The following is a 56,565-nucleotide window of genomic DNA, read 5'->3' as shown; positions in this document are numbered from 1 at the left end:
TCGAGCAGAACAACGACTGGCGCATCATCATCGTCGCCGTCTTCTTCATCGCCGCGATGACGTGGGTCAGTTGGCGCGGGGTCGAGATCGGTGAGCGCATCCAGAACGTGCTCCTCGGCATCCAGTATCTCGCCCTCGCCCTGTTCGTGGTCGCGGCGCTGTGGCACTTCTTCGGCGGCACCGCGCCGAACCCGACGCCGTTCTCGTGGGAGTGGATGAACCCGCTCGCGTTCGAGGAGTGGAGCGGGTTCACCGAGGCGGTGCTGTACGCCCTCTTCATCTACTGGGGCTGGGACACCTGCCTCGCCCTGAACGAGGAGACGAAGGACCCCAAGCGCATCCCGGGGCTCGCGGCGCTGCTGACCTGCGTCATCCTGCTGTTCACCTACGTCGGTGTGACGATCGCGGCGATGATGTACGCGGGCCTCGGTGAGAGTGGTGTGGGCCTGGGCAACGAGGCGAACGCCGACGACTTCTTCCTCGCGATCAAAGACGGGCTGCTCGGCCCGATGGGGTGGTTCCTCGTGATCGCAGTGCTCATCTCGGCCGTCTCGTCGACGCAGACGACCATCCTCCCGACCGCCCGCGGCACGCTCGCGATGGGCGTCTACCGGGCGCTCCCCGCGAGGTTCAAGCAGGTGCACCCCACCTACAAGACCCCGTCGTTCTCGACGCTCGTGATGGGCGTGGTCGCGTCGATCTACTACGTCGGCATGACCCTCATCAGCGACAGCATCATGCAGGACACGATCGCCTCGTTGGGACTTGCGATCGCGTTCTACTACGCCATCACCGGGTACGCGTGCGTCTGGTACTTCAAGGACGAACTGTTCACCTCGGGGCGCAACTTCGTCTACAAGTTCTTGCTGCCGCTGGCCGGTGCGCTCCTGCTCACCTACGCGTTCATCCAATCGGCGATCGACATGCTCGACCCCGACTACGGCTACTCGGGCACGCTGCTCGGGGTCGGCTCGACGTTCGTCGTCGGCGTCGGGGCGCTGCTGGTCGGCGTCGTGCTGATGTTCGTCTGGTACATGTTCCCGCGCTCGAAGCGGTTCTTCTCGGGCCAGAGCCTCAACCGCGAGACGCCGGTCATGGTGCCCGATGAAGCGGCGAGCTACCCGCGCTCGGTCGACGGCGGCATCTGACCGCGCCGCCGGCTCAGCGGGGGCCGGGGCGCACGGTCAGGTCGCTGATGACCGCGTCGCGTGGCAGGTCGAGCGCAGTGACGACGGCGGTGGCGACCGACTCGACGTCGATCCAGGCGGCCGGATCGTAGGCGGCGCCCTCCTGTGCGTGCACCTTCGCCTGCATCGGCGTGGCGGTGCGGCCGGGGTACACGGTCGTCACGCGCACGCCGTTCGGTGCCTCCTCGCCGCGCAGGGCGTCGGCGAGTGCCTTCAGCCCGTGCTTGGATGCCGCGTACGCAGACCACTCGGGGTGGGCGTTCAGTCCCGCGCCCGAGTTGACGAACAGCACCTGCCCGCGGGCCGCGCGCACCCGCGGCAGCAGCAGCCGCGTGAGTTCGGCGGGCGCGACGAGGTTGACCGTGAGCTGCGAGGTCCAGGCATCCACCGGCAGGTCGGCGACCTTGCCGAGGTCGACGACACCGGCGGCGTGGATGACGCTGTCGACCCGCTCGGGCAGGCCCGCCCCGTCCACTGCCGCCGCGAAGCCGGTCGGGTCGCCGAGGTCGGCGATGATCGCCGTCGCACCAGGGAACGCCGCGGCGAGATCATCGGCGCGGCCGGCGTCCCGCGCGACCAGCACCAGTCGGTCGCCGCGCGCCGCGAGACGCTGCGCCACCGCCTGCCCGATCCCCGACCCTGCCCCCGTCACGACATGCACAGCACTCATCCCGCCATCCTCCCACCGCGCTCCCCCCGCAGGACAGAATGGGGGCGTGGTGGATCCCGGGAGTGCCAGTGCGCTGATCGACGCGGCGCGGCGGCGGTTGGCGGGGCAGCGGCAGGAGCGGCTCGGCGATCACGCGGCGGCGCGGCGGCTGCTCGGGTTCGGACGGGCGCCGAGGATCGTGCCCGTCGGGTCGGCGTGGCATCTGGGCGTCCTGCTGATCGCAGACGATGCCGTCTTCGCCACCGGCGAGATCCTCCGGGCGCGCGAAGAGGTCATCCGCGGGTTCGCGGCCGAGTCGCAGCGGCAGCGGGCGGCGACTGCGGCGGCTGCGTTCCGCGGCGGGTTCCGCGACGGCGAGACGGTGCACCTCGGCTGGGCGCCGATCGATCTGGCGGCGGTGGATGCCGGGGGTTCGTCGGGTCCGCTGTCGGTCGCCGCCGACGGCACCCCGATCGTGCGCTGGAGCGCGGCCGGTGGCACCCGCGACCTCGCCGGCTACCTCGACGATCAACTGTCGCTGCGATGACAGTGCACTGACATCACGTGGAAACGCGCCCGAAGTAGGGTGGAGAGTCTGTACCCGATAGCGCCCCAGGAGGATGCATGCAGGTTTGGCCCGGATCTTCGTATCCGCTCGGTGCCACCTTCGACGGCAACGGCACGAATTTCGCCCTCTTCAGCGAAGGTGCCGAGCGCGTCGAGCTGTGTCTGTTCGACGACGAGGGACTCGAGACCCGGGTGCCGCTGCAGGATGTCGACGCGTACGTCTGGCACGCCTACCTGCCGCACGTGCAGCCGGGGCAGCGGTACGGCTACCGCGTGCACGGCCCGAACGACCCGGCGAACGGGCATCGGTTCAACCCGAACAAGCTGCTGCTCGACCCCTATGCGAAGGCCGTCGACGGGCAGATCGAGTGGGGCCAGGAGGTGTTCGGGTACGACTTCGGGTACCCCGACTCCCGCAACGACGACGACTCGGCCGCCCAGATGATGAAGGGCGTTGTCATCAATCCGTTCTTCGACTGGGCGGGCGACCGTCAGCCGAAGACGCCCTACGCCGAGACCGTGATCTACGAGGCACACGTGAAGGGGCTCACGCAGCGGCATCCGGACATTCCCGAAGAGATCCGCGGCACCTATGCGGCCCTCGCGCACCCGGCGATCATCGATCACCTGAAGAAGATCGGTGTCACCGCGATCGAGCTCATGCCGGTGCACCAGTTCGTGAACGACTCCACCCTGCAAGAGAAGGGGCTGTCGAACTACTGGGGTTACAACACGATCGCCTTCCTCGCGCCGCAGAACACGTACGCCTCGTCGGGCCAGCGCGGCACGCAGGTGCAGGAGTTCAAGGCGATGGTGCGGGCGATGCACGCCGCTGGCATCGAGGTGATCCTCGACGTCGTCTACAACCACACCGCCGAGGGCAACCATCTCGGCCCCACCCTGTCGATGAAGGGCATCGACAACGTCGCGTACTACCGGATCGAAGCCGACGACAAGCGGTACTACACCGACACCACCGGCACCGGCAACAGCATGAACGTGGGTAACCCCCACACGCTGCAGCTGATCATGGACTCGCTGCGCTACTGGGTGCTCGAAATGCACGTCGACGGCTTCCGCTTCGATCTCGCCTCGGCCCTGGCCCGCGAATTCTACGAGGTCGACAAGCTCGCCACCTTCTTCGAGATGGTGCAGCAGGATCCGGTGGTCTCGCAGGTCAAGCTCATCGCAGAGCCGTGGGACCTCGGCCCCGGCGGCTACCAGGTGGGCAACTTTCCGCCGCAGTGGACCGAGTGGAACGGCAAGTACCGCGACACCGTCCGCGACTTCTGGCGCGGCGAGGCCTCGACGCTCGGCGAGTTCGCCTCGCGCATCACGGGGTCGGCGGATCTGTATGCGCACTCGGGGCGTTGGCCGGTGGCATCCATCAATTTCGTCACCGCCCACGACGGGTTCACCCTGCGCGACCTGGTCTCGTACAACGAGAAGCACAATGACGCCAACGGTGAGAACGGCAACGACGGCGAGAGCCACAACCGTTCCAACAACCACGGTGCCGAGGGCGACACGAAGGATGCCGCGATCCTCACCCTGCGGGCCCGCCAGCAGCGCAACTTCATCGCGACGCTGCTGCTCAGTCAGGGCGTGCCGATGATCTCGCACGGAGACGAGTTGGGGCGCACGCAGCGCGGCAACAACAACGGCTACGCGCAGGACAATGAACTGACGTGGGTCGATTGGGATGCCGTCGACCAGCCGCTCGTCGAGTTCACCGCGGCCCTGGCACGCCTGCGCCGCGAACACCCGACCTTCCGCCGCAGCCGGTTCTTCGACGGCCGCCCCGTCAGACGGGAGGAGGGCGCCCCGATCCCCGACATCGCGTGGCTGCGTCCCGATGGGTCGCTCATGCAGCCCGAAGACTGGGATGCCGGCTTCGGGCGCGCGATCGGCGTCTTTCTCAACGGCGACGGCATCCGCGAGCGCGATCGCCGGGGTGAGCCGATCAGCGACCGACACTTCTTCGTGCTGTTCAACGCGGGTGACGACGTGGTCGACCTCACGATCCCCGATGCGGCGTTCAGCCCGCGGTGGGAGGTCATCGTCGACACCGGCGGTGCACTCGCCGACAGTGCGCCGTTCAGCGGTGGTGAGCAGGTGCGCTTGCAGGGCAAGTCGCTCGTCGTGCTCATCGACCACGAAGAGCCCGAGCCCGAGGTCGACCACTCGGTGGCGGCGTCGCTCGCGGCGTACACCTCGCCGATCGAGATCATCCCGGCGCACGCGCCGCAGTCCGAGCTGCCGCGCTGACGCCTGCGCCATCCGGCAGCACCTCGCGAAACGGAGACCGTGCGATGACACCCACCTCCACGTACCGGCTGCAGATCCGGTCGTCGTTCGATCTCGATGCGGCGGCCGACGTCGCCGACTACCTGCGCGATCTCGGGGTCGGGTGGGCGTACCTGTCGCCGCTGCTGGAGGCGACACCCGGCTCCGACCACGGCTACGACGTCGTCGATGCGAGCCGCATCGACCCGGCGCGGGGTGGCGCTGCAGGACTCGACCGGTTCGCAGCGTCGAGCCGGACGGCGGGCCTCGGCATCCTCGTCGACATCGTGCCGAATCATCAGGGCGTCGCAGATCCGAGTCGCAACGCGTGGTGGTGGGATGTGCTCACGCGCGGACGGCAGTCGGCGCACGCGCAGGCCTTCGACATCGACTGGGACTTCGGCGGTGGGCGGGTCGTGCTGCCGATCCTGGGTGGCACGCTGGACGACGTGCTCGCCGCGGGTGAGTTGACGGTCGACCCGGTGCCGACGGATGCCGCGCCCTTCGGGCTCGTGCGGTACTACGACAACGTGCTGCCGCTGGCCGAGGGCACCGCTCCGGTGGTCGAGACCTCCAGCGCCGAGGCCGTCCGCACCGTGCTGGAGCGGCAGCACTGGCGGCTCGAGTTCTGGCAGCGCGAGGGCGAGACGCTGAACTACCGCCGGTTCTTCACGATCACGACGCTCGCGGGGGTGCGGGTCGAGGTTCCGGAGGTGTTCGCCGCGACCCATGTGGAGATTCTGCGCTGGTTCCGCGAGGGGCTCGTCGACGGACTGCGCATCGACCACCCCGACGGGCTGGCAGACCCCGGCGGCTACTTCGCGGACCTCGACCGGGCGCTGCGTGAGGCGGGCGCGACCGACCCGTACGTCGTCGTCGAGAAGATCCTCGAGCACGGCGAGACCCTGCCCGGCTGGTGGGCGGTCGACGGCACGACCGGGTACGACGCGATGGCCGACATCGACAGGGTGCTCACCGACCCCGAGGGTGAGACGGCGCTCGCCGACCTCGACACGGCGTTGCGCGGCGAGCCCGGCGCCGCCTACGACGACCTCGTGCACGACCTCAAACGCGCCGTCGCCGACGAAGCACTGCGCCCCGAGGTGCTGCGCATCCAGCGGTTGCTGCCCGCGTACCTGCGCGACGAGCCCGACACAGTCGACGCGCTCGCCGAACTGCTCGCAAACTTTCCCGTCTACCGGGCCTACCTGCCCGCCGGCGCAGACCTGCTCGTTGCCGCGGCGCGCGAGTGCGCGAACCGTCGCCCCGACCTGGGCCCTGCCGCGATGGCTCTCGCGATCGCACTGCAGGACGGCTCGTCCGAATTGTCGCGCCGGTTCATGCAGACCGCCGGACCCGTCATGGCCAAGGGCGTCGAGGATGCCGCGTTCTACCGGTACACGCGCCTCGGGTCGCTGACCGAGGTCGGCGCCGACCCGTCGCACTTCTCGCTCGACGTCGACGGCTTCCACCGGGCGCAGCAGGAACGGCAGGCCGCGTGGCCGCGCACGATGACGGCGCTCTCGACGCACGACACGAAGCGCAGCGAAGATGTGCGGTCGCGCCTGGCGGTGCTGAGCGAACTCGCTGACGAGTGGGCTGAGACTCTCGGCGAGCTTCGGGCCGTGGCATCCACGGGGCACGGGCCGTTCGACGCGCTGTTGTGGCAGGCGATCGTCGGCGCGTGGCCCGCATCGGCGGAGCGCCTGCGCGAGTACGGCGTCAAGGCCGCCCGCGAGGCGGGGGAGCGCACGTCGTGGTCGGCGCCCGACGCCGACTTCGAGGGCGCTGTCGAGTCCGTGGTCGATGCGGCGTTCGGCGCGGCCGGGCCGATCGTGGACCGCTTCGCCCGCAGGATCACCGGGTTCGGTCGGTCGAACTCGCTGAGCGCGAAGCTGCTGCAGCTCGCGGGGCCCGGCGTGCCCGACGTCTACCAGGGCAGCGAGCTGTGGGACCTGTCGCTCGTCGACCCCGACAATCGCCGCGCCGTCGACTTCGGCATCCGCCGTGAGCTGCTGCGCCGGATCGATGAGGGCTGGCAGCCGCCGATCGACGACACCGGGGCTGCGAAGCTGCTGGTCGTCTCGCGCACGCTGCGCGCCCGCCGAGACCGGCCCGACCTGTTCGCCCGGTACACGCCGATGACGGTCGTCGGCGAGCATGCCCATCGTGCCGTCGCATTCGACCGGGGCGGCGCGCTCGCCGTCGCGACACGGCTGCCCGCGGGACTCGACCTCGCCGGCGGGTGGGGAGACACAGCGCTCCTGCGCCACGAGACCCCCACCGTCGACGCGTTCACCGGCCGCCGGTTCGACGCCGGCACCGTGCCGCTGGCCGACCTGCTCGCCGACTACCCGGTGGCACTGCTGCTGCCCGCCGACTGAGCGCACCCCATCCGGGCCCGGCACCGCCCGCATCGGTTCAGTATTCAGTCTCCGCGTCGGCGAGCGCGTGCCCGAACCGCGTCATTCCGCGGGGCGCCCTGTGTTCCGCGCACCGCGGGACTGAATGTTGCACGCGATGGGCGGGTGGCCAGGCGTCACGAACGGATGCGACGATGGAACCATGATCGAGGTATGGGGTCCGAAGGTCGATCGGATGCGGCTGCGCCGGCCCGGGTGCGACGACGTCGAGATGACCGCGGCAGGCGGCGGCTGGTGGCGCGCGGAAGTCGACTTGGCGGGGGGTGACGAGTACGGGTTCGTGCTCGGCGACACGGACGACCTGCGGCCCGACCCGCGGTCGCGCCGGCAGCCGCGCGGCGTGCATGAGGCGTCGGCATGGGACGACCCGGCATCCTTCACCTGGACCGACGACGCGTGGACCGGGCGGCAGCTCGCCGGCGGCGTGATCTATGAACTGCACGTCGGCACGTTCACCCCCGAAGGCACGCTGGATGCCGCTGTGGCCAAGTTCGACCATCTCGTCGCGCTCGGGGTCACACACGTCGAACTGCTGCCGGTGAACGGCTTCAACGGCACGCACAACTGGGGCTATGACGGCGTGCTGTGGTACACGGTGCACGAGGCGTACGGCGGGCCGGAGGCGTACCGCCGGTTCGTGGATGCCGCCCACGCCGCGGGCCTCGCCGTCATCCAGGACGTCGTCTACAACCATCTCGGGCCGTCCGGCAACTACCTGCCCGAGTACGGCCCCTACCTGCGCGACGGGCGCGCGAACACGTGGGGTGACAGCCTCAACCTCGACGCGCAGCCGGTGCGGCAGTTCGTCGTCGACAACGCCCTCATGTGGCTGCGCGACTTCCACGTCGACGGGCTGCGGCTCGACGCCGTGCACGCGCTGCATGACGAAGACAGCGACGTGCACATCCTGCAGGAGCTCGCCGAGGCCGCCGACACCTTCAGCGCCCACGTCGGCAGGCCGCTGTCGCTCATCGCCGAAAGCGACCTCAACGACCCGGTGATGTTCCTGCCGCGTGAGGCCGGCGGCTACGGACTCGCCGGGCAGTGGTCCGACGACTTCCACCACGCCATCCACGTCGCCCTCACGGGCGAGACCGTCGGATACTACGCCGACTTCGCGGCGCTGGACGCGGTGCCGAAGACCTGGACGGGCGGGTTCTTCCACGACGGCACCCACTCGTCGTTCCGCGGCCGCGATCACGGTCGTCCCATCCCGGAGGCCGCGCCGTCGTGGCGCCTCGTGACGTACGCGCAGACCCACGACCAGATCGGCAATCGTGCCGCCGGCGACCGGCTCGCCGCGATGCTGTCACCGGAGCGGCGCAAGGTCGCCGCCGTGCTCACCATGACCGCACCCGGCACGCCGATGCTGTTCATGGGCGAGGAGTGGGGCGCCTCCACCCCGTGGCAGTTCTTCGTCTCGCATCCCGAGCCCGAACTCGCGGCGGCGACCGCGGCGGGCCGCAAGCGCGAGTTCGCGGCGATGGGATGGGACGAGTCGCTCGTTCCCGACCCGAACGACCCGGCGACGTTCGAGCGTTCGAAGCTCGACTGGTCGGAGCCGGATGCCGGCGAGCACGCCGACCTGCTCGACCTGTACCGACGGCTCGCGGCGCTGCGGCGGGAGCGCCCCGAGCTGACCGACCCGCGTTTCGACGAGCGCGCCGCGACGGCAGCCGAGGCGATCGGCGGGCGGGTGTACGAACTGGAACGCGGCGGGGTGCGCGTGCTCGTGAACCTCTCCGAGGTGCCGTGGGAGGTTCCGGCCGGCGATGGCGACGTGCTGCTCGCGACGATCGAGCCGGCGCGGCGCGGCGACGTCTTCGTCATCGCGCCGGATGCCGCCGTGATCGTCGGCTCGGGGGTGTGACGCGAGGCGTGTCAAGGCCCTGACCCGTCCTCGCCGGACCGCGTAGCGTGGCGGCCATGACCGACGAGCCCCGCACCGCCCGCCCGTCCGACACCGTCCGACAGATCGGCGTCATCGCCGCCGTGGTGTTCATGATCGTCGCGGCGATGATCGGTGTGGGCCTGTTCGGCGGCACGAACGTGCGCGAGCTGCAGGGCGGCGCGCTCGACGCCGATGCGACGCTGCTCGCGCCCGCCCGCCCCGCGTTCTCGATCTGGAGCGCGATCTACCTGCTCACGATCGGCTACGCGATCTGGCAGGCGCTTCCCTCGCAGCGCTTTCGCGAACGGCACCGCGCGGCCGGGTGGCCGGTCGCGCTGACGGCCGTATTGAACGGGCTGTGGCTGCTGACGGCGCAGTGGCTCACCCTGCCGCTCACGGTCGTCGCCATCGCGCTGTTGCTGGTCGCCCTCGGATACACCCTGCGCGTGCTGCAGACCATGCCGGGCGTGCGCATCACCGGGGTCGTGCTGCTCGACGCGTCGGTCGGCCTGCACCTCGGGTGGGTCGCGTTGGCGACGGTCGCCAACGTGACAGCCTGGCTCACCGTCATCGCACCCGCAGAGTGGGCGGATGCCGGTGAACTCATCGCCGTGATCGTCCTCGTCGTCGTCGGGGTCATCGGTGTCGCGATCGCGTGGATCACGAACGGGCGGCTGGCTCCGGGCCTCGCGATGGGGTGGGGGCTGTTCTGGATCGGGGTGCAGCGGTCGACGGGGGAGCCGGCATCCATGACCGTCGCGATCGCAGCGTGGGTCGTCGCGTTCGTCGTCGTGGCGGTGCCGCTCGTGCTGACGGTCATGCGGGCCCGCACGGCGCCCGACTGAACCGACGTCAGAACGCGGCGGCGAACGCGCGCAGGATGCGGGTCGGCTCCGACAGCGACGCCGCGTTCACCCGGGCCGCGATCGCATCGAAGTCGCCGGCGTCGAAGTAGCCGTCGTCGCGGTAGACGGCCATCCGCTCGGTGAACGCCTGCGCTGTCGGTTCGGGGTGGAACTGCGTCGCGTACAGCCGGTCGCCCATGCGGTACGCCTGCACGGGGCAGTCCTCGTTCGTGGCCAGCAGCACGGCGCCTGCGGGCGGCTTCGACGACCCTTCCTTGTGGGCCGTGAGCGCAGTGAAACGGTGCGCGAGCGAACCGAACAGCGGGTCGGCGCGGCCCTCGTCGGTCAACGCAACGGTGGTCGGGCCGGTGTCTTCGGGGTGCGCGCGCGTGACTTCGCCGCCCAGTGTGCGGGTCGCGATGCCGATGCCGAAGCAGGTGAACAGCACAGCGGTCTCACCGTCGGCGGCGCGCTCTGCGATGCGGGTGAGGCCGGCTTCGAGGCGGCGCTGCACGTCGGTCTTCGTCGACTCGGGGTCGGTCACGTTGAACGGGCTGCCGCCGACGACGAAGCCGCGCCATCGCGTGAACGCGTCGTCGGGCAGCGATTCGCGGACCAGATCGATGCGTTCGAGCTCGTCGGGCTCGAGGCGCATCGCGCTTCGGAACGACTCGTACTCGGCCTCGGCAGCGCCCTGTTGCGGGCGCACGCAGACGTAGACGAGCGGCGACATGCAGGCGATTCTATTCCGGTTCGGTCGACATGTATCAGGAGCCCAGTAGCCGCACTCGTTCTGGTGTGGCCACAATGGGCGCTATGACTGATGCCGACCCCTCGCCGATCCCACCAACGGACGGCGACGGGGCGATCGACGACGCCTCGAGCATCTGGGTGCGCGCGACCGACAGCTTCCGCCGATGGCGGGCTGGCGACTCACGCGCGATGGACGATCTCGTGCGGCTGCTGACTCCGGTGCTGTGGCACGTCGTGCGCGCGTACGGGCTCGACCGTGCGGCGGCAGAAGACGTCGTGCAGTCGACATGGCTGACGCTCGTGCGCCGTCACGAGAGCATCGTCGACGAGCGGGCTGTGGCGGGATGGCTCACGACCACCGCCCGCCGCGAAGCGTGGCGGGTCGGCAAGGCGCACCAGCGCGCCATGCCGACCGAGACGGTCGACCTCGAACCGCTCCTCGACCCCGAAGAGTCGGCCGAGGGGCGTGCCGAAGTCGCCGACCGCGATGCCCGACTGTGGCGGGCGGTGCACGGCCTCGACGACCGCTGTCGGAGGCTGCTGCAGGTGATCGCGTTCGAAGAGCGACCGGACTACGCCCGAATCGCCGAAGACCTGGCCATGCCGATCGGATCGATCGGCCCGACACGGGGACGGTGCCTCGGAAAACTGCGCACCGTCCTGGCTTCAGAAGGATGGAATGGAGATGACGATGGCCTCTGAACAGCCCGCGGCCGACGCCGCCCTGTTCCGTGCGATGCGTCGCACGTGGGAGCGGGTCGACCCGCATCCCGCCGACCTGATCGACCGCATGGTCGCGGCAGTTGCCGCAGACGACCTGTCGACCGAATACGCGTTGCTGACACTCGTCGAGTCGGATGCCGTGGCCGCCGTGCGCGGCGATGCCGACCTGCTCACACTGCAGTTCAGCGACGGCACCACGACCGTGCTGATCCATGTCACGGTGACCGACCGAGGTGGGCGTCGCATCGACGGCTGGGTCGACGGTGATGCGTCTTCAGCCGTACTCGAACAGGACAGCCGCGAGCTGAGCACGCCCGTCGAGGGCGGCAGGTTCTCGTTCGACGAGGTCGCCGCAGGGCCTGCCCGACTCCGGATCGCGCCGGGGAGCGACGGCGTCGAGTTGCGCACGCCCGGATTCGAATTGTGAACGTCCGATCGGACAGTGAGGGGAATCGGTGATGGCACCCAAAGACGAGAACGGCCCTGGTCTGCCCGACGGCTGGTCGTGGCGGGATCGTGCGCGCGGATCGGTGATCCGTGGCGTGGTCCTCGATCCGGGCGATGAGCCGGTCACGGGCGTCGAGGCGTTCCAGACTGCGTACGTGCCCGACCGGCTGCTCCTGACCGGCACGGACGCGCAGGAGAAAACCGGCTCGGGTGACCTGTTCGATCGCGTCCAGCAGGCGGCGGCCGCGTTCGGATGGGCGGCCGTCCCCGCGCCCGATCAGCTCCGACGCGACGCGAAGACACTCGACCGTATCGGCGTGGGCCCCACCGTTCGGGTGCTGCTGACGACCCCTGACGAGCCGGTGCGCGGTGAATCACCGGTGCCGCCCGACGCCTGGCGCGTGCTGCAGCGGTTGCGGCGCGACGCGCTCAGGCAGGCGCAGCTCGGCGCCGACGCGTCGGCCGAGGCGGTCGCGAAAGTGCTCGCCGGGGCGGGCCTTGACCGCGTGGGGCTCGATCACATCCTGACGGTCGATCCGGTCGGGCTGAACCCGTACACGAAGACCAATCCCTACACGAAGACGAACCCGTACACGAAGACCAATCCCTACACGAAGACGAACCCGTACACGAAGACCAACCCGGTCGGAGAGTATGCCGAGTCCGGACTCGGCGGACGTCAGCCGGTGGCGTGGATCGGTGCGGCACCGCGCCGCGGAGAGATCGAGTCGGGGCTGCGCCGCGCCGTCGTGGCCGTGCTCGACACCGGCGCGGGGGTGCACGCGTGGCTGCCCGACGACATCGTCGACAGGGACGTGCGCATCGACGGTCGAGCCGTCGGGCTCGACGACGAAGCCAATCCCGAGATCTACCCCGACCTGTACGGCCCGCTCGACGGCGAGATCGATCCGGTCGCCGGGCACGGCACCTTCATCGCGGGGATCGTCCGCCAAGCCGCGCCGGATGCCGACATCCTTGCGATCCGGCTCGCAGACGCGCTCGGGATGGTCGAAGAGTCGCTGCTGCTCGAGGTGCTCACCGATGTCGTCGACCTCGTGGCACGGTTCTGCAAGGGCATGGAGGGAGGGCGTCCGGTCGACGTGCTCAACCTCTCGCTCGGGTACTACCACGAGACGCCGCAGGACGGCCTCTACAGCACAGCGCTGTACGACCTGCTCGCGCGCCTGCGGCACCTCGGCACGACCGTGGTCGTCTCGGCGGGCAACGACGCGATCGATCGCCCCGCCTTCCCGGCGTCGCTGTGGCCGTGGCCGGGAGCCGACAACGGGATCGCCCCCGACGGCGGTGCGCGGCACGTGTCAGTCGGCGCACTCAACCCCGATTGTCGATCGACGGCCCTGTTCTCGAACGTCGGCCCGTGGGTGCGGACGTACGCGCCGGGAGCGGCAGTCGTCAGCACGATCCCCGACTTCCTGGGTGGACTGCAGGCAACGGCCCGCGACGACGAGTACCGTCGCCGTCGCACCACGATCGCCCCCGAGGACTTCCGCGGCGGATTCGCAGTGTGGAGCGGCACGTCGTTCGCGGCACCGCTGTTCGCCGGACGCGTGGCTGCGCGCATGCGGGCACTGCCGGCATCCGGGCCGACGCCCGACATCGCAGCCGCGTGCGGTGAGGTGGACGACGAGATCGGGGTGAGCGACACCGGCGAATGACGGAACCGCGGCGGCCGCAGAGCCGCCGCGGTTCCGGCATGCTGGGGGAGTGACCGACGAGGGGCTTTACGAGCGCGCGCTGGCGCTGTCGAACCAGCGTCGCTACCGCGATGCACGGCGCCTGCTCGACGAGGCGGCGGAGGTCGAGCACGATCCGGAGCGTGCGGCTCGGATCGCCGGCACGCGAGCGTATGTGCTCACGCAGTTGGGTGAACCCAGCGCCGGCGAGCGCATCTGCCGCGAGGCGCTCGCGATGCCCAGATTGTCGGATCACACGCGTGGCGTGCTGGCGGGTCAGCTCGCGAGTCTGCTGTCGCACCAGGGGCGCATGGACGATGCGCTCGAGGCGTTCGACCTGGCGATCACGCAACTCGTCGACGATCCACTCGCCCAGGCCAATCTTCGGATGAACCGGAGCGTGCTGTACATGCAGCGCTCCGAGCTCGATGCCGCCGCCGCCGACCTCGAACTCGCCGTTTCGGCCTTCCGGGACGTCGGCCAGCCGGTCGAGGTCGCCGAGGCACAGCACAACCTCGGCTACGTGCGCCTGTTGCGGGGCGAGCTCGTCGAGGCGATGTCGCAGATGGCGTCCGCGCGCCCGCAGATCGCTGCCGTCTCGGTCGCGAACGCCGCGATCGGCGACGTCGACCGCGCCGAGGTGCTGCGTGAAGCCGGCCTCGTCCGAGATGCCGAGCAGCTGCTGGCCTCGGCATCCGACGCCTTCGGGCGAGAACGCATGCCGCAGGCGCGTGCCGAAGCCGACCTGCAGCGTGCGCGCTCCCTGCTCCGACACGATCCTGCGCGCGCGCGAACCGTCGCCGGCGCGGCAGCGCGCCGATTCGAGGGGTTGGGTGCGACGACCTGGCGGTGGCGCGCCGAAGCGGTGCGGCTGCGCGCGGCGTTCGCCGCACACGCAGCGGGGCTCGGACGCCGACCGCAGGCCGAAGCGGTCGAACGGGCCATCCGCGGCCTCAGCCGACGTGGGCTGCGCAACGATGCCGCGGCACTGCGCCTCGCGCGTGAGCTCTCGCGCATCCGCGCGGGCGAGCCGTCGCGATCGACGCCACCGCTCGACGAGGCGAGCTCGATCGAGGTGCGCATGCTCACGCACGAGGTGCGGGCCGCACGCGCCGCACGGTCGAGCGATCACGGCGGCACGCTGCGCCATGCCGCCGCCGGTCTCGACGAGCTCGCCGATTGGCAGGCCGCATTCGGTGCGATCGACTTGCAGAACTCCGCCGCCATGCATGGCAGCGCGCTCATGCAGCTCGGGCTGGATGCCGCGATCTCGACCGGCGATGTCGCCACCATCTTCGACTGGTCGGAGCGTGCCCGCCATCTCAGTCAGCAGGTCGTCGCGCTGCGCCCGCCGCCCGATCCGCAACTCGCGGCAGACCTCGCCGAACTGCGGCTGCTGCGCACCGAATCGCCCGACGGTGACTGGCTGCGCTCGGGGCGTGCGCGCGAGATCGCCGATCGGGTGCGCCGCAGGCAGTGGTCGGCCAGCGCTGTCCACCACGTCGACGTGCGGGTCGGCCTGGCCGACGTGCAGCAACAGCTCGATGCCGACACCGCGGTGCTGGCGTACGTGTACGGCAGCACCGGCGTGCGCTGCCTGCTGGTCACGGCAGAGGACGCCGAGGTGTTCGAACTGCCGGCCGCGCGTGAGCTGCCGCAGCTCATGGCCGGGTTGCGCGCAGACTTCGACATGTCGGCATCCGCTCCGCCAGGGCCGATGCGCGAGGTCGTGCGCCGCTCGCTCGACCGACGTCTCGCCCAGCTGTCGGCGGTGCTCGTCGAGGCGCCGCTCGCGCGCACGGGCGCCACGCGCATCGCGATCACCGCGCCCGGTCTGCTGGCTGGGCTCGCCTGGACCCTGTTGCCGGGGCTGCACGGTCGGCTCACGACGCTCGCGCCGTCGCTGTCGCGTTGGATCGCGTCGCGCCGGCTGCATCCGGCGACCCGCGTGCAGTTCGCGGCCGGTCCCCGAGTGGCCCGTGCCGACGAAGAGGTCCGCGCCGGAGCCGCAGCGTGGCCCGACGCGACGGTGCTGACCGGCGACGCGGCGACGGTGGATGCCGTCACGGCAGCCGCGGCGGCGTGCGACGTGCTGCATATCGCCGCGCACGGTCGCCATGCGGCTGACAACGCGCTGTTCTCGGGCCTCGAACTCGCAGACGGGGCGCTGTTCGGACACGACATCGAACGAATGCAGCGCGTGCCCGACATCGTCGTGCTCTCGGCGTGCGAAGTCGGACGGTCGGCGGTGCGTTGGGGCGAGGAATCCCTCGGGATGGCGCGCACGTGGCTGCACGCCGGTGCGCGGTGCGTCATCGCGGCGCCCGTGGTCGTCGGCGACGACGATGCGTGCGATCTGCTCGCCGCGCTGCATGCTGGGCTCGCCGCGGGCGAGAGCCCGGCAGCGGCGCTGGCGCATGCGTCCGCGGCGACCGGCATCACCGCGCCGTTCCAGTGTCACGGGGCGGGCTTCTGAGGCACCGCCCTCGCGCATGTCGCACCCGGGTGGCACGATGCCGAGCATGGAACTCGAGACGTGGCTCCTCGACGCAGACCCGGCGATCCGCTGGCAGGTGCTGAACGATCTGACCGATGCGCCGTCGGACCAGGTGACCGCGGAGCGACGCCGTGTCGCCACCGAGGGGTGGGGCAGGCGGCTGCTCGACGCGCGCGGCGCAGACGGACGGTGGGCGGCTGGGGCGTGGGCGCCCGCCGGATGGAGCTGGGAGCTCGGCGAGCCGCAGCCGTGGAGCTCGACGCTGTGGGTGCTCGAATCGCTCTACGACCTCGGCATCCCGCCCGACGACCCGTACATGGCCGAGACGGTCGCGCTTCTCGACGTGCACGCACGGTGGGAGTACGAAGACCGGCCGTACTGGTCGGGCGAGGTCGATTCGTGCATCAACGGTCGCACCATCCGGGCCGGCGCCTACTTCGGGGCCGATGTCTCGCGCATCGTGGCGTATTGCGCAGAGGACCAGCAGCCAGACGGCGGCTGGAACTGCTTCCGCCTCGAAGGCGACGGGTCGGTGCGGTCGTCGTTCGACAGCACACTGGCCGTGCTTGAGGGGCTGCTCGAGTACGAACAGTCGACGGGTCTCTCGACGCGGGAGTTGCGCGCGCGGGGTGAGGAGTATCTGCTCGAACGGATGCTGCTGCGACGCCGCTCAGACGGTCAGGTCGTCGATGACGCGTACCTGAGGTTCCCGTTCCCGCCGCGGTGGCGCTATGACGTGCTGCGCGCCCTGGAGTACTTCCGGCTCACCGGCTCACGGCCGGACCCGCGCACGGCCGAGGCGGTGCAGATCGTGCGCGACCGGCGCGGGGCGGACGGTCGCTGGCCCGCGGAGTACGACGACCCGGGGGCGGTGCAACTCGATCTCGAAGCGCCGCTGGGCGAGCCGAGCCGGTGGAACACGCTTCGTGCGCTCCGCGTGCTGCGGTGGGTCGATGACGCCGAGGCCGGGGGCGCAGAAGGTTCCTGAAAAGAATCTCATCTGGTGTGTATCAGGGGCCGGGGTGCCCGCTCTTCTCACATGGAACGACGCGAAACCGAGTCCCGCGGGCCCGGACATCGCTCCCGGGATCGGGGGAACCCGGATCGTTCCGCCACGATCGTCGTCTGCTGGGGAGCGACCGATCATGGGGCCGGCGGTGCTGGGGGCACCGCCGGCCCACCTTTCTGCCTGGTTGCCCCGGTCGTCAGTTCAGCGACGCGAGGAGTTCGCGGTGCGTCCACGGACGATGCCGACGAACTCCTCGACGAGGGATGTCGTGGCCGCGGCCGGCCACGCGAGTGCCACCGTCGAGGTCGGACCGTCGGTGAGCGGGCGGAAGTCGGCATCCTTGCGGTGGTGCAGGCGGGCGAGCGACATCGGCACGATGACGATGCCGACCCCCGATGCCACGGTCGCAACCGCGTCGCCCGTCGTCTCGAGGGTCGCGAACGACGGCGCGAGCGTGCCCGCGACTTCGGGTGACAGCACGTCGTCGGCGGGCACGATCAGCACCTCGCCGGCCAGGTCTTCGGCGCTGAGCTCTTCGGCCGCCGTCAGGTGGGAATCGGCCGCACACACGACGACCGGCACCTCGTCGTACAGCGTGATGACATGCAGACCGTCACGGTCGATCGGCAGGCGCACAATTGCGGCATCCACCTCGCCCGCCTCGATCGCAGCGCGCTGATCGGCGACGGCGAGCGGCACGAGTTCGAGGTCGATCGAGGGATGCCGGCGTTGCCACGTGTCGATCCACTTGCCGGGCGTGGCGCCGGGGATCGCACCGAGGCGGAACGGACCGGGTGGCAGGGGTGCGGGGCCGGGAGCGGGCGTCGGCTTGGGCTTCGGCTTCGGCTTCGGCTTCGGCTTCTGGGGTTTCGCCGGCTTCGGTGTCTTCGCGGGCTTGCCGCCGGCGCGCTGAGCGGCCGGTCGGGGCGTGCGCCCGCGACCGCGCTTCGACCCACCGCCCGATGCCGCCACTCCGCCAGCGTAGTCGCGCTACTGTCAGCGCATGGTGCCGATCATCGCAACCGTCGTCGCGGCCCTTGCCGCGCTGCTGCACGTGTACATCTTCATGATGGAGTCGATCCAGTGGACGCAGCCCCGCGTGTGGAAGCGGTTCGGGGTCGCCGATCAGAACGCCGCCGAGATCACGCGGCCCATGGCCTACAACCAGGGCTTCTACAACCTGTTCCTCGCGATCGGCGTCGTCATCGGTCTTGTGCTGTTCTGGGCGGGCGGGCCTGAAACGATCGCCGACATCGCCGGTCGCACCCTCGTGCTGTTCAGCCTCGGTTCGATGCTGGCCGCCGCGCTCGTGCTCATCACGAGCGGCTCGAAGTACCTGCGCCCCGCGATCATCCAGGGCACCCTGCCCCTGTTCGGCTTCGTCCTGTTCCTCTTCGCCTGACGCCCCGTCGGCTCAGCCCGCCCCCGCGAGACTGCACCTGCGCTGTCGAGACCGCGCGAAATTTGACCGGTCTCGACAGCGTCAGTGCTGTCTCGCGTCCGGAGCGGGGTCACTCGCAGGTGAGCCAGATGCCGGACCCGGACTGCTGGGCGGAGCGTTCTGCGTCGGCGAAGGTCGCCGCGTGCTCGGTGTTCGGTTCGATCGTGAGGGTGCGCGCGTGGCCGGCGCGCAACTGCTCGGCGTTGAGGAAGGCGCCCGCATCCGTCCACGCGTAGACGAGCGCGCGGTCGTAGCGATCGCGTGGCTCGGCGCCCGGCACGACCCAGACCGTGGCGCCGTCCGGCAGCAGGCCGCGCAACGCCGACTGCGACTCCTGGGCGCCGCACTCCTGTGTGGGCGTGCCCTCTGGCGCGTCGATGCCGATGAGGCGCACTTCGACTTCGCCGTCGGCGAAGCCCTCGGCATCCACCGCGATCGCACGCAGACTGTCGCCGTCGTAGACGTGGTCGACGGTCAGGGCGACCGCGCCGTCTGGGCGTGTACCCGTGTCGCCGCCGGATGCCGGGGCCGACGGGTCGGCGCAGCACGCTTCGCTCAGCCGCGGCACGATGAGCAGTACCGCAGCGATCGCGACCGCGACGAGCACCGCCGCCACGACCAGTCGCATCTTCACGCCGCGATGCTACCGGCGTCCGCTGCGCCGCGTGTCCGGCATCCGCTCCGGTGCGTCTGTGAGGGAGTCCGCGATCCCAGGACGAGCCGGGCGTGCTGCACGGGGACTCAACCGAAAAGCCCGGACTCGGTGAGTCCGGGCTTTCGCGACAGCAATGGCATCAGGCGGCGAGGCGCAACCCGCGACGGTCGGTGGCGACGCGTTCGCCCTCGCCGACCTGCTCATCGTCGCGGATGAGCGACGAAGCGGCGACACGTGCGCCGGCTCCGACGTGGGCGCGGACGCCGATCTTCGCGCGTTCGCCGATCGCGGCGCCCGGCCCGATGTGCGCGTGCGGCGCGATCTCGGCCTCGGCGCCGATGACGGCGTCGGGTTCAACCCACACGCCGCGCCCGATGTGCGCCCCCGCGGCCACCTGCACGCCCGGTTCGACGTACGCGCCCGCTTCGACGAGCGCGCTCGGGTGCACCTTCGCGCCGTGCGCGATGAGGCCCCGGCCGTTGACGTGCTTGCGGTAGCGCAGCGACTGTCCGTGGTCGTTCTCGATGTCGACGTAGTTCTTGCCCAACGAAACCTCCTGGATCTACGACAACGATTCGACCCGCGTGTTCATTCCCGTGTGCGCACGTTCGATCGGACGTTCGCGCGGCGCGAACACGACGGCCCGCTGCACCGAGAAGCTGACGAGAAAGAGCGTCGCGTCGGTGAGGATCTTCGCGGGCAGGGTTGCGATGCCGATGTCGAGCAGTGCGGTGAGCATGCCGAAGCTCGCCGTCATGATCAGCACGGCGAGCGACGCGTAGCGGATGGCCGCCGTCCGCACCGGCACGTCACGGCCCGACCGGAAGACCACACCGCGGTTGACGGTGAAGTTGACCGAGGCGCTCAGCAGCCGCGCCGCGACGACCGACAGCAGCAGCCACCCCGTCAGTGCGTGGATGACGAGCAGCGCGATGGTGTCGATCGCGAACGCGAGCAGCGCCGAGAGGGAGAACCGCAGCAGCGGTGCGTAGATGCGCACCGAGTCGACGAGGGGGCGGAAGTGGCTCGACACGTTCCCCTCGAGATACACCGTCTCGATCGGTACCTCGATGAGCCGGATGCCGGCGGCCCGAGCCCGCAGCAGCATCGTGAACTCGTACTCGAACCGGTCGCCGGGGAGGGACTGCAGCCACGGCACGACGCTTGCGGGAAAGGCCCGCAGTCCGGTCTGCGTGTCTTGCAGGCCGGTGCCGGTCACCGCGCGGAACATCCAGCGGGTCACGGTGTTGCCGATCCGGCTGCGCGCGGGCACGTCACCGACGAACCCGCGGGCACCGAGTACGATCACCCGCTCCTCGTCGCTGCATCCGGTCGACTGCGCCGCGAGGGCTGCAGCGACCTTCGCGATGTCGGCGGGCGTGTGCTGCCCATCGGCATCCGCCGTCACGATGTCGGCACCCGGCCAGCGCCGGGCGGACTCGGCGAACCCGGTGCGCAGTGCCGCGCCCTTGCCGCGGTTGACCGGATGCCGTACGACGACCGCGCCGGCGGCCTCGGCATCCGCGAACACCGTCGCGAAGCGTTCGCCCGACCCGTCGTCGACGACGAGCACCGGCACCGGGAGCATCTGCACGAGCGCGACGAGGCGGGCGTTGGGCTCGTACGCCGGGATCAGGACGATGTTCACGGCGCTCATCCGGCGATGTAGAGGATGTCGCTGGTGGCGCGCTCGCCGCCGTTGCTGGGCTGGTTGACGACTTCGCCGTTGAACCACATCTCTGCCGAGCCGCCGCCGTCGAGGTTGTAGGCGGTCGTCGCGCCGAGCGGGACCATGATGTCGGCGAGCTCGGTCATCGTCACGCCCCGGCTGTAGCCGTCTTCGCGGCCGTCGACGACGACCATGACGATGTGGTTCTCGTCGATGATGCCGATCGCGGTGCGCGGCTGCTCGCCCTGGATGGAGTGGTTGCCGAAGTTCGTGTCGATCTCGACCTCGTCGATGCCATCGATCACCGCGCCGTCCTCGACGAGCGCGGGGCCGAAGCTGAGGGTGTTCCAGGCGCCGTCGGCGAGCAGTTCGTCGGCGGTCGTGGTGGTCTCGTCGTACACGGCGACCGTGCCGTCTTCGTAGAAGACAAGCCCTTCGCGGGCGCCGTCGTCGCGGTAGACGACGCCGTTGCGGATCACGATGCCGGTGTCGCGGAACCCGTAGTAGTCGCCATTGATGGCGAAGACGGCCCCATTGGCCTCGGCGGTCTCGCTGACGAGCGCGGTGATGTTCTCGCCGAACTGGTTGTTCGCGAACGCGCTGCGCAGCACCGTCGCGTCACTCAGGGTGATGTCGGCGACGTAGGAGGTGACGGTGTCGTCGCCGGACCCTTCGGTGTACTGCGTGATCTCGATCGACGCGTCGTCGGACGTGTACGTCGTGTCGGTCGTGACGGCTTCGGTGTCGGCCTCGTCGTCGGTCGTCGTCGCGGTCGTGCCGGACTGCTCGGCTTCGTAGGCGGCCACGTCGGAGACTTCGACGTGGGGGATGACGAACCGGTCGAGCGCCCACACGGTGCCGCCGGTGGCGGCGAGGGCGACGACCAGTCCGCCGGCGGTCAGTGAGGAGGCGAGGCGTCGGTTCATGCGCTTCAGTGTGCGCAGCCGTGTGATGGGCACCGTAGGGCGAAGCTATGCGGCGTCTATGAAGCGTGCGGGCGGCGATCTGTGAGGATGGATGCCGTGAGTTCCGCCCCCGCACCCGACGCCGCCGACGCGCCGGAGACCGGCCCGTCGCTCGTATTCGAGCGGGAATCGACCGCACACACCGTTCCCGAGGATGTGCTCGGGCTGCTCACCGGCACGTTTGCGGTGTCGTTCGGGCTGTACCTGCTGCACACCGCCGGTGCGGTCACCGGCGGTACGGCGGGGCTCTCGTTGCTGCTGGGATTTGCGACCGGGTGGCCCTTCGCGCTGCTGTTCGCGGTCATCAATCTGCCGTTCGCGGTGCTCGCGATCTGGCAGAAGGGCTGGAACTTCACGATCCGCACGGTCGTCGCGATCGGGCTCGTCTCGGGGTTCTCGTGGGTGCACGAACAGCTCTTCGACATCGCTCGGCTCGACCCGTGGTACGGCGCGCTCGCCGGCAACCTGCTCGCGGGCATCGGCCTGCTGATCGTGTTCCGTCACCGCGCGAGCCTCGGCGGCGTGAACGTGATCGCCCTCGTCCTGCAGGACCGCACCGGCTTGCGGGCGGGGTGGACACAAATGATCTTCGACGTGCTGATCGTGCTGGCGTCGTTCCTCGTCGTGCCGTGGCCGAACGTGCTGATGAGCGCGGCCGGTGCCGTGCTGCTGAACCTCGTACTGGCGCTCAACCACCGCCCGGGCCGGTACATCGGGCACTGACGCCGGGCCCCTCGAGGTCGCGGTTCAGGGCTGGCACATCGGGCACCAGAACACGATGCGCTCCGCGGTCGCCGATTCGCCCAGGTCGGTGCGCGCGATGAGTGTGCCGCAGCGGCGGCACGGCTTGCCCTCGCGGCGGTACACCCACGTCTGCCGCCCGGGTCTGCTGTCGCCTGTGAACGTGCGCGGCACACGGTCGCGGTTGGCGCGGATCATCCGTGCCCCGGTGTCGATGAGTCCCGTGACGTCGACATCACGGGCGCGGGCGGTGGGGCGGATGCCGCGGACGAACAGCAGCTCGTTCGCATACTCGTTGCCGAACCCGGCGACGTTGCGCTGGTCGAGCAGCGCGACGTGGATCGCCCGGTCGTCTGCGGCGAGGCGGCGCGCGGCGTCGGCCGCATCCCAGTCGGGGCCGAGCGGATCGGGACCGAGGTGCCCGACGACGCGGCCTTCGTCGGCGGTGGGCAGCACTTCGACCATCGCGAGGTCGTAGCCGACGGCTTCGGCGCGGGCGGTCGCGACGATCGCGCGGGCGCGGAACGCGGGTTTGCGCCACCGGTCGCCGGGGCGATGCACGGCCCACTCGCCCTCCATCTTGAGGTGGGAATGCAGGGTCTGGTCGCCGATGCGCATCAGCAGGTGTTTGCCGCGCGGGGTCACATCGCGCACGTGCTGCCCGGTGAGGTCGGCGGTCGCCGAACCGGGCACGCGGATGTCGAAGCGCGTGACCGCGCCGCCCGCGAGCGCGTCATGCAGGCGCTTCGCGGTGCGGAAGACGGTGTCGCCCTCAGGCATGCGCTCGCTCAGCCATGGGTCGCCTTGCGCAGGGTGAGGCCGCGTGCTGATTCGACGAACCCGCCGTCGCGGAGGGCGCGACCGGCGGCCGACGTGTAGACGAACTCGCCGTTGACCTGCTCGACCGTCAGGGTCTCGAGTCGCCGCGCGCGGGAGGTCGCGACGAGGTCGCGCGCGGCAGCGGCGAGCACATCGGCGTCGTCGGTGAAGGCGAGGGCGGTGCGTCCGCCGCGTTCGAGGTACAGGCTGAGGGCGCCGTCGACGAGTACGACGAGCCCGCCGGCCTTGCGACCCGGTCGATGCGAGACGCCCTCGAGCGCCGGCCACGGCAGCGCCGCGCCGTACGGATTCGCGGGGTCGGTCGCAGCGAGGGTGATCGCCTGGAGCGGTGCCGGGTCGGCGACGGAGGCGTATTCGCGAAGCCGGTCGACCGTGGCGGATGCCGCGAACTGCGCGGCGCCGAGCTTCTCGATGAAGTAGCCGCGGCGGCAATGCCCGGCATCCTCGAATCCGGCCAGGGTGCGGTAGGTCTGCGCGAAGCCGCCGGGCGTGCCCTCTGCCTGCACGGATCCGCGGGTGACGACGCCGTAGCGGTCGAGCAGCAGGCTCGCCGAGGCGGTCGCGCGCAGGGCGAGATCGGCGGATGCCGCGGGCAGCAGCGACCAGCGGCCTCCGACGAGCGGTGGTCGCTGCGGCGCCGTCGGGCGTGCCAGCGAGGTGCCGCGGAACATGCGGGTGCGCGGGGTGCGGCGTGCGGTGCGGTGCGCCTGCGATCCGCCGCCGAGCAGCGACCGCACCGGCGCGAAGGTGTCGTTCGTGATGCGCCCGGCCCATGCGAGCGACCAGAGCGCGTCGACGACGGACTGTTCGTTCTCGGCCGCCGTCATGCCGACCAGTTGGGCCGCGAAGTAGGCGCCGCCCGCGCCGAGGGCGTCGAGCACGCGCGTTTCGAGCGGTGACGGGTCGTGCTCCTGCGGGGCCAGAGTGAGTGGTGCCGCGTCGGCGGGATGCAGGGCGACCCAGCCGTCACGGCCGGGCAGTGCGCCGTGTCCCGACCAGACGACCTCGCCGGTCGCGGTGAGCTCGTCGAGCATGGCCGGGGCGTAGTCGCGCACCCGCGATGGCAGGATGAGCGACTCCCACGCGCTCGCCGGCAGCGGCACGCCCGCGAGCTGCTCGACGACTGCGAGCACGCCGTCGATGCCTTCCAGCGGTCGGGTCAGATGCTGCCACACGGGCAGGAACCGTGCGTACGCGGCGGGTGAGACGGGTTCGACGGCGCCGCGGATCGCCGCGAGCGAGCGCAGCCGCAGCCGCCGAAGCACCTCGGTGTCGCACCACTCCAGGTCATCGCCGCTCGCGGATTCTGCGGGCAGGAAGTATCCGCTCGACAGCCGCCCCTGCGATTCGAGGCGCTGCAGCGTCTGCCGCGCGACGGCGGTGCCCACACCGAGTCGTGCGGCGACGTCAGACGTGCGGAACGGACCGTGCGTGCGTGCGTGCCGTGCGACGAGATCGGCGAGCGGATCGACGACCGGTTCGAGGAAGGCGGTCGGGATGCCGACGGGCAGCGCTGCGCCGAGCGCGTCGCGCAGGCGCCCGGCGTCCTCGATGGCAGCGACCCGTGCGACTCCCGCGACGGTCACCGGGATCGCCCGCCGCGCCGCGATGAGCGCGTCGAGGTGCGCCTGCGCGGTCGCCGGCGTGGCAGACGGCTCGGGATCCCCCGGTGGTCGAGTGCCGTGGCGCGGCGACGGTGTATCGAGACCCGCCTCACCCTCCGGAGCCAGCCGCGCCGCGACTTCCTCGGCATCCAACGGTCCGAGCAGTCGCAGCAGGTCGGCGGCGCCCTCGACCCCACGCACCCGACGGTCGGGCGCGAGCCGCTGCACCTCGGCCTCGAACTGGGCGATGATCGCGGGGTCGAGCAGCTCACGCATCTCGACCTTGCCGAGCAGCTCGCTCAGCAGCGCCGGGTCGACCGCGAGGGCCGCTGCACGCCGTTCGGCCAGCGGCGAGTCGCCCTCGTACATGAACGCGCCGACGTACCCGAACAGCAGGTCGCGCGCGTACGGTGACGGCTGGCTCGTCGTGGTCTCGACCAGCCGGATGCGGCGGTCGCCGATCGCGCGAGCGAGGCGGAGCAGGGCGGGCAGGTCGTAGACGTCCTGCAGCACTTCGCGCAGCGTCTCCAGGATGATCGGGAACGTCGGATGCCGCCGCGCCACCTCGAGCAGTTGCGCCGACTTCTGGCGCTGTTGCCAGAGCGGCGACCGGCGGTTCGGGTTCAACCGCGGCAGAAGCAGCGCGCGGGCCGCGCATTCCCGGAACCGTGAGGCGAACAGGGCTGAGCCGCCGACCTCGTCGGTGACGAGCTGTTCGAGCTCGTCGGGTTCGAAGACGAACAGCTCCGCGCCGGGCGGTTCAGTGTCGGCATCCGGTACCCGCGCGATGATGCCGTCGTCGCTCGCGACCGCCGCGCCCTCGACCCCGAGACGCTCGCGGATGCGGGCGTTGACGGCCAGCGCCCACGGTGCGTGCACGTGCATGCCGTACGGGGAATGCAAGATGACGCGCCAGTCGCCGACTTCGTCGCGCGACCGTTCGACGGTGAGCGTGCGGTCGGTCGGGAGACTGCCGGTCGCCTCGCGCTGTTCGGAGAGGTACGACAGCAGATTGCCGATCGCGTTGTCGTCGAGACCCGATTCGCGCAGGCGCGCAGTGGCCTTCTCGGGGCCTGCGGCCGACACCTCGCGGGTGAAGGCGCCGAGGGCTTCGCCGAGCTCCGCGGGTCTGCCGAGGCCGTCGCCGTGCCAGAACGGCAGTTTACCGGGCTGCCCGAACGCAGGGGTCACATTGACGCGGTCGTGGGTGATCTCGACGATGCGCCACGACGTCGTACCGAGCGTGAACACGTCGTTCACGCGCGACTCGTAGACCATCTCCTCGTCGAGTTCGCCGACCCGGGCGTTCCGGGTCTCGCCCGCGACGAACACCCCGAACAGTCCGCGGTCGGGAATCGTGCCGCCGCTCGTGACCGCGACCCGTTGCGCGCCGGGGCGACCGGTGAGCGTGCCGTGATCGCGGTCCCAGATGACGCGGGGCCGCAGTTCGGCGAACTCGTCGGACGGGAATCGCCCCGACAACAGGTCGAGCGTCGCCTCGAACGCCGACCGCGGCAGGGTGCGGAACGGGGCGGAGCGCCGCACCGTCTCGAACCACTCCTCGACGTCGATCGGTGCGAGGGCGGATGCCGCGATCGTCTGCTGCGCGAGGATGTCGAGCGGGTTGGACGGGACCGCGATCGCTTCGATCTTGCCCGCCAGCATCCGCTCGGTGACGACGGCGGTGTGCAACACGTCGCCGCGGTGCTTCGGGAACAGTGACGCCTTGCTGATCTCGCCCACCTGGTGGCCGGCGCGACCCACGCGCTGCAGCCCGGACGCGGCCGACGGCGGCGCTTCGACCTGGATGACGAGGTCGACGGCGCCCATGTCGATGCCGAGTTCGAGGCTGCTCGTCGCGACGACGCAGCGGAGGATGCCGGATTTCAGCTCGTCTTCGACCTGCGCGCGCTGCTCCTTCGACACTGACCCGTGGTGCGCCTTCGCGAGCACCGGGTCGGCGCCCGCGCTGACCCCGGCTTGCGCCATCATTTGCGCGGGGGGTCTCGATACACCGTCGCTGCGCGACGGCACTCGACCACCGGGCGAGCGTTCGGTCGTTGAGCGAGCGGAGCGAGACGAAACGCCCTCGCCATCCCCTGCGCCGAGCCGCTCCTCGTAGATCTCGTTGAGCCGTCCGGTGAGTCGTTCGGCGAGGCGGCGCGAGTTGGCGAACACGATCGTGGAGCGGTGGTCGAGGATGCGGTCGACGATCGCCTCTTCGACGTGCGGCCACACGGATCCGGTCATCTCCGTCGTCTGCGGCGGCGTGTACCAGTCGTCGCCATCGCCCGTGTCGCCGGCGGCCTCGGCATCCGGTTCGTCGGGTGCGCCGGCCGGCGCCGGCGGGTTCGACATGTCTTCCATCGGCACGACGACGCTGAGGTCGAACGTCTTGCTCGCCCGCGGCGCGACGATCTCGACCGGCGCCGCCCCGCCGAGGAACCGGGCGACCTCGTCGATGGGCCGAACGGTCGCCGAGAGGCCGATCCGCTGCGCCGGTTTCTCGAGCAGCGCGTCGAGGCGTTCGAGGCTTACGGCCAGGTGCGCGCCGCGCTTGGTGGCGGCGACAGCGTGCACCTCGTCGACGATCACGGTGTGCACGCCGCGGAGCGTCTCGGCCGCCTGCGACGTGAGCATGAGGTACAGCGACTCGGGCGTCGTGATGAGGATGTCGGGTGGATCAGTGACCAACCGGCGACGGTCGGCCGAGGTCGTGTCGCCCGAGCGCACGCCGACCGTGACCTCGGGCACCGGGATGCCGAGGCGACGGGCGGACTGCCCGATGCCGACCAGCGGTGAACGGAGGTTGCGCTCCACGTCGACGCCGAGCGCCTTGAGTGGCGAGATGTAGAGGATGCCGGTGGTCCCGGCATCCTTCTTCCGGCGCGAGCCTTTGGTCGCCGGCACCGTCACCGGCTTGTCGCGGAAGACCCGGTCGATCGCCCACAGGAACGCCGACAGGGTCTTGCCCGATCCGGTCGGCGCCACGACAAGTGCGTGCTTGCCAGCCGAGATCGCCTCCCACGCCCCGGTCTGCGCCGACGTGGGCGCCGAGAACGCGCTCCGGAACCAGTCCTGCGTCGCAGGACCGAAGCGCTCGAGCACGTCAGCCATCCCCTTATCTTCGCGCGCACCGCCGACATCGGCATCCTCGCGATCGGGACGCACTCGCAGGACGCGTGTGGCGGCATCCGGGATGCCGAAGCGACCACACGCGCCCTGCAAACGCGACTCAGGCTATGACCAACTCCCGAACAGTCAACGCTCCCTCGCGCAGTTCGAGCACCAGGTCGGGCTCGAGGCGCGCAAGGAACGCGTCGTCGTGGCTCACGACGAGCACCGCGCCGCGGTAGGCGGACAGTGCTGCGACGAGTTGGTCGACCGTGTCGAGGTCGAGGTTGTTCGTCGGCTCGTCGAGGATCAACAGCTGCGGTGGCGGATCGGCCAGCAGCAGCCGGGCCAGCGCGACCCGAAAGCGCTCGCCGCCCGACAGTGCCGCCACGGGGCGCAGCACGGTGTCACCGCGCACGAGGAACCGGGCGAGCCGGTTGCGCAACTCCACATCGCCGACCCCGGGCGCTGCCCGCCGCATCGCGTCGAGCACGGTCTCGTCGTCGCTGAGCCCATCCATCCGCTGCGACAGGTATCCGATCCGGTCGGTGTGCGCTGACGCCCGTACCGAACTCCTCAGTTTCTGGTCGGATGCCGGGGACTCGGCCGATTCCGGCCCCCTATCGCCCGAAACTGAGGAGTTACGCACGCCATCGCCGTCATCGTCACCCCCGCCGGATGCGACGAGCCGCTCCAGCAGCGTCGTCTTGCCCGCGCCGTTCGGCCCGATGAGCGCGACGCGCTCCGGGCCCTGGATCACCCACTCGCGCTCCGCGTCGCCGAGCGTCGCGATGCGCCGGCCGGCTGCGACCGCAGGGTCGGGCAGGTCGATGCGTACGGCGTCGTCGTCGCGGACGCGCCGCTGCGCGGCATCCAGCGCCGACCTCGCCGACGCCTCCTTCGCGGAGGCCTCGCCACGCAGCTTGCCGGCCGACACCTGGGCGGCGTTCTTGCGGTTGCCGGCGACGATCCCGGGCACGCGCTTCTCGGCGAACGCCTTCGCGCCCATCGCCTGCCGCGTCGCGATCGTCGCCTCCGCAGCGATCCGGTCGCGCTTCTCGCGCCGCAGCACCTGCCGCGCGGCTGTCTCGGCCTGCTGGGCCGCAGCCTGTTCGGCATCGAGCCACGCCCGCCACTGCGAGTACGGCCCGCCGAACACCGACAGGGTGTCGTCGTAGAGCTCGGCGGTGTCGTCCATGAGCTCGAGCAGCGCGGTGTCGTGGCTCACCACGATAAGCGTGCCCCGCCACGTGCGCACGAGCTCGTGCACGCGCGCGCGGGCGTCGCGGTCGAGGTTGTTCGTCGGCTCGTCGAGCAGCGCAATCGGCGCACCGCGCAGCCGCACGCCGACCAGTGCTGTGAGCACGGCCTCGCCGCCGGAGAGCTGCCCGACCGTGCGGTCGAGGGCATCCGGCGGCAGCCCCGCCTCGGCAAGCGCGGCGCCGGCGCGCGCTTCGACATCCCAGTCGTCGCCGACCTCGTCGAACCGGGCGGGGTCGACGTCACCGGCGGCGATTGCGCGCACGGCATCCAATGCTCGGGCGATGCCGAGCACGTCGGCGACGCGACGACCGGTGTCGAGCGTGAGCCGCTGGGGGAGCAGGTCGACGGTGCCGGTCGTCGAGATCGAACCCGAGGTGGGCGCGAGGTCACCGGCGATCAACCGGATGAGCGTGGTCTTGCCGGAGCCGTTGCGGCCGACGAGGCCCGTGCGTCCCGCGGGGAACGCGCCGCTCACGTCCCGAAGGGAGACCGTGCCGTCGGGCCAGGTGTGATGCAGGCGGTCGAGGACGACCGCGGGTTGAGGTGTCTGGGGCATGGGGTGCCTCCGTTCGTGTCGGTTGCGGACGCGCAGACACGACGGACACCGGATGCCTTCAAGAGGCCGGATGGCTGACGGTCGGCGCGGATGGAATCGCGCAGACTCGTCGGTGAACGTCCCGGAATCGGGGTCGACGGTTCAGCGCAGGATCACAGCGCGATCGCGTCGATTGCTTTCAACGGCTCTTCCTCACACTCGGGACAGGACCTCCCCATGGTAGCGGAGGCATCTCCGCCGTGGGAGGGATGCCGGGGCGCTCGCCCCTGCGTAGCGTCGAAGCATGGACGATCAGCAGCCCGATGACGCCGAGAAGGATGGCGATGGCACGAACTCGTGGGCCTGGGGTGCCGGGATCGCGATCGGACTCGGCGTCGGCATGTCGTTCGGCGTCGCGCTCGACAACATCGGCATTGGCGTCGCGCTCGGTGCGGGCATCGGTGTCGCGATCGCGATCGCGCTCGGCGCGGCATCCTCGAAGCCCGGCCGCGACGGCGACGCGCCCGACGACGACGCACCCGACGCGCCCGACTCCGCACGCTGAGTGGCACCCTTCGCCTGGCGCAAGTTGCGGCATCCGCGTCGGCTGACGACCAAACGTGCCAGGCGAGCGGCGGCGTGTCGACCATGCGCGCCAGGCGAACCGAGCCAGCGTCAGGCGCCCGGCACCCGCAGTCCGTCGAGGGCGATGCGCAGCACGTCGTCGGCGAGGATGCCGGGGTCGTCACCGCGCTCGGACCGGTACCACTCGGTGATGGAATTGACCATGCCGAAGATGAGGCGGGTGGCGACGGCGGCATCCACGTCGGGGCGGATCGCGCCCTCGGCCTGCGCCTCGCGCGTGAGGCCCGCGACGCGCTGGTCGAAGCTGCGACGACGAGCCAGGGCATCCCGCTCGACGTCGCTGTTTCCGTGCACGCGCAGCAGCAGCGTCACCGCCGGAAGGTGCGCGATCAGCACCTCGACGGCGGAGCGGATGACGAACGCGAGCCGGTCGGCAGCGGTTCCGGTCGTCGCGGCGGGCTCGTCGAGCACACCCTCCAGGGCGCCGAGGGCTTGGTCGAGCGCAACCCCGAGAAGCTCTTCTTTGCTGCGGAAGTGGTGGTACAGCGCACTCTTGGTGAGGCCGAAGCGCGCGGCGAGGTCGGCGACGCTCGTCGCGTCGTAGCCCTGCGTGATGAACAGCTGCACCGCGAGATCGAGGATCTGCTGCCGGTCGTAACCCGGGCGTCCCCTGCGACGCGCGGCGTCGTCGCCGGGTGCGCTCGTCGGTGCCATACGCACAGTCTGGCACCCCGCACGGCCGCGGCTGGTAGAAATACTGAACGAGCGGTAAGGTAATCGCAGTCGTCGTGATCGAAGGGGATGCCGATGGCCGAGCCGCTCCGCGTCGACCGACGCACCGACCGCGTCGTCGCGACCCTCGACCGTCCCGAGGTTCGCAACGCGATCGACCAGGCGACCATCGACGCCCTCCACGCGCTGTGCGCCGAGCTCGAGACCGACCCGCGGGTGTTGATCCTCACCGGCGCCGGGGGCGTCTTCGCGTCGGGCGCCGACATCGGACAGCTCCGCGAGCGCGGGGCCGACGACGCCCGCGCGGGCATCAATACGCACGCGTTCCGCCGGGTCGCCGCCCTCCCGATGCCGGTCATCGCGGCCGTCGACGGCTACGCGCTCGGCGGCGGCGCCGAACTCGCCTACGCCGCAGACCTTCGCATCGGCACGCCCGAGGTGCGCATCGGCAACCCAGAGCCGGGGCTTGGCATCATCGCCGCCGCCGGTGCGACCTGGCGGCTGCCGCAGCTCGTCGGCGACGCGCGGGCGGCCGAACTGCTGCTCACCGGGCGGATCCTCAGCGGCGCCGAAGCGCTCGAGTGGGGGCTGCTGTCGGCCCTGCATCCTGCCGACGGCCTGCTCGACGCCGCGCACGCGCTCGCCGACCGGATCGCCGCGCTCGACCCGCTCGCCGTGCGGCACACCAAGACCGCCCTGCGTGCCCCGGCCGACACCCACCCGGTGATCGAGCTGGAATTGCAGGCGGAGCTGTTCGAGTCGCCCGAGAAGCATCGACGCATGACGGCGTTCCTGGAGCGGAGGGAGCGGAAGCGATGATCCCGGAACGGGTCGGTGTCGTCGGCGGCGGGCGGATGGGTGCGGGGATCGCGCATGCGTTCGTGCTGGCGGGCGCCACGGTGTGCGTCGTCGAGCGCGACGTGGCGGCGGCGGATGCCGCGGCATCCCGCATCGCGCAGAGCCTCGCGCGCAGCGTCGAGCGCGGCACGGTCGACGAACCGCTCGACGCGCTGCTCGCCCGCGTCGCCACGACTACCGACGCGGCCACCCTCGACGGCTGCGCGCTCGTCGTCGAGGCCGTGCCCGAAGACCGCGCGCTCAAGCACGATGCGCTCGCCCGCATCGAGGCGGCGGTCGCACCGGATGCCGTCATCGCCACGAACACGTCATCGATCCCGGTGGGCGACCTCGCCGGCATCCTGAACCGTCCTGAACGGTTCGTCGGGCTGCACTTCTTCAACCCGGTGCCCGCCTCCGCGCTCGTCGAGATCGTCGTCAGCGCCGCGACTGATCCCGAGGTCGTCGAACGCGCCACGCACTGGGTCGAAGCGCTCGGCAAGACGCCGATCGTCGTCGCTGACGCGCCCGGGTTCGCCTCCAGCCGGCTCGGTCTTGCGCTCGGGCTCGAGGCGATCCGCATGGTCGAAGAGGGGGTCGCGACGGCGGCCGACATCGACGCCGCGATGGAGCTCGGGTATCGGCATCCCACCGGTCCGCTGCGCACGACCGACCTCGTCGGGCTTGACGTGCGCCTGGGCATCGCGGAGCAGCTGCACGAACGACTCGGCGACCGGTTCGCCCCGCCACAACTGCTGCGCGACCTAGTGGCACGCGGCGACCTGGGGCGAAAGACCGGCCGCGGCTTCTACGAATGGAGTGACTGATGACCAACGTCCTGCCCAGCTATCTGCAGGGGGCGTGGTGGATGCCGGATGCCGCCGCCGACGCCGATGCGGCCGTCGTGCGCGACGCGTCGACGGGCGAGGAGGTCGCGCGTGTCAGCAGCGAGGGCGTCGACCTCGGCGGTGCGATCGAATATGCCCGCACCGTCGGACAGCGCAGCCTCGGCGAGATGACCTTCCACCAGCGCGCGATGCTGCTCAAGCAGTTCGCGATCGCGCTCACCGAGCGCAAGGGCGAGCTCTACGAGCTGTCGAAGCGCGCCGGCGCGACCGAGCGCGACTCGCTCAATGATGTCGACGGCGGCATCGGCGTGCTGTTCACCTATTCGTCGAAGGGGAGGCGCGAACTGGCCAACGCGCAGGTCGTCGTCGACGGCCCGGTCGAGCCGCTGTCGAAGGACGGGAGCTTCATCGGCCGTCACGTCTACACACGCCTGCCCGGCGTCGCGGTGCAGATCAACGCGTTCAACTTTCCGGTGTGGGGCGCGCTCGAGAAGTTCGCACCGGCCTTCCTCGCCGGCGTGCCGACGATCGTCAAACCCGCCACCCCCACCGCCTACGTCGCGGAAGCGTGGGTGCGGATGCTCGTCGAAACCGGCCTGCTGCCGGACGGCTCGCTGCAACTCGTGAGCGGTGCCGTGCCCGGACTGTTCGACCTACTGCGACTCGGCGACCTCGTCGGCTTCACCGGCAGCGCGTCGACGGCCGCCAAGCTGCGCGCGCAGGCGGCATCCGGGGTGCGGTTCACGAGCGAGACCGACTCGATCAACGCGTCCGTGCTCGGACCGGATGCCGCGCCCGGCACGCCCGAGTTCGATGCCTACGTCAAGCAGTGGATGGTCGAGCTCACCACGAAGGCGGGCCAGAAGTGCACCGCCATTCGCCGCGCGATTGTGCCCGAGGGGACGGTCGAACCGCTCGTCGCGGCGCTCGGCGAGAAACTCGCCGAGCGCGTCGTCATCGGCGACCCGCACGCCGAGGGCGTCACGATGGGGCCGCTCGTCTCGACCGCGCAGCGCGACGAAGTGCTGCGCAGCGTCGCGGCGCTGACGGATGCCGGTGGCCGCATCCTCCTCGGGTCCACCGACGCACCGGAGGTCGTCCGTGCCGACGGCTCGCGCGGGGTGGCGCCCGACGGCGCGTTCCTCGCCCCGCTCGTGCTCGGCTTCGACCCCGATGCCGGGACCGCCGTGCACGAGGTGGAGGCGTTCGGTCCGGTCAGCAGCATCCTCACCTACCGCGACCTCGACGAGGCCGCCGACCTCGTCGCGCGCGGCGGCGGGTCGCTCGTCACGAGCGTCGCGACTGCCGATCCCGGCGTCGCCGTCGCACTCATGTCGCGGATCGGCGCGGCCAACGGGCGTGTGCTGTTCCTCAGCCGCGAGAACGCCCGCACCTCGACCGGCCACGGCGCCCCGGTGCCGCACCTCGTGCACGGCGGTCCCGGACGGGCCGGCGGCGGCGAAGAGCTCGGCGGCATCCGCGCCGTGCTGCACCACATGCAGCGCACCGCCGTGCAGGGCTCGCCCGAGATGCTGACCGCGATCACCGGTGTCTGGCATCAGGGTGCTGCGGCGTCGGCGGACGGCGTGCACCCGTTCCGCAAGTCGCTCGCAGAGCTCCGCATCGGCGACCAGCTCGCCTCGCCCCTGCGGGCCGTCACGCTGGATGACATCGAGACGTTCGCGCACTTCACCGGCGACACGTTCTACGCGCACATGGATGAGGAATCCGCCGCCGCCAACCCGTTCTTCCCGGGGCGGGTCGCGCACGGCTACCTGCTCGTCTCGTGGGCGGCGGGCCTGTTCGTCGACCCCGATCCGGGCCCCGTGCTCGCCAACTACGGCCTCGAGAACCTGCGGTTCGTCACGCCGGTCTCGCCGGGCGACGAGATCGGGGTGGTGCTGACCGCGAAGCAGATCACGCCGCGCGAGACCGACGAATACGGCGAGGTGCGGTGGGATGCCGTCATCCGCAACCAACGCGACGAGATCGTCGCGACCTACGACGTGCTGACCCTGGTGGCCAAGGAGCCGGTGTGAGCCCGGGCTCGAATCTGGGCGAGTCGTCGCGGCCGATGTTGCGCGCGGACGCGGCATCCGCTGTCCTCGGCATGCGCATCGAACGCGACGAACCTGGGATCGCCGTCGTGTCGATGACGGTGCGCGCCGACATGCTCAACGGCTTCGCGATCACCCACGGTGGGCTCGTGTTCGCGCTCGCCGACACCGCCTTCGCCGTCGCCTGCAACGAAGACGACAAGGTCACGGTCGCCGCCGGTGCCGACATCACCTTCCTGCGCTCGACCGGCGAGGGCGACGTGCTCACCGCGACGGCTCGCCGCCGCATCCGCTCCGGCCGCACCGGCCTCTACGACGTGACCGTCACGGATGCCGCGGGCGAGATCGTCGCCGAGTTCCGTGGCCGCTCGGTGACCACCGACCGCCCGGCGCCGGCCTGATCCGACCCGCGTGCCGCCGCCCGCCCCGTGCGCAACTCCTCAGAAATCGCACGCGCACCCCCTGAAACGGGCGATCCTCGCCGTCCGGGCACCGAAACTCAGGAGTTACGCACCGGTTGTCGCCGCAACTCCCGCCGCGTACACTTTTTACTGAACGATCGGTCTGTAAAGGAGTCGACGATGACGACGGCAATGGCGCCGGAGATCGACGAGGCGGGGCAGGCGGCCTTCGACGAACTCATCGAGAAGGATTCGCGTGTCGAACCGCGCGACTGGATGCCGGATGCCTACCGGCGCACGCTCATCCGGCAGATCTCGCAGCACGCGCACTCCGAGATCATCGGCATGCAGCCCGAGGGCAACTGGATCACCCGTGCCCCGAGCCTCAAGCGCAAGGCGATCCTGATGGCGAAGGTGCAGGATGAGGCCGGTCACGGCCTCTACCTCTACTCGGCCGCGCAGACGCTCGGCATCACGCGCGACGAGATGACCGAGCAGCTCATCGACGGCCGTGCGAAGTACTCGTCGATCTTCAACTACCCGACCCCGTCTTGGGCCGACATGGGCGCGATCGGCTGGCTCGTCGACGGCGCCGCGATCTGCAACCAGGTGCCGCTGTGCCGCGCCTCCTACGGCCCATACGCCCGCGCGATGGTGCGCATCTGCAAAGAGGAGTCGTTCCATCAGCGGCAGGGGTTCGAGATCCTGCTCGCCCTCATGCAGGGCACGCCCTCGCAGCGCGAGATGGCACAGGAGTCGGTCAACCGCTGGTACTGGCCCTCGCTCATGATGTTCGGCCCGCCCGACGACCAGTCGCCGAACTCGGCGCGGTCGATGGCGTGGAAGATCAAGCGCTTCTCCAACGACGACCTGCGTCAGCGCTTCATCGGGATGCTGGTGCCGCAGGCCGAGATCCTCGGCGTCACGCTCCCCGACCCCGAGCTGCGGTGGGATGAGGATGCCGGCCGCTGGCACACGAGCGACATCGACTGGGATGAGTTCCACGAGGTGCTGTCGGGCCGCGGGCCGATGAACGCCGTCCGCATCCAGCACCGACGCGACGCACACGACGACGGTGCGTGGGTGCGCGAGGCCGCCGCCGCGTACGCCCGCAAGCAGGCAGCGCGAACCGAGGAGGCAGCATGACCACGGCAGGTGCATCCGAGGCCGAGACGTGGCCGATGTGGGAGGTGTTCGTTCGGGCATCCCGCGGGCTCAGCCACGTGCACGCCGGATCGCTGCACGCCCCCGACGCCGAGATGGCCCTGCGCAACGCCCGCGACCTCTACACCCGCCGCGGCGAGGGCGTCTCGGTGTGGGTCGTGCCCGCTGATGCCATCACGACGAGCGATCCCGACAGCAAGGGCGCGTTCTTCGAGAGCCCCGCCGGCAAGAACTACCGACACGCCGTGTACTACACCGCGTCGGAGGGGGTGCCGCACCTGTGACCGCCGCATCCAGCACCGATCACGGCGACGTCACCGTCGAGCGCATCGAGCTGTCGGCCGAGCTCGCCGGCACGGATGCCGTCGCAACGCCCGACGTCGCCGAGTACGCGCTGTGGCTGGGCGATGACGCGCTCATCCTGTCGCAGCAGCTCGGCATGTGGATCGCCCGCGCGCCCGAGCTCGAAGAAGACGTCGCGCTCGCGAACATCGCGCTCGACCTGCTCGGCCACGCCCGCTCCCTCCTCCACTACGCAGGCACCGCGACGAACCGCACCGAAGACGACCTCGCGTATTGGCGCGACGAGCATGACTTCCGGTGCGCGTGGCTCTTCGAACAGCGAAACGGCGACTTCGCGCAGACGATCGTGCGGCAGCTCGCGGCATCCGTCTATCAGTTCGAGCTCTACACGGCGCTGCAGTCCTCGTCGGATGCGACGCTCGCCGCCGTCGCCGCGAAGGCCGTGAAAGAGGTCGAGTACCACCGCGACCACGCCGTGCAGTGGACGCTCCGGCTCGCCGGCGGCACCGACGAGTCGCGCCGCCGGATGCTGCGTGCGCCCTGTGACCTCTGGCCGTACGTCGACGAGCTGTTCCGCGACGAGCCGCTGCTCGACCGGCTCGACGGCATCGCCGTGCGTCCCTCGACGCTGCGGGCGCCATTCGACGCCGTCATCGCCGCGGTGTTCGCCGAAGCGGAGCTCACGGTACCCGAGACGCCGCCGTCCGCGGGCGGCGGGCGGCAGGGGCGGCACTTCCCGACGCTCGGGTTCCTGCTCGCCGAGATGCAGGTGCTCGCCCGGCAGCATCCGGGGGCGACATGGTGACCGCGACCGATGCCCGCCTCGCCCACGCCCGCGAAGTGGCCGCCGAGGTGCGCGACCCCGAAGTGCCGGTGCTGACGATCGCCGACCTCGGCATCCTGCGCGGCGTCACGCTCGACGGTGACCGGGTCGTCGTCACGATCACGCCCACCTACTCCGGTTGCCCCGCCGTCGACACGATCCGCGACGACGTCGTGCTCGCGCTCGCCGCCGCCGGGTTCGACGACGTCGAGGTGCGCACGACCCTCACCCCCGCGTGGACGACCGACTGGATGACCGAGACCGGCAAGCGCAAGCTCGCCGCGTTCGGCATCGCGCCGCCGACAGGCCGGGCAGCGGCATCCGGTCCTATCCCGGTCCGGCTCAGCCTGACCCGCCCCGCCGTCGCCTGCCCGCGCTGCGGCTCGACCGACACCCGCGAGGTCACCCGGTTCGCCTCGACGGCGTGCAAGGCGCTGTACGAATGTCGCGCGTGCCTCGAGCCCTTCGACCACTTCAAGGTGCACTGATGGCGCACCAGACGGATGCCGTCGCCGACACCCTGCTGCGCTCCGCCGTCGGCGGGCCGAGCGCCGGACGCACGCGCGCACGGTTCCACCCGCTCACCGTCGCCGAGGTGCGCCCGCTCACCGACGACGCCGTCGAGGTCACCTTCACGGTCCCCGACGACCTCGCCGACGCCTTCGACTACCTGCCTGGGCAGTACGTGGCACTGCGGGCGCAGATCGACGGTCACGAGCTGCGCCGCTCGTACTCGCTGTGCCGTCCGCCGCAGCGCGGCTCGGTGAGCGTCGGCATCAAGCGTGACGAGGGCGGGCTGTTCTCGACATGGGCGCAGACGCAGCTGCATCCGGGCGACGTCATCGACGTCATGAGCCCCGACGGGGCGTTCACCTCGGCACGTGTCGGGGGAGGACTGGATGCCGCAGACCTCGATGGTGCGCACATCGCCGGCATCGCGGCGGGCTCCGGCATCACGCCGCTGATGGCCCTCGCGACCGCCGTGCTCGGCCGGTCCGACACGTCGCGGTTCACCCTCGTCTACACGAACCGGTCGACGCCGGACGTGATGTTCCTCGAAGAGCTCGCCGACCTGAAGGACCGCTACCCGACCCGCCTCGCGCTGCATCACGTCCTCTCGCGCGAGCAGCGGTCGGCGCCGCTGCTGTCGGGGAGGATCGATGCGCAACGGCTCGGCACGATCCTCGACCGGCTCGTGCTGCCCGCCACCGTCGACGAGTGGTTCCTGTGCGGCCCGATCGACCTCGTGCAGCTGTGCCGGGACACCCTCGACGATCTCGGCGTCGACCGCGCGCACGTGCGGTTCGAACTGTTCACGACCGGCGACCACCCGCGCGGATCGGATCGCCCCGTCGTCGTGAAGGCCGGCGACCCGGTGCGCACGATAGAGCTGTCCCTCGACGGGCAGTCCTCGACGGTCGAATCGCCGGTCGCGGCGCGCGAGTCGATCCTCACCGCCGCGCTGCGGGTGCGCCCGGACGCCCCGTTCGCCTGCTCGGGCGGGGTCTGCGGCACCTGCCGCGCCAAGCTCATCGACGGCTCGGTGACGATGACCGAGAATTACGCGCTCGAACCCGACGAACTCGACGCCGGGTACGTGCTGACCTGCCAATCCCACCCGACGACCGACCGGGTCGTCGTCGACTACGACGTGTGAGGACCCGATGATCGACACCATGATCGACCTGCGCATCGACGGCGACGTCGCGATGATCGTGCTCAACAACCCCGACAAGCTCAACGCGCTCGACGAGCGGGCCGTCCGTGACCTGGATGCCGCGTACTCAGGCGCCGAGGCCGCAGGCGTCCGGGCGCTCGTGCTCCGCGGCGAGGGGCGCGCGTTCTGCGCCGGCCGCGACATCTCCGGCGTCGACCCGCGCACCGACGATGTGGCCGGCTACCTCGACGGGCTGGTCACCCCGCTGCTGCAGCGGATGGCCGCGTTCCCCGCACCGACCTTCGCCGCCGCGCACGGCGCGTGCCTCGGCGTAGGGCTGGGTCTGCTGATCGCGACCGACGTCGTCTACGTCGCCGAGAACGCGAAGATCGGCTCCCCGTTCGCGGCCCTCGGCGCGACGCTCGACTCCGGCGGGCACGCGCTGTTCTTCGAGCGCCTCGGCGCACACAAGACCCTCGACCTGATCTACACGGGGCGACTGATGACCGGCGCGGAGGCCGTGGCATCCGGCCTGTTCTCCCAGACCTTCCCTGCCGACACCGTGGTGGCCGAGACCGAGGCTGCGGCCGCGAAGGCGTCATCCGGGGCGACCGCCGCGTTCGTCGCCAGCAAGCAGCTCATCGCCTACCTCCGCGACCAGCGACTGGGCCTGTGGGCATCCATGACGACCGAGAACGCCGCGCAGGCTGCCCTCTGCGACACCGACGACTACCGCGAGGGCTTCGCCGCCTTCCAGGCCAAGCGCCCGCCCGTGTTCCACGGCCGCTGAGTGGGGCCAGTCGCCGCGCACCTGGCATCTTCCGATCCGGTTCAATATTCAGTCTGCGCGAGCCTGAATCGGCCGAAAACGGCCCGAATCGGTGGGTCAACGTCGCGGAGACTGAATGTTGCACGGCGGCGGCGGCATCGATCCGCACGTCGGATGCCGCGGCATCCACGGGCTCGCCGCGCGCGGCCGCCCGGTCGAGCACCGTCTGCATCGTGCGGTGAGCGGCGCTCGGTGACGTTCGCGCCGGCTGCGCGCCGCCCTGCAGCGACTCCGCGATGATGGCGCGCATCGCCTCACCCGGCATATCGGCCATCTGCGCGCGGATCACCCGCACCGCACCCTCGACACGTCCGCCACCGCCCGGGGTGCCCGCCACGAGCGCGTCACCGACACGACGATCGGGGTACAGATTCGACGGCGCGATGAGGGGGATGCCGCGAGCTCCGCGTATGCTGCCCGACGACGTTCGGCTGCTGCCCAGTAGTTCGTGAACGCTGCGTTTACAAGAGCGTCGGTCGCAGGGACGGCTCAGGACTCCAACTGCTTCGCGAGGAACGTCGCGACGTCGTCGAGCTCGTCCTGCGAAACGCTGTGCGTCAACCCCGCGTACACCCGCCCGCTGAGTTCGACATGCTCGGGCAGCCACTGCACGGTGTGCTCGACACGGTCTGCGGGAATCACCTCGTCGCGCGCGCCGCGGCCCCAGAACACCGGCGGCCGCAGGGCCTTGAGTGCCTCATCGGTCGGGAGCGGATCGGCATCCACGTACCCGGCGAGGTTCACGACGAACGCGACGCCCTCCGGCCGCAGCCGAAGCGCCTGCAACGCGATCGCCGCACCCTGCGAGAACCCCAGCATCCCCACCGACGCCGCGTCTGCCGCATGCGTGTCGAGCCAGTCGAGCACGGCCCGCGCGGATGCCGTGATCGCATCCGACCCGCGGCCCTCGAGCCCCTCGATCGGGTACCACGACCACCCCGGTGTCGGGAACGGCGGCGACAACGGCGCGCGCACGGAGGCGACCACGAAGCCCTCCGGCAGATACGGCGCGAGCCCGAACAGGTCGCGCTCGTCGGAGCCGTAGCCGTGCAGCAGCACCAGTAGCGGTTTGCCGGCGCGCTCTGGCTCGGGCGCCGACCAGATGACAGCATCCGCATCAAGAGTGAGATCGTCGGTCATTCCCTCATCCTGCCAAACGGCACCGACGCCGGCAGCTGGTGGTCGTACCGGCCCGTCCGCCCCGCGCCGTACCGGCCGGGCGCCCTGCGGTGCGGCGTGGCTGGGGTATACAGGATGCATGGCCGTCCGCACCCCCGACCCCGACCCGAACGAGCGCGACGACGACGGCGCACGTCCGGATCCGCTGCGGGGCCTCGGGTCGCTCGGTGGGGATGCCGCCAATCCGGCGTGGCTGACCGACGTCGAGCTCGCTGAAGCCCGCCGCCGGCTGCCGATGCTGTACGTCGAAGCGGTGCCGGTGCGCACCGACGGGATCGGCACGGTCACCGAGGTCGGCATCCTGCTGCGGGCGACGCCCGTCGGTGAGATTACCCGGACCATCGTCTCGGGGCGCGTCCGCTACGGCGAGCCGGTGCGCGACGCGCTGTTCCGCCACCTCGAGAACGACCTCGGTCCGATGGCGTTCCCGCTGCTGCCGCCGCAGCCGGTGCCGTTCACGGTCGCCGAGTACTTTCCGATCCCGGGCGTGAGCGCGTTCCACGATGACCGCCAGCACGCTGTGTCGCTCGCGTTCGTCGTGCCCGTCACGGGCACGTGCGAACCGCGCCAGGACGCGCTCGAGGTCACCTGGATGTCGCCGGAGGAGGCGGCATCCGAGTCGCTCGCCGCCGAGATGGAGGGCGGCCGCTCGACCCTCGTGCGCCTCGCCCTGGCATCCGTCGGCGCCCTGCGCTGACCCCGGTCGCGCCATGCGGCGACCGCCGGTGTGCACGGCCGGTCGCGCGTCCCCGACGTCGCATGCCGGCCGTAGGCTCGGAGGATGAGCGAACCTCTGCAGTTTCCGACCGATTCCGCCGGGTGGACGGCTTTCGTGACCGAGCGGCCGACCGCCGCGATCGCGACCGTCGCCGAGATGGATGCCGCCCTCAAAGCCGGCCCCGCCGATGCCGCCGCAGCCCTCGAGCTGTGGAACGACGCCGACATCGCGTTGTCGCAGGCGACGCATGAGGCGTACCTGCTGAGCGAGTCGCACCCCGATGGCGACGTGCGCGGGATCGCGGAGGAGCAGGTGCAGACCCTCGAGGCCCTCAGTGCGCAGCGCCTGCTCGACCGTGAGCTGTTCGCGGCGCTCGACGGTCTCGACACGGCGGGGCTCGACGATGAGCAGGTCAGGCTCCTCGAGCACACCCTGCGCGACTTCCGCCGCGGTGGCGTCGACCTGCCCGACGCCGTACGCGAGCGCGTGCGAGAACTCACCGACCGCGACACCGCGCTGAGCCTCGAATTCTCCCGCAATGTGCGCGACGGCAAACGCAGCGTCCGGGTCGCGCCCGAGGGGCTTGTCGGCCTCCCACAGGACTTCATCGACGCCCACCCCGCCGGCGACGACGGCCTCGTCGCGCTCACGACCGACTACCCCGACCTCATGCCGGTGCGCGAGTATGCGACCGACCGCGACACGCGCACAGCCCTCGTCGGCGCGTACAACGAGTTGGCATGGCCCGAGAACGACGCCGTGCTCGCCGAGCTCCTCGCCGTGCGCGAGGAGCGTGCCAAGCTGCTCGGCTACGGAGACTGGGCCGACTTCGAGACCGAGACCCGCATGATCGGCACCGGTGCGGCGATCGCCGAGTTCCTGCAGCGCCTCGACGTCGCGTCGCGCGATGCCGCCGACGCGGAGTACCCGATCCTCCTCGACCGGCTGCGGCAGGACGTGCCGGATGCCGAGGCCGTCACGATCGCCGACTTCTTCCACCTGCTGAGCGTGCTGAAGAAGGAGCGCTTCGACGTCGACGCGCAGGAAGTGCGTTCCTACTTTCCGTTCGAGAAGGTGCTGCCCGGCGTGCTGCAGACCACAGGGCGCCTCCTCGACGTCGAATACGTGCCGGTCGATACGCCCACCTGGCATGACGACGTGCATTCCTACGACGTCGTGCGCGGCAGCGAGCGGCTCGGCCGCATCCACCTCGATCTGCATCCGCGCGACGGCAAGTTCTCGCACGCCGCGTGCTTCGGGCTCGCGCCGGGCATCTCGGGGCGGGTGCTGGCAGAGTCGGTGCTGCTGTGCAACTTCTCGCGGGGCCTGCTCACGCACGACGAGGTCACGACGTTCTTCCACGAGTTCGGTCACCTCGTCCACGCGATCCTGGGCGGCGGACAGCGTTTCGCCCGCTTCACCGGTGTCGCGACCGAGTGGGACTTCGTCGAGGCGCCCAGCCAGCTGCTCGAGGAGTGGGCGTGGGATGCCGAGGTGCTGGCGACATTCACGGCGAACGCCGCGGGGGATCCGATCCCGGCCGACCTCGTCGAGAAGATGAAGGTCGCCGACGGTTTCGGCCGTGCGCTCGAGGTGCGCCGACAGCTCGGTCACGCGAACGTGTCGTACCACCTGCACGTCGACCGACCCGAAGATCTGCAGGCCGCGACCGAGCACTGGTACCGGGTCACGTCGCCCGTGCAGCCGCTCGCGGGCTTGCACTCGTATGCCGGGTTCGGGCACCTGACCGGCTACGGCGCCTGCTACTACACGTACCAGTGGAGCCTCGTCATCGCGCGCGACCTGCTGTCGGGGTTCGGCGGCGAGTTGCTGGACCCGACGGTCGCCGAGCGCTACCGCCGCGAGATCCTCGAGCCGGGTGGTTCGCGTGACGCTGCAGACCTCGTCGAATCGTTCCTCGGTCGCCCCTACGGCTTCGACGCCTACCGGGAGTGGCTCACGCCCGGCGCCTGACCGCGCGGCTACGCGGAGCGGGCGCGAACGGGTACCGTTTGTCTCAGAAGCCGAGTGTGCGGTTTCTGATCCCCCACCCCCTCGGAGTATCCGTGTCCGACGACCGCCCGACCCCTGACATCACCGAGCCACGCTCGGCCTTCGACGACCTGCTCTCGCAACAGCATCAGCAGTCGTCCGACGGCGACGCCGACTTCACGACGGCCTTCCGCGGCTATGACAAGAGCGAGGTCGATTCGGCGATCTCCGAGCTGAACGCACGCGTGCGCGCCGGTGAGTCGGCGATGGGCGTCGTGCAGGAGCGCCACCGCCGCGCCATCGCCGACGCAGAGGCGCAGCACGAGGCGGCGATCGCCGATCTCGAGAGCAAGCTCACGGTTGCCGAGGCCAAGGCGAACACCGCCGAAGATCGCGTCGCAACGCTCACCGACGAGCTGCGCGACGCTGCGGGTGAGTCGGCGAACCGGCAGCGGTTCGAAGAGGTGCTGCACGTCGCCGAGGAGCAGGCGTCGGTCATCATCAAGAACGCCAGCCTGCAGGCCGACCGGCTGCTCGCGGCGGCAGACGTCGACATCCAGCAGCGGCGCGCCGAGGCGCAGGCCGACGCCGAGGCGATCCGCTCGCGTGCCGAGCACGAGGCGCAGCAGGCGCGCGTGCGCATCTCGACCGAGCTGACCGCTCACACCGCGCAGCTCGAGCGGCAGACGGCGCACGCCGCCGAGAAGGTGGCGCAGGCAGAGCGCGAAGCGGCGGCGATCCGCACCGAGGCCGAGAAGTCCGCTGCTGCCCTGCGCGGTCTGGTCGCGCGCGAGACCGACCAGTCGCGTGCCGAGGCCGACGACGCGGTACGCGAGCTGCGGCGCCGCGCGCTCGACTTCGAGGAGTCGCTGACCCGCCGTCAGGACGACGCGCAGCAGGAGTTTCTCGCACTGCACAACCAGGCGGTCGCGCACGCAGAGCGCATCACGAAGGATGCCAACGACCAGGTCGCGGCATCCCTCGAGCACTCGCAGCGCATCACCGCGAAGGCCGACGATTTCGACCGGCTCATGCGTGCGCAGGCTGCGCAGATCGACGCCGACGCGCAGCTGAAGGCACGTGAGCACATGGACCGTGCCCGCGACCGCGCCCAGCAGATCATCGACGCCGTCACGAGCCACGCCGATGCCGTGCTGCGCGATGCCGAAGACCGCACCCGTCAGCTGCGCTGGCAGCAGCACCAGCTGTCGAGCTTCATGGCGGACGTCCGTGAGTTGATGCGCGCAGAGGGCGCGGGTGAGTCCGTGTCGCTGCGGGATCCCGGCGCCGGCGCGTCGGCCGATCTCGTCACCGATGACGTCGATGTCGAAGGCGACGCACCGGCCGAGGAAGCGGTCGAACCCGAGTTCGAACTCGTGCTCGCCCCCGAGATCGTCGCAGCCCCCGACGACGTCGTGGCCGACAGCACCGTCGAGATCATCGAGGTCGACCTCGCGCACGACGAAGACGACGACGAGCTCGTCGAACCCGAAGAGAGCCTCGCGGCGAAGGACTGACGCGCCGCGCCGGCGCTCAGGCGCCGGCGGTCAGCCGCGCGAGTTCGGCGACGAACGCATCCACGTCGTCTTCGTGGGTGTCGAAGGAGCACATCCAGCGCACCTCGTTGCGCGCGGCATCCCAGTCGTAGAAGCGGAACGACTCGCGCAGCCGGTCGGCGACGCCGTCGGGCAGCGTCGCGAACACGCCGTTGGACTGCGTGGGCTGGGTGAATGCGACCCCGTGGATCGATCCGTCGGCGATGCCCGCCTCGACGGCGCCCCGGAGGCGCTGCGCCATCGCGTTGGCATGCCGCGCGTTGCGCAGGTAGAGGTCGCCTTCGAGCAGGGCGATCAGCTGTGCCGAGACGAAGCGCATTTTGCTGGAGAGTTGCATGTTGAGTTTGCGCAGGAACAGCAGTCCTTCTGATGACGTCGGTTCGAGCACGACGACGCACTCGCCGAGCATCGCGCCGTTCTTGGTGCCGCCGAGGCTGAGCACGTCGACGCCGGCATCCCGCGTGAACGCGCGCAGCGGCAGGTCGAGAGCGGCGGCGGCGTTCGACAGGCGTGCGCCGTCGAGGTGCAGCTTCATGCCGCGCGCGTGGGCGTGGTCGGCGATCGAGCGGATCTCTTCGGGCGTGTACAGGGTGCCGAGTTCGGTCGACTGCGTGATCGACACGACGAGCGGCTGTGCGCGGTGCTCGTCGCCCCAGCCCCAGGCCTCGCGGTCGATGAGGTCGGGGGTGAGCTTGCCGTCGTCGGTGGGCACGTTCAGGATCTTGATGCCCGCGACCCGCTCCGGCGCGCCGCCCTCGTCGACGTTGATGTGGGCGGTGGATGCCGCGATCACGGCTCCCCACCGCGGCAGCATCGACTGCAGCCCGACGACGTTCGCCCCGGTGCCGTTGAACACCGGGAACCCTTCGACCCCCTCGCCGAAGTGCGCTGCGAGCACCTCCTGCAGCCGCGTCGTGTAGACGTCTTCGCCGTAGGCGATCTGGTGCCCGTCGTTGGCAGCGGCGATCGCCTCGAGCACCTCGGGGTGCACACCGGAGTAGTTGTCGCTGGCGAAGCCGCGCACGGCGCGGTCATGGATCGTCGTCACGAGAGTCCAGCCTAATTGCCGCCTGTTGCGTGTCGGAGGTGCTGAGTACGCTCGCATCCATGCGCACCTTCATGGCCGTGCTCGTCAACACCGCGGTCGCGAACGTCACGACGAGCTTCCTGTGGTTCGCGCTCACGTTCTGGGCGTATCTCGAGACGCAGTCGGTGCTCGCGACCGGCATCATCGGCGGCGCGTACATGCTGTTCCTGGCGGTGTTCGCGATCCCGTTCGGCACGTTCGTCGACCGTCACCGCAAGCATCGCGTCATGGTCGTCTCGAGCTTCATCACCCTCGCCGCCTTCGCCGTGGCGGGGTCGCTGTTCCTCCTGTTCCCCGAGTCGACGATGATCGATCTCGGGCAGCCGTGGTTCTGGATCTTCTCGGCGATCATCCTGTTCGGCGCCGTCATCGAGAACATGCGCAACATCGCGCTGTCGACGACCGTGACGCTGCTGGTGCCGGTCGAGCGCCACGCGAACGCGAACGGCTTGGTCGGCACCGTGCAGGGGCTCGCGTTCATCGTGACGAGCGTGTTCTCGGGGTTCGCGATCGGCCTCGTCGGCATGGGGTGGACGGTCGTGATCGCGCTCGTGTTCACGACCGCGGCGCTCGTGCACCTGCTGACCCTCACCGTGCCCGAGGACGAGCCCGAGCGCGTCGACGGCCAGGCGCCGAAGGTCGACATCCGGGGCAGCATCGCGACGATCCTGCTCGTTCCCGGGCTGTTCGCGCTGCTCATCTTCTCGACGTTCAACAACCTCATCGGCGGCGTCTACATGGCGCTCATGGACCCGTACGGGCTCACCCTGTTCGACGTGAAGATCTGGGGCATCGTGCTGGCCGTGACGGCGACGGGCTTCCTCATCGGCGGTGGGGTGATCGCCGCGAAGGGCCTCGGTCGAAACCCCGTGCGCACACTGCTGTGGTGCGTCATCGCGATGGGCCTGCTGGGTGCCGTGTTCACGATCCGGGAATGGTGGTGGCTGTACCTCGTCGGCATCTGGGCGTACATGTGCCTGATCCCAGCCGTCGAAGCGGCCGAGCAGACCGTCATCCAGAAGGTCGTGCCGTTCCGCAGGCAGGGGCGGGTCTTCGGGTTCGCGCAGGCGTTTGAGTCGGCGGCGGCGCCGATCACCGCGTTCCTGATCGCGCCGCTGGCCCAGTTCTGGATCATCCCCTACATGGATTCCAGCGAGGGCGAGCAGACGTGGGGCTGGCTGCTGGGCGAAGGTGAGGCGCGCGGCATGGCGCTCGTGTTCCTGTTCGCGGGGCTCATCATGGTCGTCGCCGCGATCCTCGCGTTCGCGACCCGCTCGTACCGCAAGCTGTCGCAGTCGTTCGCCGGTCAGCTCGAGTCGGTCAAGCCCGACGAGACCGCAGCCCCGACGCCGGCGGCAACGGCCGGCAACGACCAGACCTGATCCGAGGTTCGGCGATCAGGCGAGCGGGATGACGGTGTCGTTCACGTCGGCGGCATCGACGTCCCAGAGGCCGACGAACGCATCGGCGAGCGCCTGCTCGAGGCCGTCGAGCGCGGTGACACGGAACGTCACGGCGGCCGTGCGCAGCGGCTCGTCGGCATCCCGGGCTGCTTTCGCGAAGCCGTGCGCGACGGCGCGCGTCCACGCCTCCGACGCGGCCTTCACGGCTGCATAGTTCGCGCCACCGGCGAGCGGCCGCTGCACGGCGGTCGAAGACACGATCGCGAAGCGCCCGGCATCCGATGCGCGCAGGTCGGCGTCGAAGGCACGCGACACGTGCCGCAGCGCCGTGAACCCGTGCTCGAGGAACCGATAGTCCGCATCGGTCTGGCCCGCCAGCCCGCCGCCTCCGCGCCACCCCCCGACGAGGTGCAGCACTCCGTCGACACGCACCCCGTCGCCCCGCAACCGCCCCGCCAACGCTGCAACGGCATCCTCATCGCTCAGGTCGCATACCTCGCCGCGCGCGCCCACCGACAGCGCTGCGAGCTTCGCGGCGTCGCGTCCGACGGCGATGACGCCGGCGCCGGCGGCGGTGAGGGTGTGGGTGGCGGCAGCGCCGGCTGCGCTCGTCGCGCCGGCGATGAGCACGGTGCGGCCCGCGACGCCCGGCATGTCAGTCGTCCGTGCCGCGGATGCCGGCGGTCGACGCGATCACGTCGCGCATCTTCTTCTCGAGCGCCTCGAAGAACATCGACAGCGGGAACTCGTCATCCAACACCGCGTCGGTGTAGCCCTTGGGTGGACCGGCCAGCACCTCCGTCGGCAGGCCCCTCGCCCAAACCGACGCCGGGTGCGGGGTGACGACGCCGCGCACCAACTCGTACGCGGCGAGCCAGTGTGCCACCTTCGGGCGGTCGATCGACTCCCAGTACAGACGGTCGATCGCGTCGCTGAGCCCGATGACCGCTGCCGGCACGTCGTGCCAGTCGAAGGCCAGCGACGTGTCGGTCCAGTGCAGCACGCCCCGCTGGTGCAGCCACGCGAACAGCAGCTGTCCGCCCAGTCCGTCATAGTTGCGCACCCGCGTGCCGGTGATCGCGAAGCGGAAGATGCGGTCGAAGATGACGGCGTACTGCACGAGCCCGGCGTGCTCGAGCATCTCGGTCTCCGCCGATGTCAGCTCGTCGCCTGCCTCGACGCGCGCCTGCAGACGGGACTGGATGTTCACGCACTCGCGGAACGCGGTGAGGTCGCAGCGCAGCTCTTCGAGCGAGTACAGGAAGAACGGCATCCGCTGCTTGATCATGAACGGGTCGAACGGCAGGTCGCCGCGCATGTGCGTGCGGTCGTGGATGATGTCCCACATCACGAAGGTCTGCTCGGTGAGCGCCTGGTCATCGAGCATGCGAGCCGCCGCGGCGGGCAGTTCGAGCTTGGTGATGTCGGATGCCGCGCCCACGACGCGGCGGTAGCGTGCCGCCTCGCGGTCTTGGAAGATCGCGCCCCACGCGAACACGGGGATCTCGCGCATCGCGACCGTCTCGGGAAACAGCACGGCGCTGTTGGTGTCGTACCCCGGTGTGAAGTCGAGCAGGCGCAGCGAGACGAATAGCCGGTTGGTGTACTCGGTCTCGAGTTGGGCGATGAACTCGGGCCAGATCACCTCGACGAGCAGCGCCTCGACGAACCGGTTCTGCGAACCGTTCTGCGTGTACATCGGGAACACGACGAGGTGACGAAGTCCGTCGATGCGGTGCTGCTGCGGCTGGAAGGCGACGAGTGAGTCGAGGAAGTCGGGCACGCCGAAGCCGCCGGACATCCACCGGTCGAAGTCGCGCACCGACGCGGCGAGGTAGTCGGCATCGTGCGGAAAGTTCGGTGCGAGGGTCTTGATCGACGAGGTGATGGTGCGCACGAGTTCGCTCGCACGGGGATGGTCGGCTGCCTCCGGCACCGATCCATCCTTCGCCTGCAGGGTCTGCATCGCGGTCGCCGCGTCTTTGAGCGCGATCCAGGCGGACGAGCTCACGACATCCTCGACAACCTGTGTTGTCTTGGCGAGGCCGTCTTCGACGACCTCGGGCTCTCCGACGATGGCCGTGGCGGGGTGTGCGGTCAGGGACATGGGAACCTCCGATCGTGAGGATCGGCCGCCGAAGCGACGCGTGACAGGAAACATTCCGGTGTAGCCGGACATCTACCGGTATTCTTTCACGTATGGAGGATGCTGTCGACCAGGCCATCGTCGAGGTGATCGCTCGCGATGCCCGCGCAACCCTGTCCGACATCTCGGGCGAGGTCGGACTGTCGGTCTCGGCCGTGCAGACACGCCTGCGGCGACTGGAGAGCACGGGTGTGATCGCCGGCTACCGCGCCGTGCTCGATCCCGAGGCGATCGGCCGGCCGCTGTCGGCGTTCATCGAGATCACACCGCTCGACCCCGCCCAGCCCGACAACGCGCCCGAACTGCTCGAACACCTCGAAGCGATCGAGGCGTGCCACTCCATCGCGGGCGATGCCGCCTACATGCTGTTCGTCCGGGTCGCGTCGCCAGGGGCCCTCGAAGGACTCATCCGCGACATCCGGGCCGCGGCATCCGTCAGCACTCGCACGACCGTTGTGCTGCAGACCTTCTACGAGCACCGTCCCGTCCGCCCGCTCTGACGCCGCGGCGGCATGCGACGAGGGGCTGACGCCGATACATCCCCGGGGGGATGCCGTGGCCGCCGCGCTCGCGTAGCGTCGTAGCGTGTTCCGCAGCATCCCGGTCTATCAGCGCGTCGTCGACGCGGTGGTGGCTGGGCTGTTCCTGCTGTTCACGCTTGCGGCGCTCGGGATGCCGGTGTGGATCGCCGGCTCGACCCCCTCGAGCTATTTGCCGTCGATCCTCGCGATGATCGTCGGGGTCGGCGTCACGGTGGCCCTCGCCGGCGCACTCGCGCTGCGGCGATGGGCGCCCGGGCTGGCGCTCGCGATCGCGTGGGGTGCTTCGATCGTCCAGATGATCGCCGGGCTGCCGCCGCTCCCGGCGAACATCGCCACCTTCGGCATCCTTTACACGGCCGCCGCCTACGGCACACAGTTCGCGTTCTGGGCGGGGTTCGGGTCGGCGATCGTCGGCGCCGTGACGATCGCGGTGTACCTCGTCGTGCCGTCGATGATCACGACGATGGGGCTGAGCCCCTCGCACGACCTCACACCCGAGGTGATCGGCGGCATCTCGATCTTCGCGGCAGCCGTGTTCGCGCTCGTGCTGTCGTGGACGGTCGGGGCGCTCGTGCGCACCGGAGTCAGGGCGCGCGAGAACCGTGAGGCGCAGCAGCGCGCCGAGGCGCAGACGTCAGCCGAGCAGGAGCGCACCCGCATCGCCCGCGATATGCACGACGTCGTCGCCCACTCTCTCGCGGTGGTCATCGCCCAGGCCGATGGTGCGCGGTACGCGGCCGACCCGGCGAGTTCGAATCAGGCCCTGCAGCAGATCTCGTCGACCGCACGTTCCGCCCTCTCCGACGTGCGGCTGCTGCTCACGCAGCTTCGCCACAGTCAGACCGACGGTCCGCAGCCGACCCTCGCAGATCTCGAGCAGCTGTACGCGCAGGTGCGCGGTGCGGGCGTCGATCTGCGTGTCGACATCGACCCGGCACCGCACGGCGAACCGCCCGCGGCGGTGCAGCTCGCGGTCTACCGCATCCTGCAGGAGGCGCTCACCAATGCCCTCCGGCACGGCGGCGCCCCGGTCGAGGTGGCCCTGGCGTGGCATGCTGACCGGGTGGAACTCACCGTCACCAATCCCCTCGTCGATTCGCGCCGAAGTGCTGCGACGTCGCCATCCGAAGCGCAGCACGGCGCGAACGAATCGCGCGGGCACGGCCTGATCGGTATGCGCGAGCGTGCGCAGCTTGTGGGCGGCACGTGCGGCGCGGGTGTCGCGGGTGACGTGTTCCTCGTGCGGGCGACACTGCCGATCGGTGAAGCGGCGTGACCGACGAAGCGATCCGCGTCGTCCTCGTCGACGATCAGGCCCTGTTCCGCGCCGGTATCCGCATGGTCATCGACTCGCAGCCCGACCTGACGGTCGTGGGCGAGGCCGGTGATGGCGCCGAGGCGCTGACGCTGGTGCGGTCCGTGCGGCCCGACGTCGTGCTGATGGACATTCGGATGCCGGTGATGGACGGTCTCACGGCGACGTCAGAACTACTCGCCGACACCTCCTTCGGCGCGTCCCCGCCCCGCATCGTCATGCTCACCACGTTCGATCTCGACGAGGCTGCGGCCCGCGCGATCCGGCAGGGAGCCAGCGGGTTCCTCCTCAAGGACGCTGATCCGGAGTTCCTGCTCGCCGCCATCCGCACGGTGCATGCCGGGTCCGCGGTCATCGCGGCGTCGGCGACACGCGAACTGTTCGCGCAGTTTCCGGCGGCGCCCGTCGCCGCGGTGCCCGACACATTCGGCGAGCTCACCGAACGCGAACGGGAGATCTTCGCGCTCGCCGCGCGGGGGCTCAGCAACGGCGAGATCGCGGCGCGCGAGTTCTTGTCGGAGGCGACGGTGAAGACGCACATCAGCCGCATCCTCGCCAAGCTCGCGCTGCGTGACCGCGTGCAGCTCGTCGTCTTCGCCTTCGAGCACGGGCTGGCCTGAGCGCGCCGGTCCGACCGCCCCGGTCAGTGCGAGGTGCGGACGCCCACGAGGTCGTGCACGAGGACGGCGGCGGCGCGGGCGCCTTGGCCGGCGGCGACAATGAGTTGCTGCGGTCCGGGAGCCGCGGCGTCACCGGCGGCGTACAGTCCCGGCACCGACGTGCGGCCCGATCCGTCGACGATGAGGTGCCCGTCGAGGTCGCGGTCGGGGTCCACACCGTCGAAGAAGTCGGCCGCGGCGTGCCACACCGGCCGCACGAAGCCGCCGGCGACGGGGATCACCGATCCGTCGGCGAGTCGCACACCTGACACGGCGCCCTTCTCGCCCTCGAGGTCGTCGATCGCGCGACGCTCGACGGCGATGCCGGATGCCGCCAACTCCGCCTCGGCGACGGCATCCACCACGTCGGTGCCGTTCGTGAAGACGGTGAGGTCGTTCGTCCAGCGTGCGAGCAGGCGAGCCCGGTCCGGCAGATCGGGGGTCTCGCCGATGAGCGCGAGCGGCTTGTCCTGCAGTTCCCACGCGTCGCACGCGGCGCAGCTGAACATCGACATGCCGTAGAACGATCGGATGCTGGGGATCGCCGGCAACGTCTCGCCGAGCCCCGTCGCGACCAGCACCGTCTCCGCGGCCAGCACGGGCGGCTCGCCGGGCGTGCGGGTCGTGACGGCGACTTCGAAGCGGCCGTCGGGGCCGAGGGCGGGGCGCACGGCGCCGACGCGTGCCCGGTCGAGGATGCGCACGTTCGGGTACTGCTGCAGTTCGGCGCGCGCGAGCTTGCGCAGTTCGATCGGCGAGATGCCGTCGCGCGTCAAGAAGCCGTGCGAGCGGAGCGTCGCCGCGTTGCGGGGCCTGCCGGCATCCACCACGACGACCGAGGCGCGGGCCCGACCGAGGTTGAGCGCCGCCGAGAGCCCGGCCGGGCCGCCGCCGATGATGACGACGTCGACGGATGCCGGACAGTGCCCGTCAGTCATGTCCGTCGCCCTGGGGCGGGAGGGCGGCGATGATCGGGTGGTCCTTCTTGATGACGCCGACCTTCGCGGCACCGCCGGGCGAGCCGATGTCATCGAAGAAGTCGACGTTGGCGGTGTAGTAGTCCTGCCACTCGTCGGGGAGGTCGTCTTCGTAGTAGATCGCCTCGACGGGGCACACCGGCTCGCACGCACCGCAGTCGACGCACTCGTCGGGGTGGATGTAGAGCGAACGCTCACCCTCGTAGATGCAATCGACGGGACACTCGTCGATGCACGCACGGTCCTTCACATCGACACAGGGCAGCGCGATGACGTAGGTCATGACTCGATCAGCGCTCCGGAGCGTGAGATGGCGACCTGCTCGTCGCGCGGCACGACCTTGACGCGCTCGCGGGTGTGCTCGTGGGTCTGACCGAGCTCGCGCTCGTGCGCGTCGAGGGCGAGCCAGCCCTCCCACGTCGTGAAGGCCACGTCGCGTTCGGCGAGCAGGTCGAGCACGTCACCGGTGACGGTGGGGGCGGCCAGGCGCCCGGCGGTCGCGTCGGCGACCAGGTGCGCGATGGTCTCCATGGCGTCGGACTTGGTGTGGCCGATGAGACCGACCGGGCCGCGCTTGATCCACCCGGTGGCGTACAGCCCCTGGATCGCCGTGCCGCCGTCTTCGGGGGTCGCCGCCGACGACGTGTCGGTGACGCGGCCTTCGACGTTCGGCACGACGCCGCGCACCTCGTCGAAAGGCGCCCCGACGACCGGCGTGCCGAAGTAGCCGACGGCGCGATAGACCTGCTGCACAGCGATCTCGCGGAACTCGCCCGTGCCGACGACGCTGCCGTCGCCGGTCGGCGTGGTGCGCTCGAAGCGTACGCCTTCGACGCGGTCGGTGCCGAGCACCTCGACGGGCGCGTGGTAGAAGTGCAGGTGCAGGCGGCGGCTCGCACCGGTCGAGGGGCGGTCGCGCCACGAGTTCAGCACGCGCAGCATGACCTTCAGCTGGTTGTTGGATGCCTGTGCCGGGTCGGCGTGGGTGAAGTCCTCGTCGTGCACGATGATGTCGACGTTCGGCACCTCACCGAGTTCGCGCAGCTCGATGGGGGTGAACTTGATGTCGGCGGGGCCGCGGCGGCCGAAGACGTGGACGTCGGTGACGGCCGAGGTCTCCAGGCCCGCCAGCACATTGTCGGGCACCTCGGTCGAGCGCAGGTCGACGGCGTGCTTGGCGAGCACACGCGCGACGTCGAGGGCGACGTTGCCGTTGCCGATGACGGCGACCTCTGCGGCATCCAGCGGCCACGTCGTGGGCACGTCGGGGTGACCGTCGTACCAGGCGACGAAGTCCGCCGCGCCATACGAGGAGGGCAGGTCGATGCCGGGGATGTCGAGATTCGCGTCGCGGATCGCGCCGGTCGCGAGGATGACGGCGTCGTAGCGTTCCTGCAGCTCGTCGAGGGCGATGTCGCGGCCGACCTCGACATTGCCGATGAAACGGGTGGTGCCGGCATCCAGCATCTCGTGCAGCGAGTTCACGATGCCCTTGATGCGCGGGTGGTCGGGCGCGACGCCGTACCGGATGAGGCCGTATGGGGCGGGCAGCGACTCGAACAGGTCGATCGCGACGGTGCCGCCCGCGTCGTTCACCGCGCCGGTGAGGATGTTGCCGGCGTAGATGCCGGCGGGGCCGGAGCCGATGATCGCGACGCGGAGGTTCAGGTCAGTCACGGTGGTGGCCTTTCGGGCTGGTGGTCTCCGCTGCGAGTCGTACGGAGAGGGCTTCGGATGCCGCGAGCGCGTCCAGCGCGATCTCGGCGGGGGCATAGGGGCTGAGACGCACGACATCACCGACGACCACGACGGCGGGGGAGCGGATGCCGCGCTCTGCTGCCTGCGCAGCGATGGAGGCGAGCGATCCGACGGTGACGCGCTGGCGCGTCCCGTACCCATCCTCCACAACCGCGACGGGACAGTCCAGGCCCCGGGCGCCTTGGGCGAGTATGCGGGCGGAGTGCGCGAGGGTGCCCACGCCCATCAGCAGCACGACGGTGTGGTCGCGGCCGCCGCCGATCTCGGCGATCTGATCGTGACCGGTGACGATCGTGAAGGCGGTCGCGACGCCGCGGTGCGTGAGCGGGATCCCGGCGACGGCTGGCACCGAGAGGGCACTGGTGACGCCGGCCACGAGTCGCACCTCGACCCCGGCTGCCTGGCAGAACGCAAGTTCTTCTCCGCCACGGCCGAACACGTACGGGTCGCCGCCCTTCAAGCGCACGACGGTCTTGCCGTCGCGTGCGAGCTGCACGAGCAGCGCGTTGATGGCATCCTGCGGCACCGCGTGGTGGCCCGGGAGCTTGCCGACGTCGATCACCTCGGCCGTGATCGTCTCGCCCTCTGCGGCCAGGCCGTCGAGCACGGCGCGGGCGCCGAGCCGATCGGCGACGATGACGTCGGCGGCGCGCAGGGCGCGCAGCCCTGCGACCGTGAGCAGGCCGGGGTCTCCCGGTCCTGCCCCGACGAGCCAGACGGTCCCGGTCATCGCGCGCCTTCCGTTGTCGATGGTGTGAAGAGGGGGGCGTCCGCGTCAGTCGCGGACGATGCCGGCGGCCAGCGTGGCGCCGTCGGACGGGTGGATCACGAGGAACGAGCCGCCGTGACGGTTGTCGCGGTACGACTCGACCGGCAGATCGGCTGCCAGCCGCAGGCGTGCGCGACCGATGTCGTTGGTCTCCAATGCTGTCGCCTCGACGTGTTCGAGCGCATCGAGGTCGTAACGCGACGAGATCTCGGCGACGAGGGCCTGCACGGTGGCGGTGCCGTGCTTGACGAGCACTCGGCTGCCGGTCGTGAGCGTGCGCGCATCGAGCTGGAAGAGCTCCGCATCGATCTCGCGACGGGCGACCGGCGCGGTGCCTGCGGCCGCCACGAGCGCGCCGCGTGCGGCATCCACATCGTCGGCCAGTTCGAGCGAGATCGACTGCGGCGCGGTCGCGGACTCGACCACGGCT

General features: G+C 70.5%; 51 protein-coding genes (2 of these 51 cut by a window edge). 31 read left to right on the top strand and 20 right to left on the bottom strand.

Going from position 1 to position 56,565, the window contains the following annotated elements; genetic code table 11:
- Positions 1-1,148: the 3' portion of an APC family permease gene (locus AC3ENX_RS04860; RefSeq protein WP_434810730.1), read on the top strand. It extends 400 nt beyond the left edge of the window; the window shows 1,148 of its 1,548 coding nt (coding positions 401-1,548); its start codon lies off the left edge, out of view; the stop codon is at positions 1,146-1,148.
- A 13-nt stretch (positions 1,149-1,161) separates the two neighbouring features.
- Here AC3ENX_RS04860 and AC3ENX_RS04855 read toward each other — a convergent pair whose 3' ends face one another.
- Positions 1,162-1,857 carry an SDR family oxidoreductase gene (locus tag AC3ENX_RS04855; RefSeq protein WP_434810729.1) on the bottom strand — a complete coding sequence of 232 codons (696 nt, stop codon included), beginning with the start codon at positions 1,855-1,857 and terminating at the stop codon, positions 1,162-1,164.
- 46 nt (positions 1,858-1,903) lie between these two features.
- Here AC3ENX_RS04855 and AC3ENX_RS04850 point away from each other — a divergent pair, with 46 nt between their 5' ends.
- The 5 genes from AC3ENX_RS04850 (at position 1,904) to AC3ENX_RS04830 (ending at position 9,848) form a co-directional block, all read left to right on the top strand.
- The gene (locus AC3ENX_RS04850; protein WP_434810728.1) at positions 1,904-2,383 is read left to right on the top strand and encodes a glutaminase; all 480 of its coding nucleotides are present in this window, start codon (positions 1,904-1,906) and stop codon (positions 2,381-2,383) included.
- 77 nt (positions 2,384-2,460) lie between these two features.
- Positions 2,461-4,671 (top strand): glycogen debranching protein GlgX, encoded by a 2,211-nt coding sequence (glgX, locus tag AC3ENX_RS04845; RefSeq protein ID WP_434810727.1) that lies wholly within the window; start codon positions 2,461-2,463, stop codon positions 4,669-4,671.
- A gap of 44 nt (positions 4,672-4,715) precedes the next feature.
- The gene (treY, locus tag AC3ENX_RS04840) at positions 4,716-7,073 is read left to right on the top strand and encodes a malto-oligosyltrehalose synthase (protein ID WP_434810726.1); all 2,358 of its coding nucleotides are present in this window, start codon (positions 4,716-4,718) and stop codon (positions 7,071-7,073) included.
- Positions 7,074-7,254: 181 nt separating this feature from the next.
- Complete coding sequence (gene treZ, locus AC3ENX_RS04835) at positions 7,255-8,982, top strand: malto-oligosyltrehalose trehalohydrolase (protein ID WP_434810725.1); 1,728 nt, start codon at positions 7,255-7,257, stop codon at positions 8,980-8,982.
- Positions 8,983-9,038: 56 nt separating this feature from the next.
- Positions 9,039-9,848, top strand: coding sequence for a tryptophan-rich sensory protein (locus AC3ENX_RS04830; RefSeq protein WP_434810724.1), 810 nt, complete (start codon positions 9,039-9,041; stop codon positions 9,846-9,848).
- 7 nt (positions 9,849-9,855) lie between these two features.
- Here the strand turns inward: AC3ENX_RS04830 and AC3ENX_RS04825 are convergent, their stop codons facing one another.
- Positions 9,856-10,581: a glutamine amidotransferase-related protein gene (locus tag AC3ENX_RS04825; protein ID WP_434810723.1), complete on the bottom strand. Its 726-nt coding sequence runs from the start codon at positions 10,579-10,581 to the stop codon at positions 9,856-9,858.
- Positions 10,582-10,664: 83 nt separating this feature from the next.
- On the opposite strand from AC3ENX_RS04825, the gene AC3ENX_RS04820 reads away from it, so the two are divergent.
- Genes AC3ENX_RS04820 through AC3ENX_RS04800 form a run of 5 tightly spaced genes read left to right on the top strand, consistent with a single transcriptional unit; the run spans position 10,665 to position 16,950 of the window.
- Positions 10,665-11,303, top strand: coding sequence for an RNA polymerase sigma factor (locus AC3ENX_RS04820; RefSeq protein ID WP_434810722.1), 639 nt, complete (start codon positions 10,665-10,667; stop codon positions 11,301-11,303).
- Positions 11,293-11,751, top strand: coding sequence for a hypothetical protein (locus tag AC3ENX_RS04815; RefSeq protein WP_434810721.1), 459 nt, complete (start codon positions 11,293-11,295; stop codon positions 11,749-11,751). Before AC3ENX_RS04820 ends, AC3ENX_RS04815 begins: the two co-directional genes overlap by 11 nt.
- A 31-nt stretch (positions 11,752-11,782) precedes the next feature.
- On the top strand, positions 11,783-13,447 hold the full coding sequence (locus tag AC3ENX_RS04810; RefSeq protein ID WP_434810720.1) for a S8 family peptidase: 1,665 nt from the start codon (positions 11,783-11,785) through the stop codon (positions 13,445-13,447).
- A gap of 49 nt (positions 13,448-13,496) precedes the next feature.
- Positions 13,497-15,941 carry a CHAT domain-containing protein gene (locus tag AC3ENX_RS04805; protein ID WP_434810719.1) on the top strand — a complete coding sequence of 815 codons (2,445 nt, stop codon included), beginning with the start codon at positions 13,497-13,499 and terminating at the stop codon, positions 15,939-15,941.
- Between the two features lie 46 nt (positions 15,942-15,987).
- The gene (locus tag AC3ENX_RS04800) at positions 15,988-16,950 is read left to right on the top strand and encodes a hypothetical protein (protein WP_434810718.1); all 963 of its coding nucleotides are present in this window, start codon (positions 15,988-15,990) and stop codon (positions 16,948-16,950) included.
- A gap of 222 nt (positions 16,951-17,172) precedes the next feature.
- Here the strand turns inward: AC3ENX_RS04800 and AC3ENX_RS04795 are convergent, their stop codons facing one another.
- A complete protein-coding gene (locus tag AC3ENX_RS04795) occupies positions 17,173-17,943 on the bottom strand; it encodes a LysR family substrate-binding domain-containing protein (protein ID WP_434810717.1) in 771 nt (256 codons plus the stop codon).
- Between the two features lie 31 nt (positions 17,944-17,974).
- On the opposite strand from AC3ENX_RS04795, the gene AC3ENX_RS04790 reads away from it, so the two are divergent.
- On the top strand, positions 17,975-18,373 hold the full coding sequence (locus tag AC3ENX_RS04790; protein WP_434810716.1) for a DUF1304 domain-containing protein: 399 nt from the start codon (positions 17,975-17,977) through the stop codon (positions 18,371-18,373).
- Positions 18,374-18,482: 109 nt separating this feature from the next.
- Here the strand turns inward: AC3ENX_RS04790 and AC3ENX_RS04785 are convergent, their stop codons facing one another.
- The 4 genes from AC3ENX_RS04785 to AC3ENX_RS04770 form a co-directional block, all read right to left on the bottom strand.
- The gene (locus tag AC3ENX_RS04785) at positions 18,483-19,040 is read right to left on the bottom strand and encodes a thermonuclease family protein (RefSeq protein ID WP_434810816.1); all 558 of its coding nucleotides are present in this window, start codon (positions 19,038-19,040) and stop codon (positions 18,483-18,485) included.
- 166 nt (positions 19,041-19,206) lie between these two features.
- Positions 19,207-19,614, bottom strand: coding sequence for a transferase (locus AC3ENX_RS04780; RefSeq protein WP_434810715.1), 408 nt, complete (start codon positions 19,612-19,614; stop codon positions 19,207-19,209).
- A gap of 15 nt (positions 19,615-19,629) precedes the next feature.
- Complete coding sequence (locus tag AC3ENX_RS04775) at positions 19,630-20,724, bottom strand: glycosyltransferase (protein WP_434810714.1); 1,095 nt, start codon at positions 20,722-20,724, stop codon at positions 19,630-19,632.
- Positions 20,721-21,662 (bottom strand): phosphodiester glycosidase family protein, encoded by a 942-nt coding sequence (locus tag AC3ENX_RS04770; RefSeq protein ID WP_434810713.1) that lies wholly within the window; start codon positions 21,660-21,662, stop codon positions 20,721-20,723. The genes AC3ENX_RS04775 and AC3ENX_RS04770 overlap by 4 nt, the downstream gene beginning before the upstream one ends.
- An 87-nt stretch (positions 21,663-21,749) precedes the next feature.
- On the opposite strand from AC3ENX_RS04770, the gene AC3ENX_RS04765 reads away from it, so the two are divergent.
- Positions 21,750-22,424, top strand: coding sequence for a YitT family protein (locus AC3ENX_RS04765; protein ID WP_434810712.1), 675 nt, complete (start codon positions 21,750-21,752; stop codon positions 22,422-22,424).
- 24 nt (positions 22,425-22,448) lie between these two features.
- On the opposite strand, the gene AC3ENX_RS04760 is transcribed toward AC3ENX_RS04765, so the two are convergent.
- From AC3ENX_RS04760 to AC3ENX_RS04750, 3 genes are all read right to left on the bottom strand, one after another.
- Complete coding sequence (locus AC3ENX_RS04760; protein WP_434810711.1) at positions 22,449-23,222, bottom strand: DNA-formamidopyrimidine glycosylase family protein; 774 nt, start codon at positions 23,220-23,222, stop codon at positions 22,449-22,451.
- 8 nt (positions 23,223-23,230) lie between these two features.
- Positions 23,231-28,003 carry an Lhr family ATP-dependent helicase gene (locus tag AC3ENX_RS04755; RefSeq protein ID WP_434810710.1) on the bottom strand — a complete coding sequence of 1,591 codons (4,773 nt, stop codon included), beginning with the start codon at positions 28,001-28,003 and terminating at the stop codon, positions 23,231-23,233.
- Positions 28,004-28,121: 118 nt separating this feature from the next.
- A complete protein-coding gene (locus tag AC3ENX_RS04750; protein ID WP_434810709.1) occupies positions 28,122-29,819 on the bottom strand; it encodes an ABC-F family ATP-binding cassette domain-containing protein in 1,698 nt (565 codons plus the stop codon).
- A gap of 283 nt (positions 29,820-30,102) precedes the next feature.
- Here AC3ENX_RS04750 and AC3ENX_RS04745 point away from each other — a divergent pair, with 283 nt between their 5' ends.
- Entirely contained in the window at positions 30,103-30,363 is a 261-nt protein-coding gene (locus tag AC3ENX_RS04745) for a hypothetical protein (protein ID WP_434810708.1), read from the top strand.
- Between the two features lie 110 nt (positions 30,364-30,473).
- On the opposite strand, the gene AC3ENX_RS04740 is transcribed toward AC3ENX_RS04745, so the two are convergent.
- Positions 30,474-31,097 carry a TetR/AcrR family transcriptional regulator gene (locus AC3ENX_RS04740; RefSeq protein WP_434810707.1) on the bottom strand — a complete coding sequence of 208 codons (624 nt, stop codon included), beginning with the start codon at positions 31,095-31,097 and terminating at the stop codon, positions 30,474-30,476.
- Positions 31,098-31,190: 93 nt separating this feature from the next.
- On the opposite strand from AC3ENX_RS04740, the gene AC3ENX_RS04735 reads away from it, so the two are divergent.
- From AC3ENX_RS04735 to AC3ENX_RS04690, 10 genes are all read left to right on the top strand, one after another.
- The gene (locus AC3ENX_RS04735; protein ID WP_434810706.1) at positions 31,191-31,934 is read left to right on the top strand and encodes an enoyl-CoA hydratase/isomerase family protein; all 744 of its coding nucleotides are present in this window, start codon (positions 31,191-31,193) and stop codon (positions 31,932-31,934) included.
- Positions 31,931-32,779, top strand: coding sequence for a 3-hydroxyacyl-CoA dehydrogenase family protein (locus tag AC3ENX_RS04730; protein WP_434810705.1), 849 nt, complete (start codon positions 31,931-31,933; stop codon positions 32,777-32,779). The genes AC3ENX_RS04735 and AC3ENX_RS04730 overlap by 4 nt, the downstream gene beginning before the upstream one ends.
- Positions 32,779-34,839, top strand: a complete 2,061-nt coding sequence (gene paaZ, locus AC3ENX_RS04725; RefSeq protein WP_434810704.1) for a phenylacetic acid degradation bifunctional protein PaaZ — start codon at positions 32,779-32,781, stop codon at positions 34,837-34,839. Before AC3ENX_RS04730 ends, paaZ begins: the two co-directional genes overlap by 1 nt.
- A gap of 35 nt (positions 34,840-34,874) precedes the next feature.
- Positions 34,875-35,258 (top strand): hydroxyphenylacetyl-CoA thioesterase PaaI, encoded by a 384-nt coding sequence (gene paaI, locus AC3ENX_RS04720; RefSeq protein ID WP_434810815.1) that lies wholly within the window; start codon positions 34,875-34,877, stop codon positions 35,256-35,258.
- Positions 35,259-35,438: 180 nt separating this feature from the next.
- Entirely contained in the window at positions 35,439-36,404 is a 966-nt protein-coding gene (gene paaA / locus AC3ENX_RS04715) for a 1,2-phenylacetyl-CoA epoxidase subunit PaaA (protein WP_434810703.1), read from the top strand.
- Positions 36,401-36,706 (top strand): 1,2-phenylacetyl-CoA epoxidase subunit PaaB, encoded by a 306-nt coding sequence (paaB, locus tag AC3ENX_RS04710; protein ID WP_434810702.1) that lies wholly within the window; start codon positions 36,401-36,403, stop codon positions 36,704-36,706. The genes paaA and paaB overlap by 4 nt, the downstream gene beginning before the upstream one ends.
- Positions 36,703-37,530, top strand: coding sequence for a 1,2-phenylacetyl-CoA epoxidase subunit PaaC (gene paaC / locus AC3ENX_RS04705; protein ID WP_434810701.1), 828 nt, complete (start codon positions 36,703-36,705; stop codon positions 37,528-37,530). The genes paaB and paaC overlap by 4 nt, the downstream gene beginning before the upstream one ends.
- The gene (gene paaD / locus AC3ENX_RS04700; RefSeq protein WP_434810700.1) at positions 37,524-38,036 is read left to right on the top strand and encodes a 1,2-phenylacetyl-CoA epoxidase subunit PaaD; all 513 of its coding nucleotides are present in this window, start codon (positions 37,524-37,526) and stop codon (positions 38,034-38,036) included. The genes paaC and paaD overlap by 7 nt, the downstream gene beginning before the upstream one ends.
- Positions 38,036-39,205, top strand: a complete 1,170-nt coding sequence (gene paaE / locus AC3ENX_RS04695; RefSeq protein ID WP_434810699.1) for a 1,2-phenylacetyl-CoA epoxidase subunit PaaE — start codon at positions 38,036-38,038, stop codon at positions 39,203-39,205. Before paaD ends, paaE begins: the two co-directional genes overlap by 1 nt.
- A 19-nt stretch (positions 39,206-39,224) precedes the next feature.
- The gene (locus AC3ENX_RS04690) at positions 39,225-39,995 is read left to right on the top strand and encodes an enoyl-CoA hydratase/isomerase family protein (RefSeq protein WP_434810814.1); all 771 of its coding nucleotides are present in this window, start codon (positions 39,225-39,227) and stop codon (positions 39,993-39,995) included.
- Between the two features lie 528 nt (positions 39,996-40,523).
- Here the strand turns inward: AC3ENX_RS04690 and AC3ENX_RS04685 are convergent.
- On the bottom strand, positions 40,524-41,174 hold the full coding sequence (locus AC3ENX_RS04685; protein WP_434810698.1) for an alpha/beta hydrolase: 651 nt from the start codon (positions 41,172-41,174) through the stop codon (positions 40,524-40,526).
- Between the two features lie 118 nt (positions 41,175-41,292).
- On the opposite strand from AC3ENX_RS04685, the gene AC3ENX_RS04680 reads away from it, so the two are divergent.
- The 3 genes from AC3ENX_RS04680 (at position 41,293) to AC3ENX_RS04670 (ending at position 45,440) form a co-directional block, all read left to right on the top strand.
- The gene (locus tag AC3ENX_RS04680) at positions 41,293-41,910 is read left to right on the top strand and encodes an NUDIX hydrolase family protein (protein ID WP_434810697.1); all 618 of its coding nucleotides are present in this window, start codon (positions 41,293-41,295) and stop codon (positions 41,908-41,910) included.
- An 84-nt stretch (positions 41,911-41,994) separates the two neighbouring features.
- Positions 41,995-43,905 (top strand): M3 family metallopeptidase, encoded by a 1,911-nt coding sequence (locus AC3ENX_RS04675; protein ID WP_434810696.1) that lies wholly within the window; start codon positions 41,995-41,997, stop codon positions 43,903-43,905.
- A 92-nt stretch (positions 43,906-43,997) separates the two neighbouring features.
- A complete protein-coding gene (locus tag AC3ENX_RS04670; protein WP_434810695.1) occupies positions 43,998-45,440 on the top strand; it encodes a coiled-coil domain-containing protein in 1,443 nt (480 codons plus the stop codon).
- A 16-nt stretch (positions 45,441-45,456) separates the two neighbouring features.
- On the opposite strand, the gene AC3ENX_RS04665 is transcribed toward AC3ENX_RS04670, so the two are convergent.
- The gene (locus tag AC3ENX_RS04665) at positions 45,457-46,527 is read right to left on the bottom strand and encodes a threonine aldolase family protein (protein ID WP_434810694.1); all 1,071 of its coding nucleotides are present in this window, start codon (positions 46,525-46,527) and stop codon (positions 45,457-45,459) included.
- Positions 46,528-46,586: 59 nt separating this feature from the next.
- Here AC3ENX_RS04665 and AC3ENX_RS04660 point away from each other — a divergent pair, with 59 nt between their 5' ends.
- Positions 46,587-47,948: an MFS transporter gene (locus AC3ENX_RS04660; RefSeq protein ID WP_434810693.1), complete on the top strand. Its 1,362-nt coding sequence runs from the start codon at positions 46,587-46,589 to the stop codon at positions 47,946-47,948.
- A 15-nt stretch (positions 47,949-47,963) separates the two neighbouring features.
- On the opposite strand, the gene AC3ENX_RS04655 is transcribed toward AC3ENX_RS04660, so the two are convergent.
- Positions 47,964-48,623 carry an SDR family NAD(P)-dependent oxidoreductase gene (locus AC3ENX_RS04655; RefSeq protein ID WP_434810692.1) on the bottom strand — a complete coding sequence of 220 codons (660 nt, stop codon included), beginning with the start codon at positions 48,621-48,623 and terminating at the stop codon, positions 47,964-47,966.
- 1 nt (position 48,624) lies between these two features.
- Positions 48,625-50,076, bottom strand: a complete 1,452-nt coding sequence (locus tag AC3ENX_RS04650) for a DUF6421 family protein (RefSeq protein ID WP_434810691.1) — start codon at positions 50,074-50,076, stop codon at positions 48,625-48,627.
- A 92-nt stretch (positions 50,077-50,168) separates the two neighbouring features.
- On the opposite strand from AC3ENX_RS04650, the gene AC3ENX_RS04645 reads away from it, so the two are divergent.
- The 3 genes from AC3ENX_RS04645 (at position 50,169) to AC3ENX_RS04635 (ending at position 52,592) form a co-directional block, all read left to right on the top strand.
- Entirely contained in the window at positions 50,169-50,615 is a 447-nt protein-coding gene (locus AC3ENX_RS04645; protein WP_434810690.1) for an Lrp/AsnC family transcriptional regulator, read from the top strand.
- Between the two features lie 85 nt (positions 50,616-50,700).
- Entirely contained in the window at positions 50,701-51,933 is a 1,233-nt protein-coding gene (locus tag AC3ENX_RS04640; protein ID WP_434810689.1) for a sensor histidine kinase, read from the top strand.
- Positions 51,930-52,592: a response regulator gene (locus tag AC3ENX_RS04635; RefSeq protein WP_434810688.1), complete on the top strand. Its 663-nt coding sequence runs from the start codon at positions 51,930-51,932 to the stop codon at positions 52,590-52,592. The genes AC3ENX_RS04640 and AC3ENX_RS04635 overlap by 4 nt, the downstream gene beginning before the upstream one ends.
- Before the next feature lie 23 nt (positions 52,593-52,615).
- On the opposite strand, the gene AC3ENX_RS04630 is transcribed toward AC3ENX_RS04635, so the two are convergent.
- The 5 genes in view from AC3ENX_RS04630 to AC3ENX_RS04610 are tightly spaced (at most 45 nt apart) and all read right to left on the bottom strand, a layout consistent with a single transcriptional unit that may run on beyond the window.
- Positions 52,616-53,569 carry an NAD(P)/FAD-dependent oxidoreductase gene (locus tag AC3ENX_RS04630; protein ID WP_434810687.1) on the bottom strand — a complete coding sequence of 318 codons (954 nt, stop codon included), beginning with the start codon at positions 53,567-53,569 and terminating at the stop codon, positions 52,616-52,618.
- On the bottom strand, positions 53,562-53,891 hold the full coding sequence (fdxA, locus tag AC3ENX_RS04625; protein ID WP_434810686.1) for a ferredoxin: 330 nt from the start codon (positions 53,889-53,891) through the stop codon (positions 53,562-53,564). The genes AC3ENX_RS04630 and fdxA overlap by 8 nt, the downstream gene beginning before the upstream one ends.
- Positions 53,888-55,285, bottom strand: coding sequence for an FAD-dependent oxidoreductase (locus AC3ENX_RS04620; RefSeq protein WP_434810685.1), 1,398 nt, complete (start codon positions 55,283-55,285; stop codon positions 53,888-53,890). The genes fdxA and AC3ENX_RS04620 overlap by 4 nt, the downstream gene beginning before the upstream one ends.
- Entirely contained in the window at positions 55,278-56,096 is an 819-nt protein-coding gene (cobA, locus tag AC3ENX_RS04615) for a uroporphyrinogen-III C-methyltransferase (protein WP_434810684.1), read from the bottom strand. The genes AC3ENX_RS04620 and cobA overlap by 8 nt, the downstream gene beginning before the upstream one ends.
- A gap of 45 nt (positions 56,097-56,141) precedes the next feature.
- Positions 56,142-56,565 carry the final stretch of a sulfate adenylyltransferase subunit 1 gene (locus tag AC3ENX_RS04610; protein ID WP_434810683.1) on the bottom strand. Its footprint extends 929 nt past the window's final position, so 424 of the gene's 1,353 nt are visible here — the last part of the coding sequence; the start codon falls outside the window, past its right edge; the stop codon is at positions 56,142-56,144.

The sequence above is a fragment of the Microbacterium sp. bgisy189 genome, assembly GCF_057707225.1.
Note: the sequence above shows the minus strand (reverse complement) of the source record. Positions and strands in the feature narration are given on the sequence as shown.

Excerpts from the sequence above, each read along its gene's own strand:
- AC3ENX_RS04800 (WP_434810718.1), top strand. The coding sequence starts at position 15,988 with ATGGAACTCGAGACGTGGCTCCTCGACGCAGACCCGGCGATCCGCTGG.
- fdxA (WP_434810686.1), bottom strand. The coding sequence starts at position 53,891 with ATGACCTACGTCATCGCGCTGCCCTGTGTCGATGTGAAGGACCGTGCG.
- AC3ENX_RS04775 (WP_434810714.1), bottom strand. The coding sequence starts at position 20,724 with ATGAGCGCCGTGAACATCGTCCTGATCCCGGCGTACGAGCCCAACGCC.
- AC3ENX_RS04680 (WP_434810697.1), top strand. The coding sequence starts at position 41,293 with ATGGCCGTCCGCACCCCCGACCCCGACCCGAACGAGCGCGACGACGAC.
- AC3ENX_RS04770 (WP_434810713.1), bottom strand. The coding sequence starts at position 21,662 with ATGAACCGACGCCTCGCCTCCTCACTGACCGCCGGCGGACTGGTCGTC.
- AC3ENX_RS04745 (WP_434810708.1), top strand. The coding sequence starts at position 30,103 with ATGGACGATCAGCAGCCCGATGACGCCGAGAAGGATGGCGATGGCACG.
- AC3ENX_RS04790 (WP_434810716.1), top strand. The coding sequence starts at position 17,975 with ATGGTGCCGATCATCGCAACCGTCGTCGCGGCCCTTGCCGCGCTGCTG.
- AC3ENX_RS04690 (WP_434810814.1), top strand. The coding sequence starts at position 39,225 with ATGATCGACCTGCGCATCGACGGCGACGTCGCGATGATCGTGCTCAAC.
- treY (WP_434810726.1), top strand. The coding sequence starts at position 4,716 with ATGACACCCACCTCCACGTACCGGCTGCAGATCCGGTCGTCGTTCGAT.
- paaD (WP_434810700.1), top strand. The coding sequence starts at position 37,524 with ATGGTGACCGCGACCGATGCCCGCCTCGCCCACGCCCGCGAAGTGGCC.
- AC3ENX_RS04735 (WP_434810706.1), top strand. The coding sequence starts at position 31,191 with ATGGCCGAGCCGCTCCGCGTCGACCGACGCACCGACCGCGTCGTCGCG.
- glgX (WP_434810727.1), top strand. The coding sequence starts at position 2,461 with ATGCAGGTTTGGCCCGGATCTTCGTATCCGCTCGGTGCCACCTTCGAC.
- AC3ENX_RS04685 (WP_434810698.1), bottom strand. The coding sequence starts at position 41,174 with ATGACCGACGATCTCACTCTTGATGCGGATGCTGTCATCTGGTCGGCG.
- paaE (WP_434810699.1), top strand. The coding sequence starts at position 38,036 with ATGGCGCACCAGACGGATGCCGTCGCCGACACCCTGCTGCGCTCCGCC.
- AC3ENX_RS04785 (WP_434810816.1), bottom strand. The coding sequence starts at position 19,040 with ATGCGACTGGTCGTGGCGGCGGTGCTCGTCGCGGTCGCGATCGCTGCG.
- AC3ENX_RS04830 (WP_434810724.1), top strand. The coding sequence starts at position 9,039 with ATGACCGACGAGCCCCGCACCGCCCGCCCGTCCGACACCGTCCGACAG.
- AC3ENX_RS04755 (WP_434810710.1), bottom strand. The coding sequence starts at position 28,003 with ATGGCTGACGTGCTCGAGCGCTTCGGTCCTGCGACGCAGGACTGGTTC.
- AC3ENX_RS04645 (WP_434810690.1), top strand. The coding sequence starts at position 50,169 with ATGGAGGATGCTGTCGACCAGGCCATCGTCGAGGTGATCGCTCGCGAT.
- paaB (WP_434810702.1), top strand. The coding sequence starts at position 36,401 with ATGACCACGGCAGGTGCATCCGAGGCCGAGACGTGGCCGATGTGGGAG.
- AC3ENX_RS04820 (WP_434810722.1), top strand. The coding sequence starts at position 10,665 with ATGACTGATGCCGACCCCTCGCCGATCCCACCAACGGACGGCGACGGG.
- AC3ENX_RS04730 (WP_434810705.1), top strand. The coding sequence starts at position 31,931 with ATGATCCCGGAACGGGTCGGTGTCGTCGGCGGCGGGCGGATGGGTGCG.
- AC3ENX_RS04855 (WP_434810729.1), bottom strand. The coding sequence starts at position 1,857 with ATGAGTGCTGTGCATGTCGTGACGGGGGCAGGGTCGGGGATCGGGCAG.
- AC3ENX_RS04825 (WP_434810723.1), bottom strand. The coding sequence starts at position 10,581 with ATGTCGCCGCTCGTCTACGTCTGCGTGCGCCCGCAACAGGGCGCTGCC.
- AC3ENX_RS04750 (WP_434810709.1), bottom strand. The coding sequence starts at position 29,819 with ATGCCCCAGACACCTCAACCCGCGGTCGTCCTCGACCGCCTGCATCAC.
- AC3ENX_RS04740 (WP_434810707.1), bottom strand. The coding sequence starts at position 31,097 with ATGGCACCGACGAGCGCACCCGGCGACGACGCCGCGCGTCGCAGGGGA.
- AC3ENX_RS04760 (WP_434810711.1), bottom strand. The coding sequence starts at position 23,222 with ATGCCTGAGGGCGACACCGTCTTCCGCACCGCGAAGCGCCTGCATGAC.
- AC3ENX_RS04815 (WP_434810721.1), top strand. The coding sequence starts at position 11,293 with ATGGCCTCTGAACAGCCCGCGGCCGACGCCGCCCTGTTCCGTGCGATG.
- paaI (WP_434810815.1), top strand. The coding sequence starts at position 34,875 with ATGTTGCGCGCGGACGCGGCATCCGCTGTCCTCGGCATGCGCATCGAA.
- paaA (WP_434810703.1), top strand. The coding sequence starts at position 35,439 with ATGACGACGGCAATGGCGCCGGAGATCGACGAGGCGGGGCAGGCGGCC.
- AC3ENX_RS04630 (WP_434810687.1), bottom strand. The coding sequence starts at position 53,569 with ATGACTGACGGGCACTGTCCGGCATCCGTCGACGTCGTCATCATCGGC.
- treZ (WP_434810725.1), top strand. The coding sequence starts at position 7,255 with ATGATCGAGGTATGGGGTCCGAAGGTCGATCGGATGCGGCTGCGCCGG.
- AC3ENX_RS04655 (WP_434810692.1), bottom strand. The coding sequence starts at position 48,623 with ATGCCGGGCGTCGCGGGCCGCACCGTGCTCATCGCCGGCGCGACGAGC.
- AC3ENX_RS04810 (WP_434810720.1), top strand. The coding sequence starts at position 11,783 with ATGGCACCCAAAGACGAGAACGGCCCTGGTCTGCCCGACGGCTGGTCG.
- AC3ENX_RS04675 (WP_434810696.1), top strand. The coding sequence starts at position 41,995 with ATGAGCGAACCTCTGCAGTTTCCGACCGATTCCGCCGGGTGGACGGCT.
- AC3ENX_RS04765 (WP_434810712.1), top strand. The coding sequence starts at position 21,750 with ATGGATGCCGTGAGTTCCGCCCCCGCACCCGACGCCGCCGACGCGCCG.
- AC3ENX_RS04650 (WP_434810691.1), bottom strand. The coding sequence starts at position 50,076 with ATGTCCCTGACCGCACACCCCGCCACGGCCATCGTCGGAGAGCCCGAG.
- paaZ (WP_434810704.1), top strand. The coding sequence starts at position 32,779 with ATGACCAACGTCCTGCCCAGCTATCTGCAGGGGGCGTGGTGGATGCCG.
- AC3ENX_RS04660 (WP_434810693.1), top strand. The coding sequence starts at position 46,587 with ATGCGCACCTTCATGGCCGTGCTCGTCAACACCGCGGTCGCGAACGTC.
- cobA (WP_434810684.1), bottom strand. The coding sequence starts at position 56,096 with ATGACCGGGACCGTCTGGCTCGTCGGGGCAGGACCGGGAGACCCCGGC.